This window comes from Pseudoramibacter faecis (assembly GCF_036289405.1).
GTDB classification, from domain to species: domain Bacteria; phylum Bacillota; class Clostridia; order Eubacteriales; family Eubacteriaceae; genus Pseudoramibacter; species Pseudoramibacter faecis.
Window position 1 is genome coordinate 1 of sequence record NZ_JAYFFI010000009.1, and the last position, 57671, is coordinate 57671.

Sequence of the window (57671 nt, forward strand, 5' to 3'; positions counted from 1 at the left end):
CTTCAAATTTCAGGTGCTGTCCTCTTTCGCGACAGGGTGTAACAATGGGAGAATCATAGTGATCCATGGGTTTCTCCTTTCGGTGTTTTTTGTGCAGCAGCTTAATTCTGCCAAAAGGGATCTCTATGGATCTTCTTTTTATTCAGTTGTTCAAGTTGATCTTACAATCTACCTTTTTTATTTAAGAGAAGGAAAAAAACAGATGTTTTTTAACCATTATTGCGTATAATCTATTATATAAATATCAAGGAGGAACCAAATTGTTGCCTGAAAATAAAACAAATGCTCCCAAAATACCATCCAAACGTCAAAATGCAATTTTAACGGATCTGGCTGATTATTTAATCTCCGCTAAGGGTTATTCATTAAATACAATTCGTTCTTATCAAAATGATCTCATTCAATTTTTTAGATTTTTACGGCGGCGATTCGGCCAGGTCAATCACGACAGCCCCTTTGAAGCCATTGATATCTCCCCCATCGACTTTTCCCTACTCTCAGCGGTACAACTGGCAGATATTTATGCCTTTTTAGGCTATACTTCGGCTAAGCGAGGCAACGGCAACACAACGCGAAAAAGAAAAACGGCTGCCATTCGTGCGTTATATCATTATTTAATCGTCGTTTTACAATTGGATATGAGCGATCCAACTCAAAATTTGGAGGTCCCTAAAATTAAACAGCGGGATCCTATTTACCTAACACTGGATGAAGCCATGAGTCTGCTTAATGCCATTGACGGTCGGAATAAAGAAAGGGATTTAGCTATCGTTACTCTCTTTTTAAACTGCGGGATGCGTTTATCAGAATTGACCAACCTTCGGCTGAAAGATATTCAGGATGAAACGCTGCACATTGTCGGCAAGGGCAATAAAGAACGAGATGTGATTTTAAACGATGCCTGTGTCAATGCACTGGAAGCTTACTATCCCATTCGCAAACAACAGATTGAAAGAATAGAAGCTCAAAGTGACAAGGTCGTTAAAGTAGATGATCATCTTTTTTTGAGCAGTCGCGGGAGAGGGATCTCCAATCGCACGGTGGAAAGAATGGTCCATAAATATCTTTTAAAGACTGGATTAGACGCCAACAAAATTACCGTTCACAAATTGCGGCACACGGCCGCCACGCTCATGTATAAATATGGGCAGGTAGATATTCGAACATTGCAAAAAGTATTGGGACACGAAAATGTCTCAACGACCGAAATATATACACATATTGAAGATGATGATGTGCGTGCCGCCCTGTATAAAAATCCCTTAGCTGAGTTTTCGCCAAAATAAATTTTCTTAATTTTTTGGCAAACGATAAAAAACAAACGCTTGAATCATTTTTTGATCCAAACGTTTATTTTTATAATGGTCATTATTTCTTATTCAAATCTGATGACTCTTTATTCGACAGTGACACTTTTAGCGAGATTTTTGGGCTTATCAACGTCACATCCCCGAGCGACAGCCAAATAATAAGCTAAAATCTGCAGATAAATCACAGCTGTTATCGGTGTCAGTTCCTCACATTCGTCGGGGATGAAGAAAGCCTCATCGACCTCCGAGTTGATTTCTTGATGTTTATCTTGGGCAATGGCAATAACGTGGGCGCCTCTTGCCTTTACTTCTTTGATGTTGGACAACATTTTTTCGAATACGTTATCTTGCGTACAAACGGCGATCACAACCGAACCATTTTCAATCAGTGCGATCGGTCCATGTTTCAATTCACCGGCCGAATAGGCTTCTGAATGAATGTACGAGACTTCTTTCATTTTAAGACTGCCTTCGAGACAGGTATCATAATCCAAGCCTCTGCCGATGAAATAAGCATCTTCCATTTTAAAATGTTCAAGTGCCAGATTTTTTAAAGCTGATTGGGCCTTTAAAATGGACGTCGCTAAACCCGGCACGTTTAGCAGATCTTTCGCCAGTTTTGCAAAATAAGCGTCGTCCAATTGCTGCGTTAATCTTCCGAGGTGCATAGCAAAAAGCAGTATGCACGCCACTTGCGTAACATAAGCCTTCGTTGAAGCCACCGCAATTTCCGGTCCGGCATTGGTATAGAGCACATCGTCAGCCTCTCTGGCAACGGAACTGCCGATCACGTTCGTAATGGCAACGATTCTCGCCTTTGCAGCTTTGGCCAATCGAATGGCTGCCATGGTATCGGCAGTTTCGCCTGATTGAGAAATCACAATTAAAAGCGTTTTATCGGTAATAATCGGATTTTTATAACGGTATTCTGAGCCGGTTTCCGTTTCAACCGGAATTCGGGCGAACTTTTCAATGTAATGTTTCCCAACCATAGCAGCGTGATAGGCTGTGCCACAAGCAACAATTTGGACATGATCGATTTCTTTTAGCATGGATTCCGTCAGATGGATATCGTCCAAAATAATTCGATCCGTAAAGCAACGCCCGGTCAGCGTATCTTTTAAAGCCTTGGGCTGTTCGTTGATTTCTTTGGCCATAAAATGATCGTAGCCACCCTTTTCAGCGTCGCCGGGATCCCAGGTTACTTCAAAAACCTGTTTACCGACCGATTCGCCATAACGATCCAAAACGGTAACGGAGTCGCAGGTTAAAACGGCAATTTCATCATTATCCAACAGATAAACATCGCGGGTTTGATCCAGAATGGCTGGAATATCGGAAGCGATAAAATTCTCGCCGCTTCCAAGGCCCACAATCAAAGGGCTGTCCTTGCGAACTGCAATTAATTTGTCAGGTTCATCTGCACATAAAACACCCAAAGAATAGGAACCCTTCAATTTTCTTTTGGCTTGAATCACCGCGTTAATGATATCGCCATCATAGAGCTCTCGCATCAAATGCACAACCACTTCCGTATCCGTATCCGATAAGAAGCGATGTCCTGCCTGGATTAATTTTTCTTTTAATTCGATATAATTTTCGATGATACCGTTATGGACAACGGCAATCTTCTGGTCCTGGCTCAAATGAGGGTGGGCATTAATATCCGACGGTTCCCCATGTGTCGCCCAACGCGTATGTCCGATACCGACAGTGCCTGCCAATGGTGTTTCATCAAGGATCCCCTGCAAATTGGCTAAACGCCCCTTTTTCTTTTTAAATGCAATTTGAGAATCGTTGATCACCGCGATGCCCGCCGAGTCATAACCCCGGTACTCCAATTTTGCCAACCCGCTCATTAAAATGTTTTGCGCCGGCTGATGGCCGATATAGCCAACAATTCCACACATAATAACACCTCGCTATATGATTATTTCGATTTCTTTGTGAAAGGGATCACTCCCCCCCCTTTTTCAAATCGATATTCCAGGCCATCCGCCGAAATTTCGATACTCCCTGACCTCGTCAACTCATTCAATGCGGATCCGGCATGAGTTCTGGCGCTCAAATTGAGAAGATAAATACGATAGTGGATCCAAATATTTATCGCATCATCTCAATAATGGCTGTATTATAACACAAACAGAAAAAACCACAAATAAAGCGGATAAAACAGCATTGGGATTTTTTTCATCTTCAATTTATGATAAAATATTTTTTAAAAGTAAATTAATTGACAGGAGTCATGAATGGAAAATAACAACGAAAAGAAAAGCAACTTTATCATTAACTATATCGATGAAGATCTTAAAAATGGTGTTTACGCTGATCACCGCGTTCATACTCGCTTTCCGCCTGAACCCAATGGTTATCTGCACATCGGTCATGCCAAATCTTCACTGTTAAATTATAAAATCGCTCAGCAATACGGCGGTACCTTCAACCTGCGTTTTGATGATACCAATCCGGAAAAAGAAGACATGGAATATGTCGAATCCATCAAAGAAGATTTAACCTGGCTCGGAATTGAATGGGGGAATAATCTTTTTTTTGCATCTTCTTATTTTAAAAAAATGCTTGAATTGGCTAAGGAATTAATCCGCAAAGGTTTGGCTTATGTTGACGATCAGGATTCGAAAACAATCCGTCAAACCCGAGGCACATTAACAGAAGCCGGTCAGTCCAGCCCTTTTCGAGATAGAGCGCCGGGAACCAATATGGCTTTATTTGATGCGATGATCCGCGGAGACGTTGAAGAGGGCGCCCAGGTGCTTCGGGCCAAAATTGATATGGCCAGTTCCAACATGAACATGCGAGATCCGATTATTTACCGAGTGCGTCACATGGTGCATCCTAATTCCGGCGAAGAATGGCATGTCTATCCCATGTATGATTTTGCTCATCCGGTAGAGGATGCCATTGAAGGGATTACCCATTCCCTTTGTACTCTTGAGTTTGAAGACCATCGCCCAATTTACAACTGGTTTATTGAACATCTGGACGAATTTCAAAAGGAACCGCCGCGTCAGATCGAATTCGCGAAACTCAACCTAAGTAAAACCATTATGGGTAAACGTTACATAAAAAAATTGGTTGATGAAGGTATTATTGACGGGTGGGATGATCCGCGAATAGCAACCATCTCCGGTTTGCGGCGCCGTGGCTACACGCCGGAAGCCATTCAGGATTTTTGTGATGAAATCGGTGTTGCCAAGGCGAATTCCACCGTGGACATGGCCATGCTGGAGCATTTTATCCGCAGCGATTTAAAATTAAAAGCGCCGCGCTACAACTGTGTGCTCCATCCTCTGAAAGTAATCATTACCAATTGGCCCGAAGACAAAGTTGAATGGCTGAACATTGAAACCAATCAGGATGTTGAAGCTATGGGAATGCATCAAATGCCTTTTACCCGTGAATTGTATGTTGAACAATCCGATTTTATGAAGGAACCCGTCAAAAAGTATTTCAGGCTTTTCCCCGGGAATGAAGTTCGGCTGCGCGGTGCTTACTTTGTTAAATGTAACGATTTTATCGAAGATGAGAACGGCAATGTGATTGAATTAAAATGTACCTATGATCCGGAAACAAAATGTGGAACCGGTTTTACCGGGCGAAAAGTCAAGGGAACCATTCATTGGGTTTCAGCGACGCGGTGTCAGCCGGTGGAAGTGCATATGCTCAAATCATTGCTCAAGGATGATAGCAAATACACCTTGGATAACCTGATGGAAAAAATTGATCCGCAATCCCTTGAAGTTATTACAGCAATGGCGGAACCTGAGGTGATCACAGCTGAACCCTACGATAAAATGCAATTTGTGCGCAGCGGTTATTTTTCGGCTGATCCAAAATATTCAAAGCCCGGCAAACCCGTGTTTAATCAGATTGTTCCCTTAAAAAGCAGTTGGCGCCCCCCGAAAAAGTAATCGACCTTTATTTTTGGATTAAGAAGAGGAAAAGAGAGGCACTCATCATGATATGGTCAACAATAGAAACATTGGACCGAACCGAGATTCGGCTTATTCAATTGGAAAAACTCAAGAAAACTATTCGTTACGCATATAACCGCGTTCCGTTTTACCAACAAAAGTTTCATGAGACAAATATTACACCGGATGATATTCAAACATTAGACGATTTGAAAAAAATTCCTTTTACGACTAAAGATGATTTCAGAAATCACTATCCTTTCGGTCTATTCGCCGTCCCCAAAGAAAAAATCATTCGTTATCATGCTTCTTCCGGAACAACGGGCAATCCCACCGTTGTCGGTTACACCCAAAACGATATGGATGTCTGGAAAGAGTGCATTGCCCGCATTGCGACCATGGCCGGTGTGACTTATCATGATACGGCTCAGATTGCATTTGGCTATGGTCTCTTTACAGGTGCTCTCGGATTGCATCAGGGACTTGAGACCATCGGTGCCAGCGTGATTCCCATGTCCAGCGGCAACTCTAAAAAACAAATCAAAATCATGAAGGACTGGGGCACGACGGCGCTAATTGCCACCCCATCCTACGCCCTGCACCTTTCTGAAGTTGCACAGTCCATGGGGATTGATCCGCGGAGAGATTTAAAAGTACGCTATGGAGTACTTGGCAGTGAACCATCAACCGAAGCCATGCGCGCCAAATTAAATCAAAATTGGAATATGCAGGCCACGGAAAATTACGGGATGTCCGAATTGGGCGGCCCCGGCGTGGCAGGTGAATGCCTGCATTATCACGGGATGCACATCAACGAAGACTATTTTATTTGTGAAATCATCGATCCCGCAACCGGCGAAGTTTTGCCTGAAGGCGAACAAGGCGAGCTTGTGGTGACGTCGTTGTTCCGCGAAGCCACACCGGTTTTGCGGTACCGAACAAAAGATATCACAAGTTTAGATGCCTCCCTTTGCACTTGCGGCAGAACTACTATGCGGATGTCGAAAATCGCCGGCCGAACCGATGATATGCTTATTATCAGCGGCGTCAATGTCTTCCCGTCTCAAATCGAAGAAGTTTTGTTATCCATTGATGGTATTGGCAGCAATTATTTAATTACTGTCAGTAAAAAAGGCTATCTTGATCGCATGGACATTAATGTTGAAGTCACAGATGCGTCCTTGTTGGATTCGGCTTCCCGGCTGGATCAATTACTGGGCACCGTCGAGAGACAACTTCACACGGTTTTAGGCATTCACCCGGTGATTCATCTGGTGGAACCTTTGAGCATGGAAGCTTCCAAAGGCAAAGCGGTTCGTGTGATCGACAAGCGAAACGAAAAATAAAAAGGTGGTATGAGATGTTAGCAAAAGAAAAACAGCTTTCGGTGTTTATCGAAAATAAAGTTGGCCATTTAGCGGCCGCAACGGACATTTTGGCTCAAAATGATATCAGTATTCGCGCTCTTTTTGTTTATGATTCTACGGAATATGCGATTTTACGCTTAATCGTCGATGATCCCTATAAAGCTATGGCACTCTTCCAGGAAGCCGGCAAAGTGGTTCGCATGATTGACATTATGGTCGTTGAACCCATTGATGAACCGGGCATAATGAACCGCATTTTCCACTTGCTTTCGAACAATAACATCAATGTGGACTATGCTTATCCCTACGCCGTTAAAGATGCGCCCTATATGCTGATTATGGCCACATCGGATCAGGAAAAGGCGTTTGATTTGATCCGAGAAAGCGGCTTTGCCGTCGTATAAACCATTCTATCCATTGAATGAAAATTGAAAAAATGAACCATACGCCGGCATCAAAGCGACATGTGATCTCAAGAGATGAACGAATCCCGCATATCAAATAAAAAAGATACAGTTTCAACTGTATCTTTTTTGTTGCGTTATTCAATGGATCAATAATTGGGAGAGGCATATCCGAAGATATAGCTACTCTTATAATTAATGGTACGCTGTTTAACCTGATCGCTATAGTTGCCTTCAACGGTAGTAATAGTGCCCTTATTGCAGGAAGCAACCAAGCCAACGTGATCAGTCACCGAATCGCCGTTCCAATCATAGTAGACAATATCACCGGATTTTGGTGTATAGCCCTTCCAATGCCATTGTTTCTTGTTCTGATACCAACTGACGCCCGACGGGCAATAGGCATGATAATAGAAAGTGGCACTTGAAAGACCTGCCTGATTACCGCACCAAGAGACAAACATAGCGCACCAGGCCGCATTGCTGAAAGCATATTTTGACTTCATATAGTTGCCGTACCAAGCGCCGTATTTAGTCCATCCGTTGCTGCTTTCCTTGGTGCCGATCTGGCTCTTCGCAATAGCAATCACCTTCTGACGGCCTGTCCGTCTGGTCGAATAACTGCCGGCACTCGCTTTGTTAATGATAAATTGCTGCGCCCTCGAATTATTCTTCGCGTAAAGCTGGATATTCGTATTATCAGCCGATCCATTCCCATTAACATCCATCACCCGAGTCGACGATGATGCCGGCATTAAACAATAAGTATATCCGGTCGCCGCATTGTATTGCGTGCGAATATAAAACCGCTGTGTCTTCGAATTATTTTTCGCATAAACGCGGATATTGGCGCCGTTAGCGTCCGTGCCGTTGGCTAAATCAAGTGCCTTCCCGTCCGCCAAGGAGGTAATAAGATAGGAACCGTCGCTGTTGCGAGTGAACCGCCATCCCTGATCTTTGTAGGATTTGTTGGTTTGAATTACCGCGTTGCCGGAGCTTTCAGTGATCACTTTGCCGCTAGACAGATGCTTGACCGTTGCCACAAATGAATTGCCCAAATTCACATTCGCCGCTGAAGCGTTGTTGGCTTTTACAATGGTCAGCTTTTGTGCCTCGCTGTCGTTGCTGCCGTAAAGACGGATATTGGTGCCGCCTGATGTTCTATTATTTGCAATATCCAAAACCCGCGTTGCGGAGGATTTCGGCATCAGATAATAAGTGCCGTCTGCGCGCCGATAAATACACCATTTTTGCGCGTTGGAACTATTCTTTGTATAAGTTTGAATATTGGTGCCGTTAGCATCTTTACCGTTGGCCAGATCCAAACATTTGCTGTTGGCCGCATTGGTAATGCGATAAGAACCATCACTGTTGCGCACAAAATGCCATAATTGATCAAGGGCATTGTTGCCGCCGTAAAGCGCCGCGTTGCCGGACGATTCCGCTGCAACGTAATAGCTGCCACTGTTCTTTTTAATCTGACCCCAGAAATCTGTTCCCAGGTTGACCAAAGTCGGTGTAGTTGCTGCTTTCGTTGCAGACGCGTCAGCCGGTGTTGAAGCATTCGCACTGCCGTTGGCGTTAGCCGCATTGGCTGAAGTCGATGTGTTGGACGTATTATTGGTCGCTGCCGGTTTTGCTGTCGATGTATTTTCTGAGGGTGCCGCCTTCTCGGCTTCGGCTGGTGCTGTGTCTTTAACCGTCGACGCCGTCTTCAGTCTGCTTAGTTCTGAAGCGGACAAGATCTTAATTTTAAACGACTGACCAGTTGCGTTTTGGTCGGCTTTGATTTGAACAGTGCCATCACTCGCGGCGCTCAGCACATTGCAGGTGGAACTTGCCGGCATCAGTGAGAAGGTATTGTTCTTTTCCAGGTAGATTTTCCAGCGTTGACCGCTGGTATTATTGGCTGTGGCCGCCTGAACAGACGCATTGTTTTGATCTGAAGCCACAGTTAACAGCTGACCGGTCGCTTTTGAGGTCAGCGCGTAGGTTCCTTTGACTTCATTGTAAACAAACTGCCACACTTGGTCAGCTGTATTGGCATCGGCCTTAAGCGAAACATTATTTTGCCCGACCGAGACGACCCTCATGCCGTCCATGGTTGTGATTTTAGCCGAAAATGCCACGTCATTATTCAGTTCTGCGGCGAAAATGACCGTTGGAACCATCATCAGTATCAAACTGAGCGTAAAGATGGCGGTGATCACTGCAATGGCGATTCGGTTGGTGATTGCTCGTTTTTGCATGGGATTTGTTTCCCTTCCTTTCTTTTCGTTTATCGACCTATGACCATGAATTACCGATAAGAATTACCGCCGCAATTCCAAACACCGTAGGAGCTGCCGGCACGAAAACTTTGATAATTGTGGTTACGGATACCCTTGGTCATACAATCAGTGACGGCTTGCTTAACGTGCGGCGGATAATGGCCATTTAAATAACGTTTGTAAGGACCATCCAGGTAACCGGCGAATTGTCCTGGTGCCGTTAAAACCGAAACGGCGTCCTTGCCGCCCCATTTGCCGGAATCCACGCGATTCATAACGCAGGAAATGACGGCCAATGCACCTTCATAGCTGACATTGCATTCTGATGCAACAACTGCGCAGATAAAATCCATCTGATCGGTAACTTCTGTTTTATTTCCCGTCGACGCATATTGCTGAAGTTTCTTTTGAACTTCCTTAAGCTTTTTGTTGAGATCATCCTGGGTCGCCTTGGCTTCCCTTCGCTCTGCTTTAAGTGAGGCTTCCAGGGTTTCAATCTTTCGGACCTTCTCTTGATCGGCGCGAACCACATTGGTGATTTGATCGGCATTGGTAAAAAAATTCGAAACGTTTTTGGAAGAGAAAAGATACTGTAAATATCCATCCATTCCATACATATACATCGAGCGAACACGATTGCCCATAGAACTTTGGGCAATCGCCAATTCTTTGGAATTATTTGCCAGTTCGTGATTGATCTTGCTGAGTTTTTCTGCTTGTGCATCTGCTTGCTTTTGAATTTGTGTAATCTGGTTTGAAAGGGTTGACGCATCGTCTGCGGCGAAAACCGGCGGCATCGAGCTTATGGCCATGGTGGCTGCGATGCTCAGACAGACTAAACGTCTTTGGATTGAATGATGCATGGCTTAAAGCCCACCTCCTTTAATTTAGAAATAATAGTTAGCTCCGATTTTTTTAGAGCCCTTGACCGAACCGGCTCTAAACGATGTGTAGTTGTGATTGCGCAGGCCGTAGGTCATACAGTCCGATACGGCCGATTTAACATAAGACGGCGCTTTGCCGCCATCATATTTTTTGTAATTGCCATAAATATAGGCAGAAAATTGTCCCTTTGCCGTAATCACAGCAACTGGTGTGGTGCCTCCCCATCTGCCAGAATCAGCGCGATTCATGATGCAGGATGCGACGGCCAGGGCACCAGTATAAGAAGTATTATCTTCTGCAGCAACCACCGCACAAATTAAATTATAATCGGCGGTATTCAGACCGGCGGTTTTATGCCCCGACGTAGCGCCGCTTTTAAGTGCCGCTGTACCATTGGCACTAAACTTGCTGCCGTTTGCCGATATTGTTTTTACAGCGGCCTTTTGAACCGGTGCCTTTGCAGCAATGGCGTTTGCAGTTGTTGTTGCGCTCTTCGGCGATGTTGTTGCTGAAGAAGTCGAAGGGGTCGTTTTGGTGGATGCACCGGTTGAATTAGCATTGGCAGCAGCATTATTGGTTGATGTGCTATTGGATACTGAAGCCGCCGAACTATTGGGTCCGTTATTGGACGTCTGAGATGAATTGTTAACGGTGTTCGCCTTATTCTTTTCGGTGGTTGTCGCTGCATTGTTGGTGGAAGCCTGCGTTGTGTTTTCTGTTTTAACCGTATCGTTTGAAGCTGACGTTTGCGTTCCCACGGCGATGATTTGAGGTTTTGCATCCGTAACGGAGACCACCGTACTTTCCGTGGCGATAACCTGACCACCTTTGATTGTCGTTTTGGTTTGGATGGTCTTAGTGCCATTGACACCCGCTTGCTGTTCTTTTTGTTGCCCGACTTGCATATTGGCAACATAAACCTTAATGGTCTCGAAAGGAATCGTCTGCTTTGTTACGGTTGTTTCAATTTTAGCAGTATCTTCTTTTCCCGAAGTTGCCGTTGTTTTATCGCCGGTTGACGCAGGCACAGTGCTTGTCTTTCCTTTAGAATTATTATTCGTGGATGAAGGTAATGTGGCCGTTCCGGTGGTTTTCACCGCTTCCGATGCAGCTTTATAATCCCGAGGATTAACCCGAACCTTCATGTCCGTTGCCGCTTTAGCAATATCTTTGGATTTCTCTTTTTCTGAAACTAAAACACCATTGTGGCGGGTTACAACCGTTTTTACGTTCTGAATGCCGGTATTCCCCGATTGCAACACTTTAACCGTTCCTTGAGGAACCGCATCACTGCTGACAATCTTCGTTTGATATGGCAACGTTACCTCGGATTTCATCGTCGATTTGGTTACGCGAACCACCTGAACCTTCTTGACAGTGGTGTTCATCGCCGAAGATTTTGATGGCGTTACAATATCGTTTTGTCCTACCGTGATATTTTTTTCTGCAAGCATACCGCCGACGGTTTTTTTTGCCGTGCTGTAATGCTGTGTTTGGTCACCGACGATCAACGTCCCCTTTGCTTTTTTGGTAATGGTAACCTTCGCGATATCGGAAACCCGCTTATTTAAATTGACGGAATAGGCATAGATATCCTTATCGATGGTATAACCATTGTCCTTTAATAAGGTTTGAATTGTCTCCGTGCCTTTTGCGGTAACAGCTTCTGTGGCTGTGTCATCAGATTGACCAACATTTTCGTCATATACAACGGTAATTTTTTTGTTGTGATTGCGCCGTGAATTAATCACAAACCCTGTAACAGCCAAGGCAGCACCTACGATCAAAACAAGAAAAATTGCTCTTTTAATACGTGTTGACATGTTAAACCCTTTCATAAAAACTGATTTTTTGTGATTGAGAATGAAAATTATCGGAAATTGTAAAAAATCATCACAAATATTGTTATCTTTATGCTATCAAGCCATTCCTTTATGGTCAATGATACACAAACATTCAATGAGCTATATGATTTTGAGCAATTATTTATTTTAAACATCTAGCCAAAATTACTTCTTTTTGCACTGAATTATGCGTTATTTTTATTTTAATATTGCGAAAATCATTTTTAAATCAAAAGGAACATGCGTTACAAAAAATGATGATTTTATTCCTTAAAAACATCCTGCATCAAAAATGTATCAAATCCGTCACAAGATTCATAAAGGTGTGTTGTTTTCACGATTGAGTTTCTTCTACGATGATATGGCAGTGCTCATTTTGATGAAACACATGCGTGTGGCTTCTTGTCAGCAGGGTGTGTGTCACTATAAAAGATTGAAATTGACTATTCATTGCCTGCCTCATAGTCATAGTTCGTTTCCTCAATGTAGTGTTGGCAATCAAAAAAAGCCTCGAGACAATCTCTTGCCTCAAGGCTTTTTGGTATTATTTTTCAGTTATAGTGAAGCGGATGATTGATTATTTTGCTTGCTTGATTGCTGCCTGAGCCGCCGCCAATCTTGCAATCGGCACTCTAAAAGGCGAGCAGGAAACATAATCCAAGCCGATGCTGTTGCAGAACTCAACGGATATCGGATCGCCGCCGTGTTCACCGCAGATTCCGCAGTGAAGCTCCGGACGAGCCTTTCGCCCGTCGATGACAGCCATTTCCATCAGACGGCCAACTCCGGTTTGATCCAATCGGGAAAAGGGATCATTTTCGTAAATTTTGGCATCGTAATAGGAATCAAGGAACTTACCGGCGTCGTCTCGAGAGAAACCAAAGGTCATCTGCGTTAAGTCATTAGTTCCAAAGCAAAAGAATTCGGCTTCATCGGCCACAGCATCTGCGGTTAAGCAGGCGCGTGGAATTTCCATCATTGTCCCAACTTTGTATGCCATTTTGGAACCAGCCGTTTCTAATTCGGCATCAGCCGTTTTAACGACGATATCTTTGACAAATTTCATTTCCTTGACGTCGCCGATCAACGGAATCATGATTTCCGGAACGATGGTCCATCCTGGATGCGCAGTCTGAACCTTTAACGCAGCCCGAATAATCGCCTTCGTCTGCATCACACCGATTTCCGGATATGTCACGGTCAAGCGGCAGCCCCTGTGCCCCATCATCGGATTAAATTCGTGTAAGCTCGCAATGATCGCTTTAATTTGAGCAACAGATTTGCCCTTAGCATCCGCCAATTTTTTAATATCTTCTTCGTCTGTCGGAACAAACTCATGCAGCGGCGGATCAAGGAAGCGAATCGTTACCGGGCGGCCTTCCAGCGTTTCAAAGAGCTGCTCAAAGTCGTTCTGTTGGAGCGGCAAAATTTTTTCGAGCGCTTCTTCCCGTTCTTCAACGGTATCCGAGCAAATCATTTCACGGAACGCATCAATGCGGTCGCCCGAGAAAAACATATGTTCTGTCCGGCAAAGACCAATCCCTTCAGCCCCTAATTCAACGGCCTGCTTGGCATCTTCTGGTGTGTCTGCATTGGTTCTGACTTCCATTGTCCGGAATTCATCAGCCCAGCTCATGATCGTGGCAAAGTCTTCGTCCTCAATGGAACCAGCTTGAACTTCAAGCGCACCGTCATAAATATTCCCGGTGGAACCGTCGAAGGAAATGACATCGCCTTCGTGATAGGTGTGACCGCCGAGAGTAAAGGCTCTGTTCTCTTCATCCATGATCAAATCCGTACAGCCGGCAACGCAGCAGGAACCCATCCCGCGGGCAACGACAGCGGCGTGGGAGGTCATACCGCCGCGGGCGGTCAAAATCCCCTGTGCGGCTTTCATGCCTTCGATATCTTCCGGCGAGGTTTCCAGACGGACCAAGACGACTTTTTCGCCGTTTTCGCCTGCTTCCTTCGCATCTTCTGCCGTGAAGACCACTTTGCCGGAAGCAGCACCCGGTGCAGCCGGAAGCCCTTTGCCAATTTGTTCAGCTTTTTTGAGATCGTTTTTGTCAAAGGAACCGTGGAGCAAGGTGTCCAAATTTCTTGGATCGACTGCCAAAATCGCCTGTTTCTTGTCAATTTGACCTTCCTGGACCAGATCGTTGGCAATCTTTAATGCGGCTTTTGCGGTCCGTTTCCCGTTGCGGGTTTGCAGCATATAGAGCTTACCTTCCTCAATGGTAAATTCCATGTCCTGCATATCGTGATAGTGGTTTTCCAGCTTGCGTGCAATAGCAATCAGTTCTTCATAAATTTCAGGCAGATTTTCTTTGATGGATTCGATCTTCAGTGGGGTGCGAACACCAGCGACGACGTCCTCGCCTTGAGCGTTCATCAAAACTTCCGCATAGAAGCTGTTTTCACCGGTCGCCGGATCCCGGGTAAAGGCAACTCCCGAGCCGGAAGTATCACCCATATTCCCGAAGGCCATCATTTGAACGTTAACGGCGGTCCCCCATGAATACGGAATATCGTTGTCACGACGGTAAACATTCGCACGCGGGTTGTCCCAAGAGCGGAAAACGGCCTGAACCGCTTCGATCAGCTGTTCCTTTGGATCGTCCGGGAAATCTTTTCCGATCTGATTTTTATATTGGGCTTTGAATTGCGATGCCAATTCTTTCAAATCTTCCGCATTCAAATCGACATCTTCAGTCACACCCTTGGCTACTTTCATTTTGCCGATCAGCTGTTCAAAATATTTTTTGCCGACTTCCATGACGACGTCTGAGAACATCTGAATAAAACGGCGATAGCAGTCCCATGCCCATCTCGGATTACCCGATTTAGCAGCCATGGTATTTACAACGTCTTCGTTCAGGCCTAAGTTTAAAATCGTATCCATCATACCAGGCATCGAAGCTCTTGCACCGGAACGAACAGAAACCAACAACGGATTTTCTTTATCACCGAATTTTTTCCCGGTGATGTCTTCCATCTTGCTGATATATTCGGCAATTTGGCCTTTGATTTCGTCGTTGATTTTGCGACCGTCTTCGTAGTATTGCGTACATGCTTCGGTCGTAATGGTGAACCCCTGAGGCACCGGCAGACCTAAATTGGTCATTTCGGCCAGATTAGCCCCTTTTCCCCCGAGAAGCTCACGCATATTTGCGTTACCTTCTGTAAACAGGTAAACCCACTTGTTCATAAAAAACCTCCTCAACACTTTTTTGCACATAAAGTTTTATCTGAACATCCCTTCAAGGATAATTCATTCAATGTCTAATCATCGTTTCCGAGATTAACGACATAACGCGTGATATTGGTCCGAGAAATTTTTCCGATTAGTTCTAACCGTTCGACAGCATTTTGATCCTGTGCCTTGCGAATAATCGGCAATGATTCAACCTCGTATTTAATAGTCTTCTTCGCCGCATCGTAAACTGATTCAGTTTCTTCCAAATAAATAATATTGGGCATGCGTGTCATGATAATGGATATTGGCAGCGTTTCAATATTTTCTTTGCCAATCATTGACTTCATAAAATCTTTTCGACTGACAATTCCCATCAGATAATCCTGATCTGTTACATAAATCGTACCGGCATTTTGCGTAAACATGGTGATAATCCCGTCGTAAATGGTGGTATCCATTGGAACTGTTGTGGGTTCTGTCTGAATATCCATAACCGAAATGGTCTTAATATACGAACCGATCATGTGCAAAATGGATTTTCCAGTGTAGGAATAGCCAACCTTACGTTTAGCTTCTAAGACGCCGATCATCGTTAACAACGTTAAATCCGGGCGGATTGTTGCACGGTTAATATCAATTTTTTCAGCAATATCTTCACTTTTAATCGGCTCGTACTTTTTGACAATCTCGATAATTTTTTTTTGTCTTTCCGTCAACTCCATCTTGTCACCACCCATAACATTTATCATATTAAGTATAACACTTTTATGAATTAAGCAAAGCATTATCAAGTGCAAAATCTCGTTTTGGAACTAACAAAAAAATATCTGAATGTAATTACGTCAGAATATGCATTGAAATTTTCAAATGCTTTTTTCAATATTTTCAATGGGTTGAACGGTCCATCTCCCCTCCTTTAAAATCATCATTTCTTTTATTTGCAATTGCGATAAAATATCTGGTAAGAATGTTTTAAACCCGTAATCAACCATCGGCAAGTCATGGCTATCGCCGCTGATTGTGATTGGAATCTTTAAGCGGTGTGCTTCTTTTAAAATATCGACAGAGGGATATAAACACGACGGTCCATAGCGATAAATGCCGCCCGTGTTGATCTCCAAAATAGAGCCTGACTGGGCAATAGCTCCCAAGGCACTGTGCCAGCAGTCGCGATACCAGGCTGCCTGTTCTTCAAAGAAAATCTGAAGGGAATTATTTTTCTTGATCAAATCAAAATGAGCGATGATATCCGGTTTTAAGTCGGTAGCCATCTGGGCAATTCCCTGATAATAATCACCAACCATCTGAGCCACATTGTCATTATATAATGCCGTTAGGCCCGCCTGCATACTTTCAGGAGTATCATCAAAATAAGCTATTTCCCCGTCTGGCAGAGCCCCCATACAATGGATGCTGCCAATCCAGTAGTCCAGTGCCGGTAATGTTTTTTGAACTCGTTCCGAAATTCCTTGTGTATCCATATAATAGTCAATTTCCAGTCCGGTATAAATTTTGATTTGATTTTTAAACCGTACTTTGAGCGATTCAATGGTTTGAAGATAGTTGGGCAAATCATCGTCTGCCATGGTCCAATCGTTTGAATACTTTAAAGGTGCATGACTTGAGAATCCGATGCTGGTCAATCCGGCCTGAATAGCAGCCTTAGTCATCGCCGCGGCAGATTGTTTGCCGTCACAAAAGTCCGTATGGATATGGTAGTTACTCTGGATCATCGATTTCCTTTCTAAAAAAGAGCACCTCTCCGTTGAAAGATGCTCTTAAATTGGTTCATTACAATATTTTATTCAGAAAGCTCTTGGTGCGTTCTTCCTTGGGATGAGCGATCACTTCTTCCGGCGTTCCTTCTTCGCAAATGACGCCATCATCCATGAAAATCACGCGATCAGCCACTTCGCGAGCAAAGCCGATTTCATGCGTGACAATGATCATGGTCATCCCCGCTTGAGCCAATGCTTTCATGGTTTCCAGCACATCGCCGACCAACTCCGGATCCAAAGCTGATGTCGGTTCATCAAAAAGCATGATCTTCGGATCCATGGCCAAAGCCCGGGCAATCGCAACGCGCTGTTGTTGCCCGCCGGACAAACGAATCGGAAATTCATTCGCACGGTCTTTCAGGCCAACCATGTCCAAAAGTTCTAATCCTCGTGCCTGAATTTGTTGCTTGTTCACCTTTTTAACGGTAATCGGAGCAACGGTCACATTATCAATCACCGATAAATGTGGAAACAAATTAAAGTTCTGGAACACCATCCCCAAATCGCAACGAAGTTTTTGCAGTTGACTGCCGTCGATATGGGTGATGGTCTTATCTTTTTTCCGCTTGTCCATCAGCTCTTCTTCAATATAGATTTCTCCATCGGTAATGCGTTCCAATTGGTTGAGGCAACGGAGCATCGTGCTCTTTCCGGAACCGGATGGCCCGATAATGCAGACAACTTCTCCCCGCTTCACAAAAAAATCGACACCCTTTAAAACTTCCAAATCGCCAAAATACTTCGTCAGTCCTTTAACGCGCACCATGATTTCTTCGTTGTTCGTTTGTGTTATTTGATTGGTCGCCATATGCTTACCTTCTTTCGTACGCGCCAAAGCGAGTTTCTAACTTATCAAAAATAACTTGGAGAATAGTCGTTAAAAATAAATAAATCGCGGCAGCGTAAAGATAATAAATCCAGTTTCCCGTCGAACTGGCCATGGTCTTGACCGTTCGCAGGACATCAAAAAGAGCAATGGTTGAAACCAATGAAGTGTCTTTCAGCAGCATGATCAATTCGTTGCCTAACGGCGCCACTAAACGTTTGAACGTCTGCGGGATAATAATCTTTCGCATGGCCTGATGATAGCTCATCCCCAACGCTTTGGCGGCTTCCATTTGACCTTCCGGAATGGACTCAATTGCGGCCCGAATGATTTCGGCCATATATGCGGTTGAATTCAGTGAGAAGGTTACAAAAGCGCAGAACATCGGATCAATCACAAAGGTCGATCCTGTCGCATTGAGATAAATGATCGGAACGGCAAAATAAACAATGAATAATTGCAAAAGCAATGGGGTTCCGCGAAAAAACCATACATAAAACCAAGTTACCGCATTAGCAACTTTATTGTGGGATATTCGCCCGAGTGCCACAACAATGCCCAAGATCGCACCAAAGACAACAGCAACAATTGCTACCTCAATGGTTAAGACGGTCCCGCTAAAAATAGCCCACATTTGGGTAGAGGTTAACAAATAAAACGCCTCGCTTCCTTGATAAAGTATTTTTAAACAAATTTACAAATAATTATACATGATACAGAAGACGGCTGCAATCAAAAATATTTATTCATATCGCAAACCCATGCCTTCTTACGTTAAAATAATGTGCGCAAAAATACCTGAATGATGTGAAAACTTCCGACAATATTTCCCAAAGCGCAGCCTAAATTGGTCAGAATAACAACCAGCAGCACCCGCGTGATCTGATTATGCCAAATACCCTTCAAATGATTCAAATCATGCGAAAGATTTTCAAAATCGGTCACCCTCGGTTTGCGCCAATGGGCTTCGCTGATACCGGCAAACCAGCCGGTTGCCAAAACAGGACTCAATGCCGAAATCGGCGCCATTGCAATCGATACGAGAATGGTCAGCGGATGTGCCAAAGATATCAGGGCTCCAACGCCTGCGCCGCTCATGGTTAAAAGAAGCCAATTACGTGTTTGTGTCCATCCAGCGCGCGGACTGATTGACAGCGTTAAAATCACCATGAACACCAACAAGGCGGATACGCTCCAACCGATGACTTTTCCAGTTTTTGATTTTGGTGGTGCTGTTTCCAGCGGTTCCAAGTTATGTGTCTCTTTCCAATTTTTTAGAATCCCAGGAATATGAGCGGCCCCCACAACAGCAACGATATGCTGCCCCGGCGCGCGTTTGATTTTTTCGCAAAGATAAGTGTCCCTTTCGTCGACGAGATATCGCTTAATTCCATGATAATGCTCTGACAATGCCATCAGCGAAGCATTGAGCATATCTTCTTGTTTTAATTCCTCAATATCTTCCTCGGATAAAGTTTCATTATCAAAAAGACTCAAAGCAATCGAGACCATTAATTTACATTTTTCCCAGAGAGAAGATCCCCGCCAAATGCGATTAAAGGTGATTTGAATATCTCGATCTGCCAAAACAATATCCGCGCCGACATCTTTGGCGGAATCAATGGCCTTCAGCATCTCTCCTCCGGTCTGAACCCCAAGTTGTTCGGCGATCTTTTGCTGATAATGGGATAGGAGAATGTTTATGAACATAAAACCGGCACGTCCGTCCTTGATCACTTGGACAAAAGCCGTATCGGACCAGGCCTGTTTTTGAGTGATCGTTTGAAAGCGTCCCTGATCCAGCTCGATACAGACCGTGTCTGGCATCTGCTCATCAATCACCTGCTGAACCAATTTCGCACTTTCTGACGAAACGTGGGCGGTCCCAATCAAAATATATTCTTTGTTTTCGTCCGTTATTTGGATGATTCCATTCTCCAGGTATTCAATATTTTTTTTCATAATTAGTGAAACTCCGACAAAAAAAGCATGTTTGAATTTAAACATGCTTTTCAAATATCAAGGCATATTTTTATTTTATGCTTTGCGAACATCTTTCAGAGATTCGCGAATTTTCAAATCGTAAGGAACGTACAGCGTTTTGGTTTCTGTTTCTTCTTTTTCGCACATTTTAATGAGCATGCGCGTAGCCACAGCCCCAATGTCATACATCGGCTGGGAAATCGTCGTGATTTTAGGGCTGACCCACTCGGCGACCCAGAAGTTATTAAACCCACAAACAGAAATATCATCCGGTACTTTTTTCCCGCTTTGCTCCACTTCGCGAATCGCGCCCAGGGCCATCTGATCGTTATAACAGAATACATTGGTAAAGGGCACGTCTCCTTCCAGGGCATTGTGCATCATATGTGCACCGCTAAGAACACTGCTGTTGCCGTAAAGCACCAATGCCGAATCAAAATCCAGCCCCTTTTCGGCATATGCGCGCTTAAAGCCCTCCATGCGTTTGAGGGTGATATAACCGTTTTCGCTGTTATCGTTAAAAATAGCGTTGTGTGTATGTCCCGCTTCAATTGCTTTGATTGCTAAATCATAAGCCGCTGCTTCATTGTCGACCAGAACCCCCGATAATTTCGCGGAATCGTCCGGCACGCAGCCCAGAACGACTTCGCAAGATGCATCAATAAGTTCCTGACGCATTTCTTCTGTCAAGTCCTTGCCGACATAAATGACACCGTCGCATTGCTTTTCCACCAATACATCCAAAGACTTCTTTTCCTTTTCGGGATCGAAGTCGGTATTGCTCAAAATAATATTGTAGTTGTAAATGCCGCAAACATCTTCGGCTCCGCGGACCATTTCGGTGTAAAAAGGATCCGTGATATTGGGGATCATAATTCCAAGTGTGTTGGTCTTTTGAATTTTAAGGCTCCGTGCAATGGCATTCGGTTTATAGCCGGTCTTTTTAATCGCGGCCAGAACACGTTCCCGCGTTTCTTCATTGACCAACGGAATATTATTGACAACACGCGATACCGTTGCAACAGAAACATTGGCTTCTCTGGCAACATCAACAATTTTAACTTTCATTTTATAGCCTCCTTAAGGGATTAGCCGTCGATTTCCACTAAAGCTTTTTTAATCAGGGCCGGTGCTTTGCGACATTTTTCTTCATTGACTGCACAAGGGGCAAAGCGCAACCCCTTTGCCAAAGCTACCAGGAAGAAATCCTCTTTCATCAAATAGTCACGCACTGCTTCTGGATTCTTGCTGGGAACCGACAAGAAGAACCCATCACGATAGGTACAGGTTTTCAGGCCGACTTCTTTTGCGGCATCCGTGAAGGCCTTGGCACGCATTTGAAGAATGTCACGCCATTTTGCCTGTTCCGTTTCAAATCGGTTCAGTAAGATCGGATCCGAAACAATATTAGCCAAGGTCGTCTGTGCGACGTGGGTGCCGTTGGACCAAGTCCCGCGGTTGGAATAGGCTCCCGCTGCGGCAAACTCGTTGGCAATTTCTTCCGTCGGTGCCACACAAAGCAGCGCTCCATTGCGCAGGCCGTACATGGTGTACGCTTTCGAAGCTGAATAAGCATACAATGGCAACACATTTTCCGGCATGCCGGTCAACAATTCCATAAATGCCCGGGCATCTTCACCTTGGCCGGCAAAATCAATATAAGCAATATCGCAAAGCACAATAATGCGCCATTCGGGATGAGCCTTGGCCTGTTCGGTATAAAAAGCGATTAGTTCTTTCCATTCATCAACGGAGATACTGTAACCCGTTGGATTGTGGGCCGGTGTGTTCAGGATGGATAAAACGCGATGCTGGCTTTTGAAAAGCTTCAAGAATACTTCTTTATAGGATTCCATATTGAAATTGCCTTCATCGTTAAACAGCTGAAATGTTGTGATCTTGCGATGGTTTTCATCGGCAATGGTGCCATAAGGCGCCCAGTGCCAATCCTGAACCAAAATGGTGTCGCCAACCTCTGAATAATTGGCGACTGCATTGCGAATCGCACCCGTTCCGCCCGGTGTGGCCACCGCTTTGATATAGCCTTCCGGCTTATGATGTTTGAAACAAGCATAAACCACATTTTCCAAAAATTCCGGCGTCCCCGCAATCCCAGCATAGGCTGCAATCCCAGCGTCTGGAATATCTCTGAAAACAGAATAGACAGAATCAAAAGTCACAAGCTTGCCATCGTCATCCATAAATGCGCCCAGGGTTGAATTAATGACTTTATCTCGGCCAATTTCCGCAATGCGTTTATTGGCTTCAGAAGCCACCTGGAAAATCGGATCCGTTCCCTGAGCCCTTACAGATGTTTCAATCACCATTCTATTCACAATCTTGTCCTCCATTTATGTAGTTTCTATATTTTTTTATACCCTTCTGGTATATATTGTTTCCTTTTGCATCAATTGCCACGATAACTGGAAAATCTTTTACCTTTAATTTCCGGATGGCCTCTGTTCCCAGATCGTCGTAAGCGATAATTTCAACCGCTTGAATATGGTCGGCACATAAACTGCCTGTCCCGCCTACACAAGAAAAGTAAACAGCCTTTTTTTGTTTTATCGCGTCAATAACCGCCTCTGTCCGATTGCCCTTGCCAATCATCCCTTTTAATCCACGAGCCAAAAGCTGAGGGGTATAAGCATCCATTCGGTGACTGGTTGTGGGACCGGCCGGCCCGATGATTTCGCCTGGTGCCGCTGGACATGGTCCCATATAAAAAATAATCTGATCGCGTATATCAATGGGTAGTGACTTCCCACAATTCAAGTTTTCAATCATGCGCTTGTGCGCTGCGTCTCTTGCTGTATAAATAATACCGTCAATAAATACCTGTTCGCCGGCTGTTAATGAGGCAATATCTTCCGATGACAAGGGTGTTTGTAAGTGTTTCATCAAAGCACAACCTTTCCATGTCGATCGACATAGCAACAAAGATTAACAGCAACCGGCAGGCCGGCAATATGTGTCGGATAATCTAAAATGTGGACCCCCAACACTGTGTTAAGGCCGCCCATTCCCATGGGGCCGATTCCCGATGTATTGCCCTGCGTTAAAATTTCATTTTCTAATATGGCAAGATGCTTTTGGGGATGCTTTTGATTTAAAGGAATCGTCAATGCTTCTTTTGACAAAAGCGCTGCCTTTTCAAAAGTTCCGCCTAATCCCACACCGACAATAATCGGCGCACACGCATTGGGAGCCCCTTTATTAATGGTTTCCAACACGAATTTTTTCACACCTTCAATACCGTCTGATGGTTTCAGCATTTTGAGTGCACTGGTATTTTCACTGCCAAATCCCTTGGCCATCACTGTTATTTCCAGTGTTTCACCCTCAACAATCTGATAATGGATAATCGCCGGCGTATTATCATTGGTATTCACCCGCAATAATGGATCCGCCACCACCGATTTGCGAAGAAATCCCTCCGCATAGCCCTTGCGAACCCCCGCCTGAATGGCGTTTTCTAAACAGCCGCCTTCAATGTGAACATCCTGTCCGAGTTTGACAAAAACGATCGTCATCCCCGTATCCTGGCAGATGGGACGATGGCGTTCTTGCGCCAAATCGATATTTTGATGTATGAGTGCTAAAATGCCTTGTCCCGTTTCAGAAATTTCTGATGCTTCCGCTGCTTGGAGCGCTTCAAGAACATCCGGATTAAGTTTGGCATTGATATCAATGCATAATTTTGCAATCTCTTTCTCGATGACATCTGTTTGAATTATTTTCATGGTGCCTCTTAACAACGCATTTTTAAAAATCACTTTCAAAATAACAGCATTATTATAACATAATTTAAAAGGCTTTCATCGATTTATTTGAAGCTTTTTCACTTTTTTCAAGTTTTTCAAGTTTTTCATTTCGATCTTTAAATTAATCCGGTTATATCAAATTGAAAAACTGATTTTGTCTTAATGCCTCATATAAAACAATATTCACCGAATTGGCCAAATTTAATGAACGTGCGTGAGGATGATTTTTCATAGGGATACGAAAACGTTTATTCGGATATCGCGCATGAATCGCCTCCGGCAGCCCCGCTGTTTCTCTCCCAAACATGATGTAGTCATTATTTTTAAAAGCAATATCTGCATAATTTTGATTGCCATGCGTTGTTAACAAATACGGCTCTGGGTTATTATTTGCTTCCAAAAATGTTTCAAAATCGAGATAAACTGTTACATCAACCATATCCCAGTAATCCAGCCCCGCTCGCTTAACCGCCTTGTCGCCAATTGAAAATCCCAGCGGCTCGATCAAATGAAGCTTTGTCTCGGTCAATGCGCAAGTTCGGGCAATATTGCCGGTATTTTGCGGAATTTCCGGTTCGAATAATACAATATTGAACATGTGTTTAAATCCTTTCTCTTTTCACTTGTTTATATTATAAAAGAATTATGTGCAATAAAAAAGATGGATTTGTAAAATTTACAATTCCATCTTATCATTAATTTTAAATTATAGGGTGAGCCTTGGCAATACGATTGAAAAGGTACTGCCTTCATTCAATTTAGAATCAATTTTGATATGGCCGCCATGTTGATTAACAACCATATCAGCAATATTTAATCCCAAACCGAAGCCTCCAGATTCGCGATTACGCGCATCATCCACGCGGAAAAATCGGCTGAAAATTTTCTTTTTATTTTCTTCCGAAAGCCCTACCCCCGTATCGCTAATGGCGATCATGACATTTCGAACACCTTCACGCAGTTTGATGGTTACCTTTCCTTCTCCAGGCGTATATTTAATGGCATTGTCCACCAAAATGCGAATGGCACGTTTCAGTTGTTCTTCGTCACCTTTAAATTCAACATTTTGCTGAATATCGCCTTGCAGATCAATTTGATTTTCTGCGGCAAAATCATACATCAAATCTACGACTTCTGCGCACAAAGCACTTAAATCAAATGGTTTTTTTTCCATAACGATTCGTTTGTTATCTGCCTGTGCGATCGTCAAAAGGCTGGATACCAGTTTCGACATGGTTTCACTTTCGCTGGCGATATTATCAAGCCAGTGCAGATTTTCGGACAATACCTCGTCTTCCTTTAGGCGTAAAACCTCAACATTGGTTTGAATGACCGTTAATGGCGTTCGCAGCTCATGAGAAGCATCCGCAATAAATTTTTTTTGGTTTTCAAAACTCTCCTTGACCGGCTGGAGCGATTTTCCCGCTAAGAAATAACTGATCGGAATCAAGACCAAAATGCCGCCGCATCCGATAAAAAGCAACAAAATTAAAATGGTTCGTGTGGCACTCAACTCCGAAGTAATCTGCTGATAGACCTGTAAGGTTTTAACTTTTCCTCTTTCCCTAAAGCGAATCGAATATACCCGGTAAGAAACATCATCGGTATAAAAGGTTTTAAAAGCATCGTTGAATTTTGTATTCTTCACATAAGAATAACCCTGCATGATCAAGGAGCTATTCATAATTTTCATGCGATCAATGCTGTCATGATTGTCCCACACGATATATTCATAACCGATTTGATTATGAAAATCCTGAGTTTTGCCATCGTTAGGATAGACTTCCCCACTGCGAATATTATTAGCAACTTCCCGCAAATAATGTTCGCTGTTATTGGTAATGTTCCATCGCAGCATAAAAACCAAAAGCAAAATAAATATCAACAAAAAAACAATAAGGATCAGAACGTTAAAAAGCGTGATTTGCTTTTTAATCTCCTTGAACATTATCTTTTACCCATTGTGTATCCAACACCACGGATAGTATCAATTTTAACATTGGTATCAGCCAATTTTTTTCTCAGATTATGGACATAAATTTCGATATTATTTTCATTAACCTCTTTATCGAATCCCCACACACGATCTAATATCTGTTCACGCGTAAAAACCTGATTGGGACGTTTGATCAACATTTCCAGAATCTTTGCTTCTTTAACAGAGAGTTTGTATTCTTCACTTTCCGTTTGAAGGGTATTCTTTTTAGTGTTAAAGCTGATGTTTTCGAAGTCAATACATTCGCCTTTGATTTCGTTGTCCGGACGGCGACTCAATGCCCGGATGCGGGCAAACAATTCTTTCGCGGAGAAAGGTTTGACCAGGTAATCATCAGCGCCGAGATCAAGCCCCTTGACCTTATCGTCGACGGTACCTTTCGCCGTTAACATTAACACCGGTGTCGTGATGTCTCTGTCGCGAATTTCCTTGAGAATTTCCAGACCGCTTTTGAGCGGCAACATGATATCCAAAACGATAACGTCGTAAATCGGATTTAATGCGAAAAGTAATCCTTCTTCACCGTCATTGGCAACATCGCAATCAATATTTTGAATTTTACACAATTCTTGCAGGGCATCTGTAATTTTTTTTTCATCTTCAATAAACAAAATTCGCATAAATTGTTTCCAGCCTCTCGTTTATTTTTGCAACAGTATATCCATTTTTTCTTAATTCTGCTTGAACAGAAAAGCCCTAACTTTCGGGCTTTTCCGATCCGAAATGATTTTTTCCTCCAGATCACACGTTTATTCTTTTACTTTTCTCCATCCTATTTTATCCGTAAAATGGGATCTTATTTTATTGACAAAAAATCTTTCAAGCTGTAAATTAAAGATAAATTCAGCTTATTTAAGCTATCATTATTTTATCTATATTAATTTCAGGGGAGGAATTTCATGTCCATTTTTAATGAATTTAAATCACGGCTTCAATCTGAGAAAAAAACCATTGTCTTCACGGAGGGGGAAGATCTCCGAATTCAAGCAGCTGCGGAACGGCTCACGCAAGACGGCACTTTGCAAGTGCTTTTGGTGGGATCTGTTGACACCATTCAATCATCAGCCCAAATCAACGGTTTTGATATCAGCCGGTGCCAAATGATCGATCCGCTTCATTATGCGGATATCGAAGCAATGGTCAAGACCATGATAGATCTACGCAAGGGAAAAATGACAGAAGAACAAGTCCGCGAATCACTGACGCACAGCAATTATTTTGGCACCATGCTTGTCAAAATGGGTAAAGCTGACTGTTTGCTTGGTGGCGCAACTTACTCCACTGCGGATACGGTCCGCCCGGCGCTGCAGCTCATTAAAACCAAACCTGGCGCACATTTGGTCAGTTCTACTTTTATCCTGATGCGCAACCAAGAAAAAGAAAAGCTTGCGTTTGCCGACTGTGCCATCAACATTGATTATCAGGATCGCCTGGATAAAGACGGCAATGTCACTTTATCTGCCGCCAAGCAACTGGCTGAAGTCGCTGTGGAATCTGCAAAAACCGCCCAGATTTTCGGTATCGATCCAAAAGTGGCTATTCTGTCTTTTTCCACCAAAGGATCCGGTAAGGGCGGCACCGTTCAGCTTTCACACGACGCCACGATTGAAGCACAAAAATTAGCTCCAGAACTGGCTGTTGACGGTGAATTGCAATTTGATGCTGCTGTCTCTCCTGCTGTTGCCCAAACAAAATGCCCGAATTCAGAAGTTGCCGGACAAGCCAATACGTTTATTTTCCCAACTATCGAAGCCGGTAATCTCGGTTATAAAATTGCATCTCGTCTCGGCGGCTTCGAGGCTCTTGGTCCTATTCTTCAGGGACTCAATGCTCCTATCAACGATCTTTCCCGCGGTTGCAATGCCGACGAAGTTTATAAAATGTCGCTTATTACTGCGGCACTCAGCTAATCGCGCAAAAATAAAAGAGCTCCATTTCAAATTTGTTTTGAATGGAGCTCTTTTTTACTGGATTTGTTTATTTACATCGAAATAATCCCAAACACATTGAGTAGTGAACTCACCAAAATAATCGCCAAAAAAAGAATACAAAAATATTTGATAAATAAATTGTAAATACGCTGACGTTTAAAGATTGATGTAATCTTAACTTCTGCCGCAATTTGATCAAGTGTCACAGAATTCAGAATTAAGATACAAGTTGCAATGGCTGCGATCGGCATCATCACTGAATTGGACAGAAAATCAAAGAAATCCAAAAAGTCCATACCAATGATGGTTATATGGCTGAGAACATTGAAACCAAGCGACGACAAAGATCCTAAAGCCACCATGATAAACGTCACTAAGATCGTAGCACGAAATCTTCCCCAGCCAAGTTCATCTTCAAAAGTTGACACCGCAGATTCAGCCAATGCAATTGAACTGGTAAGTGCTGCCAAAAGCACCAGCAGGAAGAAGGCAATGCCAGCTGGCGTTCCCAAACCCATGCTACCAAAAACCTTCGGCAATGTGATAAACATTAAAGACGGTCCCGCTTTTAAAACTTTAGGATCTCCGCCTGAGAAAGCAAAAACTGCCGGAATAATCATCAACCCAGCCAAAATAGCAATCGCCGTATCGAAAAATTCAACTTGGGTCGTTGATTTTTCAATATCCATATCATGACTCATATAGGAGCCAAACGTGTATAAGATCCCCATCGCAATTGAAAGCGAATAGAACATCTGCCCCATGGCAGATACGACCGTCATCCATGAGAAGTTTTTAAAATTGGGAATTAAAAAATATTTAACCCCAGCCATCGCACCGGGACGCGTTATTGAATAGATTGCTACCAAAATACCTAAAACGACCAATATGGGCATACCAATTTTAGAAATACGTTCAATTCCTTTTTGAACTCCGGCTACGATAACCAGCACTGTTAATAACGTAAAGATTAAAAAATAAATTTCAACCGGCAAACCGTGACCAATAAATTGCGCAAAATAATTATCGGATGCCATGGCCTGGGTATGCCCTTGAAAATAACCGACTAAATATTTGACAACCCATCCTCCAATAACCGAATAATACGGTACAATCAGCATCGGAACGATCGCATTGATCCAACCGCCAAAGCGATGGGCTCCGGAGCGGCCAAAATGTTTAAAAGCGCCGACCGGGCTTTTCCCGGTCATTCGGCCTAAAGTCGTTTCAGACATAATCATGGTGTAACCAAAGGTATATACCAAAATTAGATAGGCTAACAAAAAGATCCCACCGCCGTATTTTGCTGCAAGATATGGGAATCTCCAGATATTTCCCAATCCAACGGCCGAACCGGCTGCAGCCATCACAAAACCGATTCGGCTAGAAAAGCTGCCGCGCTTATTTGCTTGATTACTTGTTTTTTCCAAACGATAATGCCTCCATTTAATTGTAAATTTTGTCGCGAAATCATTGCGCTGTCTCACAACGGCACAAGTTCTGATTATTATACACTTAAAATTTACTGAAAGCAATAATGATGTAAAAAGCAATACGTACCTTTATTGATGCGTCACATGCCACAGCGTTCGTACGGCCTCTTCATAACGAGGATATCGCCGCATGAAAACGCGAATGCGATCCAATGTTTCTGTCACTAATTGATCCATCCGGTGAAATGTGTGACCAAACGCAAAATCTATCTTTGCAGCGTTCAAAGAGTCGAAGGCTTTTTTCTCCGGCGCATCTCCTTTATCGGAAGCGCTGTCATTGAGTGCTCGCGCATAAGCTTTTGAATCAAAGGTTGATACCATTTTCACCTGTTCATTCAATGCCAATTGAAAAATTGTTATGATTGTTTCGGCAATAGCGTTTTCATCATCATCGTTATCGACGCCTGTCTCAACAATTTGCCATTGCCGGTCAATCAGTTTTTGAAACGCCGTCACATCCGCATCTGTGTAAAGTGCCTTCATCATTCTGATTTGTTTTTTAGTTGCTTTCATAGTTTTTTCTCCTGCGATTATCGCTCCAAGACATCTGCCAACTGCCAGAGATGATAGCAAAAAGCCAACGGTCTCAGCAAAATCATATCCACGCCGCCATCGATCAATACTTCCCCGATTCGCTTTTCCTTCAAGGAAATATCCCATTTCCGGTGTTCCAATTCATCCAGTGTCAAAGGATACGGTGCGTACTCCAAAGCCTTGTCCCGATTTCGTTCCTTTAAAACTCGCGGTGAGGCGACAAGGTAAAACCCCAATCTGTACAACTGATTCAGCAAAGTTTCCCTTGAAACCGTATAAATGATAGCCAATGACGCAATACTCGGATATATGCGAACAGACTGGACTGACGTCAGATTTTTAATTTGCCGCTCTCGGTCACGCGGGCACGGTATTTTCGATTCTCTGATCAATGATCAGTGCGATCCGCATACATTTTCGGGTTTCGTGAATAATATTAGAATTCATAAAGCCTCCTTTAAAATGTTTTTACAATAAATTATAGCACATAAAAAAGCCCTCTTAATTCTAAAGAGGACTTTTTGTTTCTTCAATCTTGTTGAATTTGTCTTTAAACAATACCCTGAGCGGTCATCGCATCGACAACTTTCTCAAAGCCAGCGATATTGGCACCTGTTACAAAATCGCCTTTCTTGTCATAACGTTTCGCCGCATCAGCAACCTTGGCGTAAATCCCGACCATGATGTCTTTAAGCTTAGCATCCACTTCTTCGAAGGTCCAGCTCAAACGTTCGCTGTTCTGAGTCATTTCCAAAGCAGAAGTCGCCACCCCGCCGGCGTTAGAAGCCTTCCCGGGCATAAAGGCAACGCCATTGCTCTGCAGATACTGTGTCGCTTCAATGGATGTCGGCATGTTGGCTCCTTCAGCTACCAGCTTAACACCATTAGCGACCAAAGTTTTGGCATCGTCGATGAGCAATTCGTTCTGAGTTGCACAAGGCAACGCCAAATCGCACGTGATGGTCCAAATGCCTTTGCCTTCAGTATAAGTCGCGGAAGCTACCCGATCGGCATATTCTTTGATGCGGCCGCGGCGTACTTCTTTAATATCCTTGACAATATCGAGCTGGATTCCTTCCGGATCATAGACATAACCGCTGGAGTCGCTCAGCGCAACGACCTTGCCGCCCAGTTGCTGAACTTTTTCAGTCGCATAAATAGCCACGTTGCCGGAGCCAGAAATCACAACCGTTTTATTCTTCAAATCGTCATTCTGATGCTTGAGCATCTCTTCAACGATATATACCAGTCCATAACCGGTCGCTTCCGTTCTGACTAAGGAGCCACCCCAGGTCAAGCCTTTACCGGTTAAAACGCCTTCATATAAGCCTTTGATGCGTTTATACTGGCCGTATAGGAAACCAATTTCGCGCCCGCCGACACCGATGTCACCAGCCGGAACATCCTGATCCGCACCGATATATTTGCATAACTCAGTCATAAAACTCTGGCAAAATCGCATCACTTCAGCATCGGATTTACCCTTAGGATCGAAATCAGAACCGCCTTTGCCGCCGCCGATTGGCAGGCCGGTTAACGAGTTCTTAAAGACCTGTTCAAAGCCGAGGAATTTTAAAATGCCACGTGTAACGGTCGGGTGGAAACGCAGGCCGCCTTTGTAAGGTCCGATCGCTGAATTGAACTGAACGCGATAGCCTTTATTGACCTGAACCTGACCATGGTCATCAACCCACGGTACACGGAAGGAGACGATTCTTTCCGGTTCCGTTAATCTTTCCAGTAAAGCCGCTTTACGGTATTCTTCTTCATGTTGTTCGATGACAATAGATAAAGAATCCAAAACTTCTTTTACCGCCTGATGAAATTCAGGCTCTGCCGGATTTTTTTCGACGACGCGATTATAAATCTCTTCTACATATGACATTTAAAACTCCTCCTGAAAGCTTCTATACCCATTGTCCCGATGAACAATGTATACAAATTTAACGTGATCCTATTATAGCGATAAGCATTGGGACAATCAACATTTATTTCGCATTTTAATGTTCTTTATGACATACAAAATGATCAGAGTTCATCCATTGCCTGATTGACCAATGCATCGGCCCGATTGTTGCCGGCATCATCCGCATGGCCTTTTACCTTTGTAAAGATCACCTCATGCTGTGACACCAATCGGTCCAATTCCTGCCACAACTCTGCATTTTTTAGCGCCCCGGCTTTACCCCGAGTCCATCCCTTTGCTTTCCAGCCACTTATCCAATTTTGATTAAAGGCATTCACCACATAGGCCGAATCAGAGTGAATCGTGACGCGGCATGGCTCTTTGAGCATTTTCAATGCGGTAATAACTGCCAGAAGCTCCATTTTATTGTTAGTTGTATTTCTATAGCCCTTTTTAAATTCTTTTTGATAATCACCATAAATCAAAACACCGCCAATGCCGCCGATATTTTCGCGGTCCTGACCATTTCCACGACAGCCGCCGTCTGTGTAAATTTCAACATTTTTCATCAATTCTACCTATGCTATAAAAAAGGCTGCCGATACTCAGCAGCCTTCGTTTTAAAAGCCTATTATTTTGCGACGATATTATAGATCTTTCCTGGAATGAATATTTCTTTGATGATGTATTTGCCTTCCAGAAATTTTTGAATATTTTCGTTGTCCAATGCAAGCTGATGGGCCTGATCCTGATCGCCGTCGACAGAAAGCGTAATCTTGCCGCGAACCTTGCCATTAACCTGCACGGCCATTTCGATCACGGCATCAACCGTTTTGGTTTCGTCATATTCCGGCCAATCGGTTTGATGCAGTTCGCTAGCAAAATCAGCCATTTCCCAAAGCTCTTCCGTGATATGGGGGGCAACCGGATAAAGCAGTTTCAAGAAGTCTCGATATTCTGCCTTAGTGGTCTGCCCTACCTGATTAAAATGATTGAGCAAGCTCATCAAAGCAGCAATTGCCGTGTTGAACTTCATCGCTTCATAATCTTCACTGACCTTTTTAATGGTTTTGTGCATATCATTTTCCAGTTCCTTAGAAAATGTGTCTCCTTCTACCACCATGTCCTGCAATTTCCAAACCCGGTCCAAGAAGCGGCGGCAACCTTTAATCCCGTTATCCGACCAAGGTGCCGGTTTTTCATAATCGCCAATAAACATAATGTAAGTCCGAAGCGTGTCAGCGCCATATTCAGCAATGATGTCATTAGGGTTAACCACATTGCCCTTGGATTTGCTCATTTTTTCGCCATCCGATCCCAAGATAAGTCCCTGAGCGGTTCGCTTGGCATAGGGCTCTTTGGTGGGAACGACACCAATATCATATAAAAATTGATGCCAGAATCGCGAGTAGAGTAAATGACGAGTAACGTGCTCCATTCCGCCATTATACCAATCGACGGGTAGCCAATATTTGAGTTTGTCCATATCGGCCAAACATTCATCATTGTGATTATCTATATATCTCAAAAAATACCAGCTGGAACCGGCCCATTGCGGCATGGTGTCGGTTTCCCGTCTGGCGGGACGCCCGCATTTCGGACAGGTGGTATTGACCCAATCTTCAATTTCTGCCAGCGGCGATTCTCCGGTATCCGTTGGTTCGTAATGGGAGACTTTTGGCAATTCCACCGGTAAATCAGATTCCGGTACTGGGACCGTCCCGCAATGCTCACAATAAACGATCGGGATCGGTTCACCCCAATAACGCTGGCGGTTGAATGCCCAGTCCTTCATTTTATAGTTGACAGTCTTCTTGCCAAGGCCTTTTTCTTCTAAATAGGCGATTATGTCCGGAATCGCCTCTTTAACCTGCTTGCCGCTTAAAAATCCCGAATTGACCATTTCACCAGAACTAACATCGGTGAATGCTTCTCGTTCAACGTTTCCGCCTTTGATGACTTCCACGATAGGCAGATTAAATTTCTTGGCAAAATCCCAGTCGCGGGCATCGTGTGCCGGCACCGCCATGATTGCACCGGTTCCATATCCCATCATGACATAATCCGCAATAAAAATCGGGATGGCATCGCCAGTAACCGGATTGATGGCCTGAATACCTTCAATTTTAACACCGGTTTTATCTTTAGCCAGCTGAACCCGTTCGAATTCTGTCTTGCGCTGCGCGCTTTCTTTATAAGCATTCACTGCATCCATATTCTGGATTTCATCGGCAAGCTCTTCAATAAGCGGATGTTCCGGCGCAATGACCATAAAGGTTACACCGTACAGTGTATCGGCTCTGGTGGTAAAAACCTTCAATATCTGGTCGTGACCAGCAATGGCAAAGTTAATTTCTGCACCGACGGATTTGCCAATCCAATTTTCCTGTTCCGTTTGAATCCGGGGAAGATAATCCACTTCATCCAGACCCTGAAGCAGTTTTTCAGCATATTCGCGGATCTTTAAGAACCAGACATCTTTTTCCATCTGGACCACCGGCGAACCGCAGCGATCGCATTTGCCGTCCCGGAAGTCCTCATTTGACAATACCACTTTGCAGCCGGTGCAGAAATTAACATAGGTGTGGTCTTTGTAGGCCAACCCGTGTTTATACATCTGTAAAAAGATCCACTGCGTCCACTTGAAATAAGCCGGATCCGTTGTGTCAACCGTATGATCCCAGTCAAACGAATAACCGATGGCTTTCAGCTGTTGGGTAAAGGCCTCAATGTTGTGATCTGTCACTTCTCGGGGGTGTTTCCCGGTTTTAATCGCGTAATTTTCTGTCGGGAGGCCAAAAGCATCAAAACCAATGGGAAATAAAACGTTGTAACCCTGCATGCGACGTTTTCTGGCAATCACTTCCAAAGATGTGTATGCTCGAACATGGCCGACGTGAAGGCCGACACCGCTCGGATATGGAAATTCAACCAATCCATAAAACTTCGGCCCTATCATATTATTATCCGTCGCAAAAGCGTTCGTTTTCTCCCAGTGCTCCTGCCATTTTTTTTCAATCTTTTCGTGATGATATTTTATCATTGGTGCCTCCCCATTAAAATCTTATGAACCACTTCATTATAGCGATGGGTTTATGGCGTGTCAAATGCTTTATCCGACTTTGCTACGCCTGCAGGCGCTCCGTCATGTCTCAATCAGAACCCCCTCGTGTCAGAATCTCCCTGAGGTATTGCCCGGTATGAGATTCCGGAATGCGTGTCACTTCTTCGGGCGTGCCCTGCGCCACAATCGTGCCGCCACCATCACCGCCTTCCGGACCGAGATCAATGATATGATCTGCCACCTTAATCACATCAAGATGGTGTTCAATCACGACGACGGTATTCCCTAAATCAACCAGCTGATGCATAATCGTTACGAGTTTAGCCACATCGTCAATATGCAGTCCTGTCGTCGGTTCATCCAGAATATAAAGGGTTTTACCCGTATTCTGCCGGGATAATTCGGTTGCCAATTTAATGCGTTGTGCCTCCCCGCCGGATAATTGCGTCGAAGGCTGTCCCAATTTGATATAGCCCAAGCCCACATCGTGAAGCGTCTGCAATTTGCGCTTCAGCCGAGGCAGATTGGTAAAAAACTCCAAGGCTTCGTCCACGGTCATGTTCAAGACTTCCGCAATGTTTTTATCTCGATATTTCACTTCAAGGGTTTCCCGGTTATAGCGCGCGCCGCCGCAGACCTCGCAGGGTACGTAAACGTCCGGCAGGAAATGCATTTCGATTTTTAAAATGCCGTCGCCGTGACAGGTTTCGCATCGGCCGCCTTTAACATTAAAACTAAAACGCCCCTTTTTATAGCCGCGCGCCTTCGCTTCGTTGGTGCTCGCAAAAAGATCGCGGATCAAATCAAAAAGACCGGTATACGTTGCCGGATTGGAACGCGGTGTTCGGCCGATCGGCGATTGGTCAATGGCGATAACCTTGTCGATATTTTCCGTTCCGGTGATTGTTTTGTGCTGGCCCGGCCGCTTATAGCTGCGATACAGTTTGCGTGAAACGCCGTTATACAAAATATCGTTGACCAAGGTCGACTTACCGGACCCAGAAACCCCGGTGACCAAGACAAGTTTTCCCAACGGGAATGCCACGTCAATCTTCTTTAGGTTATGTTCGGCCGCCCCTTTGATCGTGATAAATTGCCCGGTCCCTTCCCGCCGCTTCTTCGGAACCGGAATGAATTTTTCACCGGAAAGATAGCGCCCTGTCAGAGACCTGGGATTCTTTCGGATGGCTTCAGCCGTTCCTTCTGCCACGACTTCCCCGCCGTGAATCCCGGCCTTCGGCCCGATATCGACGATCCAATCTGCTTCAAGCATCGTCTCTTCGTCGTGTTCGACCACAATGAGCGTGTTCCCCAAATCCGTTAAATGCCGAAGGGATCGCAGCAATTTGCGGTTATCCCGTTGATGAAGACCAATGCTGGGTTCATCCAAAACATAAAGCACGCCGGTAAGACCAGTGCCGATCTGCGTTGCCAGACGGATGCGCTGGCTTTCCCCCCCGGATAAAGTGCCGGCAGATCGCGCCAACGTTAAATATTCCAAGCCGACATCCTGTAAAAACTTCAGACGATTTTTGATTTCGACAATAATTTGGCCGGCAATCATCATTTCATGTTCAGACAAATCCGGTACTTCAAAAAAATCCAGCTCGTCTCGAATCGGCATCTTCGTCAGTTCAATGATATTTTTATCGCATACCGTTACCGCGAGACTATTGGGATTTAAACGATCGCCATGACAAACCGGGCATGGAATATCGGCCATGTAACGCTCGATGAAGCCCCGCATGGTGTCAGATCTGGTTTCCCGAAAGCGCCGTTCCATATTGTTGACCAAACCCTCGAAAGTCGTAGTGTAGGTCCCTGTGAATTTTCCGTCGTATTCCACCGTCACTTCGCCATCACTGCCATACAATAGTTCATTCATAAAAGCATCGGACATCACTTCAATCGGTGTGTGTATATCAAAGCCATGTTTGCGCAATAAACTTTTGATCATGACCAGCAGATGCTTGTTCTCGTTTTTTAAGCCGAAAAATTTAATGGCGCCTTCATCGATAGATAAACTTTTGTCCGGGATTAAAAGGTCCGGATCAATCTCCTTGTGAAAGCCCAAGCCGTTGCAGGCCGGACACATCCCATAGGGATTATTGAAGGAGAACGATCTCGGCTCGGGCACTTCCATGGAAATACCGCAATCCGGACAGGATAATTTTTCACTATACAGTCGGCTTTCGCCATCGATCACTTGACAACGCACCAGGCCGTCGGCCATCTTCAAAGCGGTTTCGACCGAATCGGTCAAACGCTTCTCAAGTGATGAACGCCGCTTCAAACGGTCCACCACCACATCAATGCTATGCTTGACGTTCTTTTTAAGCTTGATTTCATCTGAAAGATCGCGGATCTCGCCGTCTACCATCACGCGCACATAGCCTTCCTTTTTCAGATGATTGAGAATCTTTTTATGCTGCCCTTTTTCACTGCGGACAACCGGGGCCAGAATCATAAATTTGGTCCCTTCCGACAGCTGCATCATACTGTCCACAATCTGGTCGATGCTCTGGGAAGAAATAGGCTTGCCGCAACGCGGGCAGTGCGGGATACCCACCCGCGCATAAAGCAAGCGAAAATAATCGTAAATCTCCGTTACCGTTCCCACCGTCGAACGCGGATTGCGGTTGGTTGTCTTCTGATCGATTGAAACTGCCGGAGATAAGCCCTCGATTTTATCGACGTTCGGCTTTTGGGAATTGCCCAAAAACATCCGCGCATACGACGACAGAGATTCCACATAGCGACGCTGCCCTTCGGCATAGATCGTGTCAAAGGCCAGCGTCGATTTGCCCGAACCGGAAACGCCGGTAAACACGACCAGCTTTTCCCGAGGGATATCCACATTGATATTTTTTAAATTGTGCTCTTTCGCACCTCTCACAGATAAATATTTCATGATGATTCCTAATTTTTGTTATTTGATTGCCGCTTCCAAGCGTTGAATCTCGTCTCGGAGCGCGGCTGCTTTTTCGAATTCCAGATGCGCAGCGGCCTCCTGCATTTGTTTTTTCAGTTCATTAACATCCGTTTCGCTAGGCTCTGACGGAACCTTTACATCATAGGTTTCCGCCTTTTCGGCTACTTTTGTCACTTCAATCACGTCGTGAATATCCTTGACCACGGTTTTTGGTGTGATGTGATGTTCTTCATTATAGGCCTTCTGAATTCCGCGTCGGCGATTGGTTTCGGTAATGGCGCAGTCCATCGACTTTGTGATGTGATCCGCGTACATGATCACCCGGCCATCTGCGTTTCGCGCCGCGCGGCCAATGGTTTGGACGAGCGAGGTTTCACTTCTCAAATACCCTTCTTTATCGGCATCCAAAATGGCCACCAGTCCCACTTCCGGCAAATCGAGTCCTTCGCGCAGCAAATTGATCCCAACCAAAACATCAAATTTTCCCAAACGCAGATCCCGAAGAATTTCCATGCGTTCGATGGTGTCGATATCCGAATGCAGATAGCGCACCCGCACCCCATTGTCTTTCAGATAATCCGTCAGATCCTCCGCCATCTTTTTGGTCAACGTTGTGATGAGCACACGTTCCCGATGACTGGTGGTCTCACGAATTTCGCCCAGAAGATCGTCGATTTGCCCTTTAATGGGCCTCACGAAGATTTCCGGATCCAAGAGCCCCGTCGGGCGAATCAACTGTTCCACAATCCGTTCGCTATTCTCTTTCTCATAAGGACCGGGCGTTGCCGTTGTAAACACCATTTGATGGATTTTGCCTTCAAACTCTTGGAACGTCAACGGCCGGTTATCGTAGGCAGAAGGCAACCGAAACCCGTAATCCACCAAATTTTTTTTGCGTGCGCGGTCGCCGGCACTCATTCCGCCGATCTGTGGAATGGAGACATGGGATTCATCGGCAATCATCAGAAAGTCATCAGGAAAATAATCGATCAAGGTGTACGGCGGACTGCCCGCCGGAATTCCGTTAATGTGCCGCGTATAGTTCTCAATCCCGGTGCAGTATCCCATTTCCTGAAGCATCTCCAGGTCATAATTGGTTCGTTGCAGGATGCGTTGGGCTTCTACCAATCGATTGTGCTCATTAAACCAGGCATAGCGTTCACCCAATTCTTCCCGGATGCCTTTAATGGCTGATTCGAGCCGCTCTGGCGTCGTCGTATAATGTGAAGCCGGAAAAATGGAAATATGACTCAATTCTCCGGTGATTTCTCCCGTGACCATATTGATCTCTGTGATTCGGTCAATTTCATCATCAAAGAATTCAATACGAACGGCTTTATCCGTCGATGCTGCCGGGAAAATTTCCAATACATCACCGCGAACACGAAAATTATTGCGCTCAAAACCAATGTCATTTCTTGTATACTGAATTTCAACAAGTTTGCGGATAATGTCGTCCCGATCTTTTTCCATTCCCGGGCGCAGCGATAAAACAAGGTGCTCGTAATCTATCGGGCTTCCCAGACCATAAATACAGGAAACCGACGCAATGATGATCACATCTCGACGCTCAAAAAGCGCTGCTGTTGCCGAATGCCGCAATTTATCGATCTCATCATTGATTGAAGAATCCTTTTCGATATAAATATCGCGCCCGGGCACATAAGCCTCGGGCTGATAATAATCGTAGTAGGACACGAAATATTCAACAGCGTTATTCGGGAAAAAGCTTCGAAATTCATTGGCAAGCTGTGCCGCCAATGTTTTATTATGTGCAATAATAAGTGTCGGTTTCTGAACGGCCTCAATGACCTTTGCCATTGTATAGGTCTTGCCGGATCCTGTAACCCCTAAAAGAGTCTGATATTTCAGACCTTTTTTAATGCCTTCAGCAATTTTCTCGATCGCCTGCCCTTGATCTCCTTTTGGCTCATAATCTGAGACGACTTCAAAGGGCTGATTTTCTCTTTCCATTTCTATTTTCACCTTTTAGTGTGTAACTACTTCCAACGCTTTCTGAAGTTGCAAGTCTTGTCTCTCTGGTACAATGACGACATTCTGGTAAGTTTTTGATTGCTTTACCACATAGTCAGGTGTCAATCCTTTTTTGTGGATATTACGACCCTTGGGCGTGAAATACTGAGAAATTGTCAATTTATAACCACTGCCATCCATCAGCGGTACCACTTCCTGCACAATGCCCTTGCCAAACGTTTTGCTTCCAATCAAAGAAGCTTTTTTGGTATCTTGCAATGCGCCGGCTAAAATCTCCGAAGCGCTGGCGGAATAACCATTCACCAAAAGCGCCACCGGCTGATCAAAATGTTCCTGACTCGTTGCTCGGTAATCCTCACGATGCCCATTTTTATCCACTGTATAAACCACTTCGCCTTTGCCCACAATATTGTCGGCCACCTTTACCGCCGAATTAACAATGCCGCCGCCGTTCCAGCGCAAATCAATCACCAGACCGTCGATTTGCTGAGCCCGAAGTGCCTTTAGCTGTGTATTAAACTCACGGCTGGTTTTATCGGTAAATTCGGTAATTGCAATATAGCCGATTTTTCGATTGTTTCGGGATATCACCCTTGAACTAACCGTCGGAGCGGTAATGGCACGACGGACCAGCGTCAAGTCTTTCTTTTCTCCGTTACGTTCGATGCCAACCATTACCTTAGTTCCCGATTTTCCCTTGATTCCCGAAACGACCGCTACAGTTCCCTTGCCCGCCATTGAACGGCCATTCACTGAAAGAATTTTATCACCGATTTTTAAGTCTGCATTAGCTGCCGGCGAATTTTTAAAAACCGTTACAATAATGGCATTTCGAGCACTATCTTCCGTTACCGCAATGCCGATCCCAACATAAGTCCCGGAGATGGATTGATTCATCTCTTTCATCTGAGGTTCAGAATAGTACTCCGAATACCGATCGCCGACCGCTTTGAACATGGCTCTGTAAGCCGATGTGCTGATTTTATTTAATGTGATGTTCTGATAATACCGATCTTGAATAGCGCTTTCCAACGTAGCAAATTTTTGTGCATCGTGCGCTGTCCTTCGGCTTGATGCCGAAATTACATAGCGTTTTGGCAAATGCCATACGCCCAATGCCGTTAATACAAAAGTCATCGCGTTGGTTACCAATATCAAACTTATCACCCAAAGCCATTTTCGGGGATGCCTTTTTTCCTGCATATTCGACTCCTTCAAAACTAATTGTCATATTGTATCATACTCAAGAATGAGTTCAATCGAATTTATTTGACAAACAATTCTGACCCAAAATAAAAAATCCAGATCTTTAAGATCTGGACTAAAATATTATGGATGGACATAATTAAGCGGATTAACAAAGATTCCGTTTTTCATCACACCGAAATGCAGGTGCGGGCCAGTCGAATGTCCGGTTGAACCGACATAACCAATCACGTCGCCCTGATTTACCCGCTGCCCTTTGGACACGACAATTCTGCTTTGATGGCCATATAACGTTGTTACCCCATTGCCGTGATTAATCATCACACAATTGCCATAACCGCCATTTGTGCCGGCAAAGATCACCGTACCGGAGGCCGAGGCGTAGATAGGAGCCCCCTGGCCGGCGCCAATGTCAATTCCCTGATGATTAATGCTGCCGACACCGCCCGGAGATGAACGTTTACCAAATCCGGAAGTGATATGCTTAACCGAAACGGGCCATCTAAATCCTGACGAAGCACTTGATGCTTTTTCAGTTGACGTCTGCCCTGCTGCGCTTTCAGCCTTTGCAATGGCAGCCATTTCATTATCGGCCGATTGAATAACCTGATTTTGCTTCCGAACCTCTGCTTGATACTGCGCGACCAACGTTTTGTTTTTTTCAAGTAATGTTTTTTGTTCCGTTCGCGCTCTTTCCAAATCCTGTTTTGCTTGGACCTGCTTCCGCGATGTTGCTTCTAAATTGGTTTGAATGGATTGCAGATTTTTCTTCTTCGTTTCTACATCAACCTGTATGGATTTTAGGGAATCAAGTTTCTGCTGATCTGCTGCCGCGATTGATTTGATCAATTTTATGCGCCCCACCAACTCCGCAAAATTTTTGGACGAAAACATCATCGTCGTGTAACTTTCTTTGCCATACATATACATTACACGCAAACGCTCGTTCAAATTTGATTGTTGCTTTTGCTGCTGAACTTTCAGTTGATCAATCTCAAATTGTTTCGATGCGATTTGCCGTTGATAATTGGCTTTTAATGCATTGGTTTTTTCAATCTCTTGATTAGCTGTTTTTATTTTATTGTCAAGCGACGTTAAAGCTTGTGTCAATCCCTGAATTGTTGTTTGTGTGGTATTGATATGTTCTTCTGCCTGTGCTTTTTGCTTTAACGCCTGGTTCTTTTTTGCTGTCAGATCTGCTTGGTTACCAGCCAGAACCGGGGTGGTCACAAAAGCAGTACAAATCAATGTTAAGACTACCGCCAAACTTTTTTGTTTGATTTTTCTCTTCATCCTATTCAAACCCCAATCCATGCCACTAAACATCGAGGAATTTACTGATGGCAACGCGACTTCCAAATGTCCCGATTACAATACCATAAATCAAAAAGAACACAACGATCTGACTAACGACTAACGCTGGAGAGGCCAAATTCGCGGAGATCGGCATCAGTGCGTTCCCACTCAGATAGCCAAGCACATAAAAATAACCAGTCCGAATGGCCAATGTCGCCGCTAACGCGGCGATAATGCCGAGAATCGCTCCTTCCAATAAGAAAGGTGCCCGTATATATCCGTCTGTCGCTCCGACATATTTCATAATACCGATTTCCTTTCGGCGAGCAAAGACCGTCAACTTAATCGTGTTGTAAATCAGGAAATAAGAAATAACGGAAAGCACAATGACAACCACCAAGCAAAGCATATTGACAAAATGACTGAAGTTTGTTAGCGCCTTGATATAATCTCGGCCGTATTTGATATATTCAATCCCGACGGATCCATTATTATACTTCGAAATATCATTTTTAATTTTTTGAAGATTATCTGCATTTTTAGCACGAATGATGATAGAATCCGGCATCGGGTTGTTTTTGCGGTTAAAACCGCTCATTAAATCAGACGAGTTTTGAAGTGATGCCGAAAATTTCTTTAAAGCCTGGCTTTTCGACTCATAAGTTACTTTTTGCACCAAATCATTTCGTTTCATCCGGTTCATCAAAGCATCTTTTTGCTGCTCAGTATGATTCTGTGTCAAAAAAACCTGAATTTGTAATTCATCCTCAACATTGGAAGTGACCTGATGAATATTCATGGTTAACACCAAAAAGATGCCGAGGATAATCAAAGCGGCCGTTATTGCCAATATGGACGCAAGACTCATCAACGAATTGCGCCGCAGACTCTGCGCTGCATCTCTGATCGTTGAACGTCTCAAATTAAACATTCTGGATACCACCTTTAACGCTATCGCCCGTTAGGAATCCGCCCTCAAGGGTTAAAACCCGTTTATTAAGCGTTTTGACAATGTTCATATCGTGGGTAACCACAACGACCGTTGTCCCATGCCGATTAATTTCCAGCAAAATGCGCATAATATCTTTCGATGTTTCCGGATCGAGATTCCCTGTCGGTTCATCACAAATCAAAATACTTGGATTATTGATGATCGCTCTGGCGATAACCACCCGCTGCTGCTCACCGCCCGATAACTCGTGAGGATAATGATACATGCGATCTGACAGCCCCACCATACTCAGCGCCAATGGAACCTTTTTACGTATTTTCTTTTCCGGCCGGCCAATGATTTCCATAGCATAGGCCACATTTTCATACACATTCTTGTTTTCTAAAAGCCGAAAATCCTGAAAAACAACCCCTAATTTTCTTCGCAAATACGGAATTTCCTTTTTTGTTAACTGCGAAATATCATGGCCTTTGATTTTAACAACACCACTGGTCGCATCAATTTCTCTTAACAGCAATTTGATGAAAGTCGATTTTCCAGCACCACTTCGTCCTACTAAAAAGACAAATTCGCCATTATCAATAAATAAATTAACATCCTTTAAAGCGTCTTTTTCATTCTTTTCATATGTTTTGGTCACATCAACAAATTCTATCATTACTATCTATACCACGCTTTCTTAATCTATTTTTCGTACATCTTGAACATACCGTTAACGCAAACGCAAAATTCCATCTGAATTAAACGCATTTATTATACCGCATGAGCTGTAAATATACAAATCCAATCAAGATTTATTCAAGATTTTAGATCAAAAAAATTACGTGCCGAAGAGTTTTGCCTTGCGACACGCAATTTTAAATATTAAAAATACCTGCTTCATTTCTTAAAGCAATCCACTAAATCAAGCCTTTCCCAAGGCAGATCTAAATCGTTTCTGCCGAAGTGACCATAAGCGGCTGTCTGTTTATAAATGGGTCTTCTCAAATCCAGGTTTTTGATGATTGCATCTGGCCTAAGATCGACATTTTCTTCAATCAAAGCAACAATTTGATCATCCGAAATGGTGCCTGTCCCAAAGGTATCAACATAAATTGAAACAGGCTTCGCCACGCCGATCGCATATGCCAGCTGGACTTCTGCACGCTTTGCCAAACCGGCGGCAACAATATTCTTAGCAACCCATCGCGCTGCATATGCTGCCGAACGGTCGACTTTTGTCGGATCCTTCCCGGAAAATGCACCGCCGCCGTGCCGACCGACGCCACCGTAAGTATCAACAATGATTTTTCTCCCGGTCAAACCGGCATCCCCCTGCGGCCCCCCGACCACAAAACGACCGGTCGGATTAACAAAGATCTTAGTATTCTCATCCATCATATCGGCATCGACGACCGCTTTAATCACGTGCTCAATGATGTCTCGGCGAATGGTTTCGGCATCGGCTTTGGCGCTGTGCTGAGTGGAAATAACCACGGTATCCACACGAGCTGGTTTATCATCCTGATATTCAACGGTCACTTGGGATTTCCCATCAGGACGCAAATATGCCAGTGTACCGTTTTTCCGGACTTCTGTTAATTTTTTCGTCAGTTTGTGTGCCAAAGAAATCGGCATCGGCATATATTCTTCTGTTTCGTCACAAGCATAGCCGAACATCATTCCCTGATCCCCGGCGCCGGTATTAAGATCACCGCCTTCTTTGGATTCCAAAGATCGATCAACCCCCATAGCGATATCCGGTGATTGTTCATCAATTGACGTTAACACCGCACAGGTATCACAGTCAAATCCGTATTTAGCGCGATCATAGCCAATTTCCCGAATCGTTTCGCGGACCACCTTAGGAATATCCACATAACAACCCGTCGTAATTTCACCTGTGACCAAAACCAATCCTGTTGCAACAGACGTTTCACAGGCCACACGCCCCATCGGATCCTCTGACAAAATGGCATCCAGCACTGCATCCGAAACTTGGTCACAGATTTTATCCGGATGACCTTCGGTGACCGATTCTGAAGTAAATAATCTCTTCATGCTTTCTCCTTTCAACGATTAAAATCATAATTAAATGTCGCCTATAAAAAAATCCCACGGCAAAGCTTGGGATTTTATGAATCCCATCACTCAGATTTCTGAAGGTATTGGCACCATGCAAAAGCTGGTTGCCGGGTTTCATCGGGCCTTTCCCTCCACCACTCTGGATAGGTCAATATTCAATTATGGTGAACATAGTAACGTTCTGAAAACTGTTTGTCAAGTAGCATCACAATTTTTCATGCGCTTCAAGCCATGGCGGCCTCAATCGCGTCCGCCTCTTTGATGATTTGTTGTGACAAAACAACTGGCCCGTCGTCCGCGATCAGAATGTCATCTTCAATTCGAATCCCCACGGCTCGATCAGCCATATAAAGACCGGGCTCACAGGTTATCACCATGCCCGGTTCTAATTTCAATGCGCGGCTTTCACATAAATCGTGTGTGTCCAACCCCAACGAATGACCGATGCCATGATAATAATAATCATCAATCGTCGCATTCTTAGCAAATAATCCCGTTTCGCTACCATATTGCCAAAGCAATTCCCGAGACACCTGCTGCACGTCCTTCATTTCTGCCCCGGCCTGATAATAGGTGATGATTTCTTTTTGTGCTTGGAGAACCGCATTATATAATTTTTTTTGATCTTTCATATAGCGGCCGCCCACCGGAAACGTACGACTGATATCGGCGCAGTAGCCGCGATAGCGAGCGCCAAGATCAAATAAAACCATGGTGTGATCTTTTAGAATATTTCGATTGGTCATATAATGCAAGATCGGACCATTTTCTCCCGATGCGGCGATGGTTTCAAACGAAACCTCCTCAGATCCGTGATCATAAACCATATATTCGAAAAGACCTTCCATCTGATATTCATATTGACCAGGCTGCATCTGTTTCAAAATCGCATGAATCCCTTTGTCGGTAATATCAATCGCGCGACGCAGCATCGCCACTTCATAATCGTCTTTAATCAGACGGAGTTCTGACAACATCGGCATCAAACCCTTGAAGGAGTAACCTTCAATATCCAAGACTTGATGCGCCGGCAGGGTGTCGTCCATATAAAGTGTCTTTTCTTTGACTTCAGCCAGAAACCATTTATCAAAGTTTTCAAGATAATCAACTGCGTCAATATCTGAAATTTGTTTAGCCTCTGCCGCAGTAAGATAACGGCCAAACCATTTTTCTTTGTCTGGATCCGGCTTTCTGATAAAAAGATGACTGTGAATCGTTCCACCGTCTTTTGCCATTACGAAAATTCCCTCTGGCTCGGTTAATCCCGTAAAATAAAAATAATTATTGTTTACGCAAAAAGGATAATTTTCATCTAATGATTTGGTCACTTCCCTGCCGGCATAGATAATGGCTGCGGCTTCCCCCGGCAGCATTCCTGCCAATTTTTTCCGACGTTGTCTATAATAATCTTCCGCTCTCAAGCATGTCTTTTCTTCCTCGATCGTCATAATATTTTCACACTTTCTTATATCGAGTCAATTAGTAACTTTAATTTTAATTGCTATAACACATATTTTTCAATCAGTTTTGCAGCACCATCCTCGTCGTTACTCCATGGACCAACCGCGTCCGCCTCAGATTTTAAAATGGACGCGGCATTGCCTACCGCCATCCCAAGCCCCACGCCGCGAATCATGGGCAAATCATTTTCACTGTCACCGATCGCGGCCACTTCATCCATCGACAAGCCATAATGCCGGCATAAAAAATTCAGGGCTTGAAATTTATTCATTTCATTCGATGCGATTTCCATAATGGTGCGGCCACCGTGATAAACACTCATCCCTGAAACATGAATTTGCCGGACCTTCGCCATCTCCATCCTATTTTTACAATAAAAAATAAAACGCAACGGATTTTCAATCTCGGATAAATCGTCAACCGGATAAACATAGCGGCGTCGGACTGTTGTTTGTGCAGCATAAAGATGCTTCATTTCCGGATATTGGCGTTCATAATAAACATTCAATCCGTCCGCAATATAAGCTTTAAGCCGATACCTGCGAATTTGCGCCAACACCGCTTTTACCTGAGCCTTCGTCATCTTGCCCAAACGCCACAATAATTTTTCTTCGGTAAAAATGGTTCCGCCGCCATCACCGATCTGCGGCGAATGTTCTATCCCGAGATGCAGATTTTTTACAAAAATCAATTGCGATTCTAAAAAACGACCGCTGGCGGTCACCACGCGAATGTCGCGATTCATACACTCTTGAAGCACTTCCCGAGTTCTTTCCGTAAAACGTTTATCCGTTGTCAAGAGTGTATCGTCCAGATCCAACGCCATTAACCGAATCTTTTTCTGGGCCTTCATAATCTTCTATGGCGCACTAACAGCCATCAGACCAAAAGCACACAGCAATGTCACAATCACGCCGGCGATTGCCGATCCTAAAACAACAGAAAGCACCCCTCGCTTAAAATCCATTTCAATAAGTGAGGCCGCAAGGCAGCCCGTCCAAACACCGGTTCCCGGCAATGGAATGGCCACAAATATCATAAGTCCCCAAAATTTGTATTTGGTAATCTGCTGAGATTTATTAATTCCCCGCGTATGAATCCATTCTGCCATACGTCTTAACACACCCTTCTTTGTGCGCATCCAGGTGAGAATGGCCGGAATAAATTTTAAAATAAAAGGGGCCGGCAAAATGGAACCAAGCCATGCCAAAAGAAAAACATTAAGATAAGGCATGTGCAGCATTAGCGTGCCCCAGGGAATCGCCCCCCGCAATTCTACGATAGGCACAAAGGCAATAACAAAAACCTCCAGCCAATTAGGCAAAAAAGAAAAAAATTGGATGATTGTGTGTGCCACTAAAAATCTCCTTTCGTAATGAATTGTCATTTTTTTTGTGATAAAATAAATTTGTTTATTCATTGTACCGCAATTCATAAAAATTTCAATAAATACTGCTTAGAAAGGCTTGCGCATGAAATCAATGATGCAGAAAATTCTCAGTCCAATGCGAAGGGCCATCCAACAATTCGATATGATCTCGCCAGGCGATCGCATAGCCATTGGCATCTCCGGCGGCAAGGACAGTATGGCGCTGTTGGCTGCAATGGCTCGTTATCAAAAATTTTCACCTATTCCCTTTGAACTAGAAGCCATCACGCTGGATGCAGGACTGGAAGGGATGGATTTCTCTCCGATAGCTGATTATTGTCGACACATCAACGTGCCCTACACCATTAAAAAATCTGCCATCACCAAGGTTGTCTTTGATATCCGGCAAGAGAAAAATCCTTGTGCACTCTGTGCGCGCATGCGGCGCGGTGCCCTGCATAATCTTTCCAAGGAACTGGGCTGCAATAAAATTGCTCTCGGGCACCACTCGGATGACGTGGTCGAAACTTTTTTTCTCAGTCTGCTTTATGAGAGCCGCATCAACACCTTTATGCCGGTGGCTTATCTTGACCGCAAGCAGATTACGCTGATCCGTCCGCTGGTTTTCGTCAAGGAAAAGGATATTATCTTTGATAAAACCTGCCAGCGCCTGCCGCTGATAAAAAGCACCTGTCCTGCCGACGGTCACACCAAACGCCAAACTGTTAAGAATATGCTCGAACAGCTCAAAAAAGAAATTCCAGATCTAAATCCGAGGATTATAAGTGCGATTCAAAATAAAAATCAAATGCGACTATGGTTTTAAAACTCTAATTTCGGAGGGAATCGATGAATGAAAAAATTTTAGTGGTGGATGACGAAAAGGCCATCGTCGACCTTATCAAAATGGAACTGACCTTTGAAGGTTATCAGGTCATCACAGCTTTTGACGGCGAAGAGGCCCTCGCCAAATCCTTTGAATCCTATCCTGATCTGATTGTGCTTGATATTATGCTACCGAAAAAAAACGGCTATGATGTTTGTAAAGAGATCCAACAGAAATTGGATATTCCCATCATCTTGCTCACAGCAAAAACCGATATTGTTGACAAAGTATTAGGCCTAGAACTCGGTGCCGATGATTACTTAACCAAACCTTTTGACAATCGTGAATTATTGGCGCGAATCAAAGCGCATTTACGCCGAGCAAAAAAAATCACGACCGCCGATATGCAATCCGCCAAAATTATTAACGGTCCGCTTTACATCATCCCGGATGAGCGAATTGTTAAACTTGACGACCATGAAATTCACCTGACACCAAAGGAATTTGATCTGCTTCTGCTTTTGGCATCTCATTTGGAACAGGTTTTTCCCCGAGATGAATTGCTCAAAGAAATTTGGGGATACGATTATTATGGTGACACACGAACAGTTGACATGCATATTCAGCGCATCCGCCGCAAGATTGATATCCATCCAAACAAATTAATTCAAACGGTTTTTGGTATCGGCTATAAAATGAGGAAAGTATAATGCGTCAGTCTTACCGCAACCGCATGGTCCTCTACAACTTTTTTGCTTATCTTTCCATCTTCTCCATTATCCTGATTATGTTGATTCAAGGAACCCTTTTTATTGGACTTTCCCGTCGCATTGCCCGCGCTGAACAGATGCATCGAGATACCATTCTTTTTATTCGCCAGGAAAAGGGCTACGGCCACCTCGATGCTCAAGACCTTCACGCTGCGTATCAAAAAAATGCATCCGCCTGGGCCAGGTCGTTATTCCAGCTGGAAAATACCAATACCAACATCTTTCTTTGGAACCGAAACCAAGAACTGTTGGGCACTTCTTCCCAGCACAATCAAGATTTTAATAACAGCATTCAACCAATATCCGCTAAGTTAAAAACCATTCATCAAAGTTCCTTTTATTATCACAGCCACGGTGATAAGCCTTATCTTTTATACATCTCGCCGTTAAAGGTGAACGGCCATGTCCTCGGTTATCTGGGAATTTATTTCTCACTTAATGCGCTCAATGCGATGCTCATGCACATTATTCGATTATATTTATTGGCTGCAAGTTTGAGTCTTTCTATCCTGCTGGCTATCATTTTTCGCCTTTCGAAATATCTTATGGTCCCTATCACCGATCTTACCCAAATCGCTCACAAAATGACCAAAGGTGAATATAACGTCCAAATCAGTTATGGCCGAAAAGATGAAATTGGCCAATTAGCACAGGTTTTCAATCAGATGGCAGCCAACACAGCCCACGTAATCCGACAATTGGATATGGAACGCCAACGTTTAGCGTCCGTATTGGCCGCCTTTGATGACGGCGTTTTAGCCCTCGATCGCGATGGCACCATCATCACGTCCAACGCTTATATCAAAAAATACTTTAATGTCACCAATCCTAAAACCATTTATGACTTCCAATTTCAATCGTTTTTGCGCGATATTTTTGATCAACTGCGCAATGGTAAAAATCATATCTCAGAAGAAATTGACTGCGACGACCGATCACTTTTGATCATCGGCAGCCCTATCGGCGGCGTCGGTGTCGAGGAAAACTATTTGCTGATCATCCGAAACGCGACCGCAACCAAGCAATTTCACGAAGATCAGCGAAAATTCATCAGTTCTGTTTCTCACGAACTGCGCACGCCGTTAACCACCATCATCGGCTACACCGATATGTTAACGCGGCGGCATATTGTCGACGGCCAAATTCTCGAAAATTCTTTGAATACCATCAATCATGAAGGCAATCGATTGTTGCGTCTTGTGGATGATTTGCTCAATGCCAACCGGCTCGATCTTAGAGAATTTGACGTGCGTCGGACCAATCTTGACCTCCACAATTTACTCTCGGACGTCATTGATCAGATGCACATTAAAGCCGGGCCCCGCGGGATTGCCATCACCTATAAATCAGATGATCACTTGCCGGAGATCCTTGGCGATTATGACCGTTTGGCCCAATTATTTATCAATATCCTGCACAATGCCATTAAGTATTCCAATGACGGCGATATTATTGACGTGGTTTCTACCGTTGATTCCAATTATTTGGTAACTTCCATTCGCGACTACGGTATCGGCATGTCCGATAATGAACTTCAAAAAATTTTTGATGCTTTTTACCGCGTCGACGAAGATCGTTCCCGCAGCAGCGGCGAGGGTGGCGCCGGTCTCGGCCTTTATTTGGTAAAGCAGATCGCCGAAAAACATCATGGGCGTATTCAAATTGAGAGCAAATTGGGAGAAGGCACCAACGTGATGGTCTTGCTGCCTTACATCGGCGCTTATGAACAGGAGGAGAATCCTCATGCACCACAATAATACAACACTTCAATTCAGACACATCAAGTTCATCTTGTGGGCGGGGCTTATCTTTGCTGTCTTTTTTCTCTGTTCAGGATGCCGCGCAATTTTTATCCCGGTTGATCAAATTCGCGCCCTCTCAAGCCGTAAAGCCTATCAGTCTGTGCCAGCAAATATTCGCGTCGCCAATTTTTCACAAATCGGTTACGGCCATATCCAAGCCATCAATCCCAAGCAATCTGTTTTGCTGGTTACCAATGCCTCTACCGTTCCGCCTGTTGCCTACACGGTAAATCTGCTCAATCCGCAAAATGGTTCCAATCAAAATTTTATCACCTCAGATAAACAAGCGACGGCAACGGTTTTTCAAGGCGATGGTAAAGGCGTGTATTACCTCAACGCACAAAACACCGCTTCAAACGGCTCCCACCGTTATCAATTAGTGTGGTCTTCGCTCAACCGTGCCTTGACCAAAGCGCTCTCTCTTCCCGGCGAATCCGTGCAGCCGGCATTGTGTGCGACCGACGAAACGCATTTACTTTATGCTGACCAGTCCGGGCATCTGATCGTCATTGATTCGCATCAAAATCGTCGGGTATTCAACCTGCCCCTGCCATTAATTATTTCAAAAATATATTGCATTCCCCAAACGCATCAGCTGTTTTTTTTAGGACAGAAAAAGAATGACGATATTCCAACCTTTTATACTACCGTCTTAAAAAATTATCCGCGTGCAAAACGGCAGCCGCTAAAATTGCAGATCATTGACCACAAGGTTACCGATTTTGATTGGATGAACCAAGACCATCGCCTTGTTTATCTGCGAACAATGGATTGTCAAAGGCAGATCAAAACGTATTCGCTCAAAACGTTACAAATCAAGAAAATAACGACCGGATATTTCTATCGGATAACGGCATTGAAGCGCGACGCAGTCATTGTGTCCCAAGGACATGGCTCCACGTTTTCTAATGCTGCAACTCTCCAATACATTGATCTTAATACAAAACAGCAAAAACAGCTCACCTCACCCCTTCGATTATCATCATCTGTTTTTAGTCACCAAAAAAAGAAAAGCAGTACACTTTTCTTTTCCGTTGAAATCCCGGATAAAAGCAATCGCGGAAATGAAGCCATCTATCGCATTGATCTAAAGTAAGCCAAAAAGCCTCAGTCACTAAATAACTGAGACTTTTTGCATTTTATCGGGCTTTAAAAATATCTGAAAATGAAATAAACAAGTCTTTATAGATCCCAACTTTAATTCGCTGCGGCGTGTCGTAAATTTTAGGAACGAATCCATGCTTTCCAAAATCGTAATCCAAGATCACTTTTTTCTCTGGATCGACAATCCAATATTCACGAACGCCAACTTCGGCATAAATTCCTGTTTTCATTAGATAAGTCATTTCTTCCTCATCCGGCGAAACCACCTCAATAATCCAGTCAGGAAAAGAACTCCCGTTAATCGTCACGGAAAGAGACGGCCGCAGTTGTGTTTTTTCCATGGCTTCGATTTTTAAAACACCGTTCATATCACCAATGGTATCCAAGGGGCGATGACTCAAACGGTATTGTCCCAAAATGGATTGGAAGAACTTGACAATGGCCTTCGCATTTGTATCAACTGTGTTTTTAGCATATTCTACACCATTGATTAATTCTCCCTGCACGGCTGGCATTTTTTCATCCGATTCCGCTTCGTCAGCTATTAACGGCTCATCCATCTGGCGACTCAAAATCTCTGTTGTTTCCGGCGATTGTTTTTTTTCTATTTTCATTCGCATAGATCTCCTTTTATCTTTTTCCGTTTTAAAGGGCATCTCCTTTGATCCTGCCAACTTCTGACTCCAATTCCTTTTTTAAAAGGATGAGCTGAATGAGATCCTCCTTTGCAGAAATAACTTGAAATTCTTGTTCATAGGCGTCAGCTAAAGTCCCTTGCTTTAGCTTGCGCAAATTGAGGATATTATCCAGTATATCATTAACCGTCCCGGATTTCATTTTAAAAAGTTTTTGCGCTGATAAAATTTCATCTCGGATTACTGCCATTTCATTATCCAAGCGGTTAACCGTTCCTGCCGTGTTGGTCAGGCGTTCCCGAATCACACGGGGCACGCGGCCTTTGTATTTATAATTCAGTGAATGCTCAATGACTGACCAAAAGTTCATTGCCAATGTCCGAATTTGAATTTCCACAAACACTTCCCGATACCCTAATGAACTGATCACCGGGTAACTGATGATCATGTGATAACTTTGATAACCGCTTTCTTTGGGATGACCTTGCCCACTTTGGAAAAGAGAATGATCTTCCCCTCGTAAATAATTTTTTATTTGAACGACTTTCAGATCTTTTCCGTCTCGATCAAAAAACATATTGGACACTTCATAAATATCCTCAATAAATTGGCAGATAATGCGAATACCCGCAATGTCTCGAATTTTATCTTCCACTTCGTCGACATCGTAGTCGTATTTATTGATCTTTTCAAGAATGCTCGAAATCGACTTTACCCGGCCGGTCACCGTCTCAATGGGTGAATTTTCTCCGAGTTGCATACTCTGTTGCCGTAAATGATTGATTTTCAGCAAGAGCTCATCAACCGCTTGTTGATAGGGAATCAGAAGCGTTTGCCAATTTTGTGTTTTCATTTTTGATCTCCCCGTCAATTCATACAATCTGACAATTTTTCCCGGTCTGCCTTCAGGAAGTCCCCTTGCTTTAAGCCAACCTCAACCATCTCATCCACCAACTGATCCCGAATCTTCCACCAACTCGTATTCCAATTTGTCAAGATCGAGTCCCGTTTTGGTGCCCGTCCAATAATTCGCTGCAGTGCAATTTTAGGATCTAAATAACCCAAAAATAATTTAGCTCGATGCAGATACGTTTCAAGGGATAACAGATGCACCTCTTTCAAGGCAATCATTTTTGCCAACTCGGTTCCCTTTTCGATATAAAGCGAATGGCACTTAACAAAATCATTTTTTACTACAGATAGGAGTTTTGCACCTTCAATGATGTCCAGATCGTCATCCCAGGGCAAATCCAAAATCATATGTGTACACAGCTGCAGCCCAGCTGATTTTATACGAAGCGCGGTATCAATATAGTCAACCAACCCATGCCCCCGATTCAATTCTTGAAGGGAATGCGCATTGACACTCTGAAGTCCTAGCTCAATAACAATATCGATATGATGTTGCTGTTTAAAATCCTTCAACCAATCAATTTGTTGATTCGTGACACAGTCCGGCCGCGTCGAAATAGCAATTCCCACCACATCATCTTCGAGACAGGCCGTGATATTTTTCTTGAATTGATCAAAGGGCAAATAGGTGTTCGAAAAATCTTGGAGAAAAGGAATAAATTTTCGAGCATGATACCGCTTGCCAATATAAGCTTTATTGATCTCAAGCTGTTCTGAAATATTGATTGATCCTCGCAGTGTTTCATTCCCGCCACCAAACGCACCACAAAAAATACAGCCTCCATACCCGATTTTACCATCACGATTGGGACACGTTCCCGCTGCATTAATTGGAATTTTATAAACTTTTTCTCCATAGTGTGTTTTAAGCCACTGGGAATAGGGGTAATAGGGAAACTCTGTCAATTGATCTGAAAAGCGGGTTGTCGCTATACTTTGATCTTTTAGATCCTTCTGTTTCATTTTAACAACGCTGATTTTTTAGAAAAACTGATAAACGCCGATTGTATACCATCATACAATCGGCGCCTTACCGACATATTATCTATTTGTAAGATTATAAAAACTTTTTAACACATTCCGGAATGTCTGTTTCTTCACAACTTAGGCTGAGTACGAATTTGATTTCCTGCTTTTTTTGAATCGTGTCTAAACGCTTTAACAAACCTTCTATATCCTGCGGACCATCGGCATCGAGAATTCTCAACACATTATCGATATAAATGGTGTCAATGTCATAATTGCCACCGATCACGCCACAAATGAAGCCATAAAGTTCAGCTTCCCCTTTAATTGCAAATTCATCGGAATTAACGAAACGAATCTGCGTATCAACTGTCACTCTGTATTTATCGCGATCGTTAATAAAAAGAACTTGACCTTTCGCGTTTTCGATTTCGCCATTGGCCATATCAATCATTCTCTTTGTCTTACCGCTTCCTTTTGCTCCGTAAACAAATTCAATCATTAGTAGACACCTGCTTTCTAAGTTGTTAATTCAATTATAACGGTGAAAACGATAATATACAATCCTTTTTTATCAATTTTAGTTATTTTTATATTCTCTGTATCTCACACTGTCATCATTCATTTAATAAATAAGTTAGTGTAAAAAGGCTATCCGTGATATTCACATTTTCAACCATCACGCCTTTAGGCACATCCAAATCTAATGGTACAAAGTTCATAATGGCCTTAATGCCGGCCCTGCAAATTCGATTAGCCGTCCCCTGACCGATTGTCCGCGGTACACAGAGAATCGCAATGCTGATATTATTTCCGGCAAGGAATTCTTCCAATTGGTCCATGTGGAGAATCGGGATCCCGTCACGGGATTTGCCGACTTTTTGGGGATCAATATCAAACATGGCTTTAATGCGAATCCCTTGATTCTTAAACCCTTCATAGTGTGAAATGGCCCGACCTAAATTCCCCGCGCCGATAATTACACAATTATACGGTCGGTCAATCCCTAAAATTTTTATAATGGCGTTCTTTAAATCTTCTACCTTATAGCCATAGCCTTGTTGGCCGTAAGCGCCAAACGAATTCAAATCCTGACGAATCTGAGATGCCGTTAGCCCCATCAAATCAGCAAGCTCTTTCGATGAAATCTTTTCAAAACCTCGCTCACTTAAATCATTTAAGTAACGATAATATTTAGGAAGCCTCTTTACCACGCTCATCGAGACTTTCTTTGCATAACTCTGCATTCTTATTCTCCTCTATATGTCATCTATGCATACTCGTTTTGAGGTGATTATATCAATTTGTGAAAAAAGAATCAATTCATTATTATGTCATAAAGATGCATCTTTTAGCAATCAAAGATGACAAATTGACGCGTTTTCTGTTATCATGAGAAACATCAAATATCAGAGGATTCAACATGTTACTATCAATTCAACATTTAAATTTTGGCTATGGCAGCCACACTATTTTTGAAGATTTATCTATCACTGTACAAGAAAAAGAAAAAATCGGTTTGATCGGCGGCAACGGCAGCGGCAAGACCACTTTCTTTAATTTACTCACCTGCTCTTTACTGCCAGACAACGGCACCATTCATCTCAAGCAAGGCATTACTATCGGTTATCTTCGACAGGATCCGCAATTTAAGGCCGGCCAGACGCTGCATACCTTTTTTCTATCACACTTTTCAACACTCTTGGAGATGGAACATCAAATGCAGGTCCTGCAGGACCGCATTGATCGCGCATCTATCAATGAACAGGCTACCTTAGCGCAAAAGCTCAGTAAAATTCAAGAAGCCTATGCTAAAAAGGGTGGCTATGAATATCCTAGTCGCATTCGCGGCGTGACAATCGGGCTTGGCTTTAAACTAACGGATTTAAAAAAATCCATTGATACTTTCAGCGGCGGTCAAAAAACACGCATCGCCCTCGGCGCTCTGCTTCTGTCCACACCCGATTTGCTGATGCTCGACGAACCGACCAATTATCTCGATTTGCAAACCGTCGCATGGCTCGAAAACTATCTTAAATCGTATCCGAATGCGTTTATCATCATCTCCCATGACCGTTATTTTTTAAATCATGTCTGCTCGCGCATCATCGAAATCACTAATCATCAATTTTTGTCTTTTGAAGGCAATTATTCAGACTTTCTCGTCAAAAAACGCAAATATGATCGGGCAAGGCAGACTGCTATTGCCCGCAACAACAAAGAAATGGCGCGTCAGCAAGGTATTATCGATCAATTGCGATCGCGTCATTCCGTTAAAAATATCAAGCGTGCCAAAAGCCGGGAAACAAAACTTGCTAAAATGACTTATTTTCAGGAAGTGCACGATCACGAAATCAAATTACGCTTTGAGCCGCCGGTACGTTCCGCTGATGATGTTCTCAAAGTTTCCCATTTGGTCAAAATTTTTGATCGGCAAACGGTCATTCAGGATCTGTCTTTCGAAGTCTTTCGCGGCGATAAAATCGGTATCATCGGACCTAACGGTGTCGGCAAATCCACCCTTCTTAAGCTCTTAATGCGCCAGTTCCCTGCCGACAGCGGACGGCTGCTCTTCGGGCAAAAGGTTCAGACCGGTTATTACAGTCAAGAAGCCGCAGACTCCGATGCTTACGGTGCCGCGACCCTCATCGATGCGCTTCGTTCCGTTGACACGCATCTATCTGATGGAGCAATTCGTCGGATTCTCGCGCGTTTTCTGTTTACCGGCGACAGTGTTTTTAAAGCAACTGCCGATTTATCCGGCGGCGAGATGGCACGCCTGCGCCTGGCGATGCTGATGATTTCCGATGCCAATTTTCTTTTATTGGACGAACCGACCAACCACATCGACATGGCCACCAAAGAAATCCTTGAAGATGCCCTTGCTGATTACGAAGG

47 protein-coding genes and 1 riboswitch (1 of these 48 running past the window's edge) are annotated in these 57671 nt (G+C 43.9%); of the genes, 10 read left to right on the forward strand and 37 right to left on the reverse strand.

All coding sequences use genetic code 11. The annotated features are described in order from the left end of the window. Positions 1 to 263: 263 nt before the first annotated feature. Complete coding sequence (locus V3C63_RS07220; protein ID WP_329887126.1) at positions 264 to 1286, forward strand: tyrosine-type recombinase/integrase; 1023 nt, start codon at positions 264 to 266, stop codon at positions 1284 to 1286. A gap of 110 nt (positions 1287 to 1396) precedes the next feature. Here the strand turns inward: V3C63_RS07220 and glmS are convergent, their stop codons facing one another. Continuing rightward, positions 1397 to 3220, reverse strand: coding sequence for a glutamine--fructose-6-phosphate transaminase (isomerizing) (glmS, locus tag V3C63_RS07225; protein WP_329887127.1), 1824 nt, complete (start codon positions 3218 to 3220; stop codon positions 1397 to 1399). Between the two features lie 339 nt (positions 3221 to 3559). Between glmS and V3C63_RS07230 the strand changes: the two genes are divergently transcribed. Genes V3C63_RS07230 through V3C63_RS07240 form a run of 3 tightly spaced genes read left to right on the forward strand, consistent with a single transcriptional unit; the run spans position 3560 to position 7013 of the window. Next, positions 3560 to 5239, forward strand: coding sequence for a glutamine--tRNA ligase/YqeY domain fusion protein (locus V3C63_RS07230; RefSeq protein ID WP_329887128.1), 1680 nt, complete (start codon positions 3560 to 3562; stop codon positions 5237 to 5239). Between the two features lie 47 nt (positions 5240 to 5286). After that, positions 5287 to 6588, forward strand: coding sequence for a phenylacetate--CoA ligase family protein (locus V3C63_RS07235; protein ID WP_329887129.1), 1302 nt, complete (start codon positions 5287 to 5289; stop codon positions 6586 to 6588). Positions 6589 to 6602: 14 nt separating this feature from the next. Beyond that, entirely contained in the window at positions 6603 to 7013 is a 411-nt protein-coding gene (locus tag V3C63_RS07240) for an amino acid-binding protein (protein WP_329887130.1), read from the forward strand. Positions 7014 to 7162: 149 nt separating this feature from the next. Here V3C63_RS07240 and V3C63_RS07245 read toward each other — a convergent pair whose 3' ends face one another. The 16 genes from V3C63_RS07245 to V3C63_RS07320 all read right to left on the reverse strand — a co-directional run bounded on the left by V3C63_RS07245 (position 7163) and on the right by V3C63_RS07320 (position 26175). Further along, entirely contained in the window at positions 7163 to 9262 is a 2100-nt protein-coding gene (locus V3C63_RS07245) for an RICIN domain-containing protein (protein WP_329887131.1), read from the reverse strand. A 50-nt stretch (positions 9263 to 9312) separates the two neighbouring features. Further along, complete coding sequence (locus V3C63_RS07250) at positions 9313 to 10146, reverse strand: cell wall hydrolase (RefSeq protein WP_329887132.1); 834 nt, start codon at positions 10144 to 10146, stop codon at positions 9313 to 9315. Between the two features lie 24 nt (positions 10147 to 10170). Further along, positions 10171 to 11991: a G5 domain-containing protein gene (locus V3C63_RS07255; protein WP_329887133.1), complete on the reverse strand. Its 1821-nt coding sequence runs from the start codon at positions 11989 to 11991 to the stop codon at positions 10171 to 10173. Positions 11992 to 12589: 598 nt separating this feature from the next. Then, the gene (gene ppdK / locus V3C63_RS07260) at positions 12590 to 15220 is read right to left on the reverse strand and encodes a pyruvate, phosphate dikinase (protein ID WP_329887134.1); all 2631 of its coding nucleotides are present in this window, start codon (positions 15218 to 15220) and stop codon (positions 12590 to 12592) included. A gap of 74 nt (positions 15221 to 15294) precedes the next feature. Continuing rightward, the gene (locus tag V3C63_RS07265) at positions 15295 to 15930 is read right to left on the reverse strand and encodes a helix-turn-helix transcriptional regulator (protein WP_329887135.1); all 636 of its coding nucleotides are present in this window, start codon (positions 15928 to 15930) and stop codon (positions 15295 to 15297) included. Between the two features lie 141 nt (positions 15931 to 16071). Then, a complete protein-coding gene (locus V3C63_RS07270) occupies positions 16072 to 16941 on the reverse strand; it encodes a histidinol-phosphatase (RefSeq protein ID WP_329887136.1) in 870 nt (289 codons plus the stop codon). A gap of 58 nt (positions 16942 to 16999) precedes the next feature. Then, complete coding sequence (locus V3C63_RS07275; protein ID WP_425355365.1) at positions 17000 to 17752, reverse strand: amino acid ABC transporter ATP-binding protein; 753 nt, start codon at positions 17750 to 17752, stop codon at positions 17000 to 17002. A gap of 46 nt (positions 17753 to 17798) precedes the next feature. Further along, a complete protein-coding gene (locus V3C63_RS07280) occupies positions 17799 to 18464 on the reverse strand; it encodes an amino acid ABC transporter permease (RefSeq protein ID WP_156788680.1) in 666 nt (221 codons plus the stop codon). Between the two features lie 122 nt (positions 18465 to 18586). After that, the gene (locus V3C63_RS07285; protein WP_329887138.1) at positions 18587 to 19819 is read right to left on the reverse strand and encodes a TraB/GumN family protein; all 1233 of its coding nucleotides are present in this window, start codon (positions 19817 to 19819) and stop codon (positions 18587 to 18589) included. Positions 19820 to 19849: 30 nt separating this feature from the next. Further along, positions 19850 to 20863 carry a LacI family DNA-binding transcriptional regulator gene (locus tag V3C63_RS07290; protein WP_329887139.1) on the reverse strand — a complete coding sequence of 338 codons (1014 nt, stop codon included), beginning with the start codon at positions 20861 to 20863 and terminating at the stop codon, positions 19850 to 19852. 20 nt (positions 20864 to 20883) lie between these two features. Then, a complete protein-coding gene (locus V3C63_RS07295) occupies positions 20884 to 22122 on the reverse strand; it encodes a pyridoxal phosphate-dependent aminotransferase (RefSeq protein WP_329887186.1) in 1239 nt (412 codons plus the stop codon). Between the two features lies 1 nt (position 22123). Beyond that, positions 22124 to 22696, reverse strand: a complete 573-nt coding sequence (locus V3C63_RS07300; RefSeq protein ID WP_329887140.1) for a Fe-S-containing hydro-lyase — start codon at positions 22694 to 22696, stop codon at positions 22124 to 22126. After that, entirely contained in the window at positions 22696 to 23538 is an 843-nt protein-coding gene (locus tag V3C63_RS07305) for a fumarate hydratase (RefSeq protein ID WP_329887187.1), read from the reverse strand. The genes V3C63_RS07300 and V3C63_RS07305 overlap by 1 nt, the downstream gene beginning before the upstream one ends. Before the next feature lie 151 nt (positions 23539 to 23689). Beyond that, the gene (trmL, locus tag V3C63_RS07310; protein WP_329887141.1) at positions 23690 to 24157 is read right to left on the reverse strand and encodes a tRNA (uridine(34)/cytosine(34)/5-carboxymethylaminomethyluridine(34)-2'-O)-methyltransferase TrmL; all 468 of its coding nucleotides are present in this window, start codon (positions 24155 to 24157) and stop codon (positions 23690 to 23692) included. A 108-nt stretch (positions 24158 to 24265) separates the two neighbouring features. Next, a complete protein-coding gene (locus tag V3C63_RS07315; RefSeq protein ID WP_329887142.1) occupies positions 24266 to 25507 on the reverse strand; it encodes a sensor histidine kinase in 1242 nt (413 codons plus the stop codon). Next, entirely contained in the window at positions 25507 to 26175 is a 669-nt protein-coding gene (locus tag V3C63_RS07320) for a response regulator transcription factor (protein WP_273267547.1), read from the reverse strand. Before V3C63_RS07320 ends, V3C63_RS07315 begins: the two co-directional genes overlap by 1 nt. A gap of 279 nt (positions 26176 to 26454) precedes the next feature. Between V3C63_RS07320 and pta the strand changes: the two genes are divergently transcribed. Beyond that, on the forward strand, positions 26455 to 27465 hold the full coding sequence (gene pta / locus V3C63_RS07325) for a phosphate acetyltransferase (protein WP_329887143.1): 1011 nt from the start codon (positions 26455 to 26457) through the stop codon (positions 27463 to 27465). Positions 27466 to 27536: 71 nt separating this feature from the next. Here the strand turns inward: pta and V3C63_RS07330 are convergent, their stop codons facing one another. The 15 genes from V3C63_RS07330 to V3C63_RS07400 form a co-directional block, all read right to left on the reverse strand. Then, positions 27537 to 28916 (reverse strand): sodium-dependent transporter, encoded by a 1380-nt coding sequence (locus tag V3C63_RS07330; RefSeq protein ID WP_329887144.1) that lies wholly within the window; start codon positions 28914 to 28916, stop codon positions 27537 to 27539. A 132-nt stretch (positions 28917 to 29048) separates the two neighbouring features. Then, the gene (locus V3C63_RS07335) at positions 29049 to 29492 is read right to left on the reverse strand and encodes a hypothetical protein (protein WP_329887145.1); all 444 of its coding nucleotides are present in this window, start codon (positions 29490 to 29492) and stop codon (positions 29049 to 29051) included. Positions 29493 to 30063: 571 nt separating this feature from the next. Then, positions 30064 to 31398, reverse strand: coding sequence for an NADP-specific glutamate dehydrogenase (gene gdhA / locus V3C63_RS07340; protein WP_329887146.1), 1335 nt, complete (start codon positions 31396 to 31398; stop codon positions 30064 to 30066). 143 nt (positions 31399 to 31541) lie between these two features. Continuing rightward, positions 31542 to 31988 (reverse strand): ribonuclease HI, encoded by a 447-nt coding sequence (rnhA, locus tag V3C63_RS07345; RefSeq protein ID WP_329887147.1) that lies wholly within the window; start codon positions 31986 to 31988, stop codon positions 31542 to 31544. A gap of 62 nt (positions 31989 to 32050) precedes the next feature. After that, positions 32051 to 34462, reverse strand: coding sequence for a leucine--tRNA ligase (gene leuS / locus V3C63_RS07350; RefSeq protein ID WP_329887148.1), 2412 nt, complete (start codon positions 34460 to 34462; stop codon positions 32051 to 32053). A 109-nt stretch (positions 34463 to 34571) separates the two neighbouring features. Beyond that, on the reverse strand, positions 34572 to 37394 hold the full coding sequence (gene uvrA / locus V3C63_RS07355; protein WP_329887149.1) for an excinuclease ABC subunit UvrA: 2823 nt from the start codon (positions 37392 to 37394) through the stop codon (positions 34572 to 34574). A gap of 18 nt (positions 37395 to 37412) precedes the next feature. Then, complete coding sequence (gene uvrB / locus V3C63_RS07360) at positions 37413 to 39389, reverse strand: excinuclease ABC subunit UvrB (RefSeq protein WP_329887150.1); 1977 nt, start codon at positions 39387 to 39389, stop codon at positions 37413 to 37415. 15 nt (positions 39390 to 39404) lie between these two features. Then, positions 39405 to 40613: a S41 family peptidase gene (locus V3C63_RS07365; RefSeq protein WP_329887151.1), complete on the reverse strand. Its 1209-nt coding sequence runs from the start codon at positions 40611 to 40613 to the stop codon at positions 39405 to 39407. Positions 40614 to 40739: 126 nt separating this feature from the next. Beyond that, a complete protein-coding gene (locus tag V3C63_RS07370; RefSeq protein ID WP_329887152.1) occupies positions 40740 to 41909 on the reverse strand; it encodes a murein hydrolase activator EnvC family protein in 1170 nt (389 codons plus the stop codon). Positions 41910 to 41934: 25 nt separating this feature from the next. Continuing rightward, positions 41935 to 42843: a permease-like cell division protein FtsX gene (gene ftsX / locus V3C63_RS07375; protein ID WP_329887153.1), complete on the reverse strand. Its 909-nt coding sequence runs from the start codon at positions 42841 to 42843 to the stop codon at positions 41935 to 41937. After that, positions 42836 to 43522 carry a cell division ATP-binding protein FtsE gene (ftsE, locus tag V3C63_RS07380; protein ID WP_329887154.1) on the reverse strand — a complete coding sequence of 229 codons (687 nt, stop codon included), beginning with the start codon at positions 43520 to 43522 and terminating at the stop codon, positions 42836 to 42838. The genes ftsX and ftsE overlap by 8 nt, the downstream gene beginning before the upstream one ends. Before the next feature lie 221 nt (positions 43523 to 43743). After that, positions 43744 to 44904 carry a methionine adenosyltransferase gene (gene metK, locus V3C63_RS07385; RefSeq protein WP_329887155.1) on the reverse strand — a complete coding sequence of 387 codons (1161 nt, stop codon included), beginning with the start codon at positions 44902 to 44904 and terminating at the stop codon, positions 43744 to 43746. An 80-nt stretch (positions 44905 to 44984) separates the two neighbouring features. Next, a riboswitch (SAM riboswitch) is annotated at positions 44985 to 45078 on the reverse strand. A gap of 74 nt (positions 45079 to 45152) precedes the next feature. Beyond that, positions 45153 to 46376, reverse strand: a complete 1224-nt coding sequence (locus tag V3C63_RS07390; protein WP_329887156.1) for an aminopeptidase P N-terminal domain-containing protein — start codon at positions 46374 to 46376, stop codon at positions 45153 to 45155. Between the two features lie 53 nt (positions 46377 to 46429). Beyond that, positions 46430 to 47242 carry an HAD-IIB family hydrolase gene (locus tag V3C63_RS07395; protein WP_329887157.1) on the reverse strand — a complete coding sequence of 271 codons (813 nt, stop codon included), beginning with the start codon at positions 47240 to 47242 and terminating at the stop codon, positions 46430 to 46432. Between the two features lie 6 nt (positions 47243 to 47248). Continuing rightward, positions 47249 to 47809, reverse strand: a complete 561-nt coding sequence (locus V3C63_RS07400) for a COG2426 family protein (protein ID WP_329887158.1) — start codon at positions 47807 to 47809, stop codon at positions 47249 to 47251. A gap of 64 nt (positions 47810 to 47873) precedes the next feature. Here V3C63_RS07400 and V3C63_RS07405 point away from each other — a divergent pair, with 64 nt between their 5' ends. Genes V3C63_RS07405 through V3C63_RS07420 form a run of 4 tightly spaced genes read left to right on the forward strand, consistent with a single transcriptional unit; the run spans position 47874 to position 52252 of the window. Further along, the gene (locus V3C63_RS07405; protein ID WP_329887188.1) at positions 47874 to 48584 is read left to right on the forward strand and encodes a tRNA 2-thiocytidine biosynthesis TtcA family protein; all 711 of its coding nucleotides are present in this window, start codon (positions 47874 to 47876) and stop codon (positions 48582 to 48584) included. 23 nt (positions 48585 to 48607) lie between these two features. Next, positions 48608 to 49294 carry a response regulator transcription factor gene (locus V3C63_RS07410; protein ID WP_329887159.1) on the forward strand — a complete coding sequence of 229 codons (687 nt, stop codon included), beginning with the start codon at positions 48608 to 48610 and terminating at the stop codon, positions 49292 to 49294. Beyond that, positions 49294 to 51111, forward strand: coding sequence for a HAMP domain-containing sensor histidine kinase (locus V3C63_RS07415; protein WP_329887160.1), 1818 nt, complete (start codon positions 49294 to 49296; stop codon positions 51109 to 51111). Before V3C63_RS07410 ends, V3C63_RS07415 begins: the two co-directional genes overlap by 1 nt. Beyond that, a complete protein-coding gene (locus tag V3C63_RS07420; protein ID WP_329887161.1) occupies positions 51098 to 52252 on the forward strand; it encodes a hypothetical protein in 1155 nt (384 codons plus the stop codon). Before V3C63_RS07415 ends, V3C63_RS07420 begins: the two co-directional genes overlap by 14 nt. Positions 52253 to 52295: 43 nt before the next feature. On the opposite strand, the gene V3C63_RS07425 is transcribed toward V3C63_RS07420, so the two are convergent. The 5 genes from V3C63_RS07425 to V3C63_RS07445 all read right to left on the reverse strand — a co-directional run bounded on the left by V3C63_RS07425 (position 52296) and on the right by V3C63_RS07445 (position 56020). Continuing rightward, positions 52296 to 52874, reverse strand: a complete 579-nt coding sequence (locus tag V3C63_RS07425; protein ID WP_329887162.1) for a Uma2 family endonuclease — start codon at positions 52872 to 52874, stop codon at positions 52296 to 52298. Positions 52875 to 52905: 31 nt separating this feature from the next. Beyond that, the gene (locus V3C63_RS07430) at positions 52906 to 53748 is read right to left on the reverse strand and encodes a GTP pyrophosphokinase (RefSeq protein ID WP_329887163.1); all 843 of its coding nucleotides are present in this window, start codon (positions 53746 to 53748) and stop codon (positions 52906 to 52908) included. Positions 53749 to 53762: 14 nt separating this feature from the next. Continuing rightward, entirely contained in the window at positions 53763 to 54770 is a 1008-nt protein-coding gene (gene mnmL / locus V3C63_RS07435; protein WP_329887164.1) for a tRNA modification radical SAM protein MnmL/YtqA, read from the reverse strand. Positions 54771 to 54864: 94 nt separating this feature from the next. After that, positions 54865 to 55275: a hypothetical protein gene (locus V3C63_RS07440; protein ID WP_329887165.1), complete on the reverse strand. Its 411-nt coding sequence runs from the start codon at positions 55273 to 55275 to the stop codon at positions 54865 to 54867. Between the two features lie 115 nt (positions 55276 to 55390). Beyond that, positions 55391 to 56020 carry a redox-sensing transcriptional repressor Rex gene (locus V3C63_RS07445; RefSeq protein WP_329887166.1) on the reverse strand — a complete coding sequence of 210 codons (630 nt, stop codon included), beginning with the start codon at positions 56018 to 56020 and terminating at the stop codon, positions 55391 to 55393. A gap of 176 nt (positions 56021 to 56196) precedes the next feature. Between V3C63_RS07445 and abc-f the strand changes: the two genes are divergently transcribed. After that, a protein-coding gene (abc-f, locus tag V3C63_RS07450) for a ribosomal protection-like ABC-F family protein (protein WP_329887167.1) crosses the window boundary here: on the forward strand, positions 56197 to 57671 show its 5' portion. 448 nt of this gene lie beyond the right edge of the window; the window shows 1475 of its 1923 coding nt (coding positions 1-1475); its start codon is at positions 56197 to 56199; its stop codon lies off the right edge, out of view.

Coding starts and splice junctions, on each gene's coding strand:
- V3C63_RS07420 (WP_329887161.1), top strand. CDS start 51,098: ATGCACCACAATAATACAACACTTCAATTCAGACACATCAAGTTCATC.
- V3C63_RS07230 (WP_329887128.1), top strand. CDS start 3,560: ATGGAAAATAACAACGAAAAGAAAAGCAACTTTATCATTAACTATATC.
- V3C63_RS07295 (WP_329887186.1), bottom strand. CDS start 22,122: ATGGTGATTGAAACATCTGTAAGGGCTCAGGGAACGGATCCGATTTTC.
- V3C63_RS07430 (WP_329887163.1), bottom strand. CDS start 53,748: ATGAAAACACAAAATTGGCAAACGCTTCTGATTCCCTATCAACAAGCG.
- V3C63_RS07255 (WP_329887133.1), bottom strand. CDS start 11,991: ATGTCAACACGTATTAAAAGAGCAATTTTTCTTGTTTTGATCGTAGGT.
- V3C63_RS07275 (WP_425355365.1), bottom strand. CDS start 17,752: ATGGTGCGCGTTAAAGGACTGACGAAGTATTTTGGCGATTTGGAAGTT.
- V3C63_RS07400 (WP_329887158.1), bottom strand. CDS start 47,809: ATGAATAAACAAATTTATTTTATCACAAAAAAAATGACAATTCATTAC.
- V3C63_RS07315 (WP_329887142.1), bottom strand. CDS start 25,507: ATGTTCAAGGAGATTAAAAAGCAAATCACGCTTTTTAACGTTCTGATC.
- rnhA (WP_329887147.1), bottom strand. CDS start 31,988: ATGAAAAATGTTGAAATTTACACAGACGGCGGCTGTCGTGGAAATGGT.
- V3C63_RS07235 (WP_329887129.1), top strand. CDS start 5,287: ATGATATGGTCAACAATAGAAACATTGGACCGAACCGAGATTCGGCTT.
- V3C63_RS07370 (WP_329887152.1), bottom strand. CDS start 41,909: ATGAAGAGAAAAATCAAACAAAAAAGTTTGGCGGTAGTCTTAACATTG.
- V3C63_RS07300 (WP_329887140.1), bottom strand. CDS start 22,696: ATGAAACACTTACAAACACCCTTGTCATCGGAAGATATTGCCTCATTA.
- leuS (WP_329887148.1), bottom strand. CDS start 34,462: ATGATAAAATATCATCACGAAAAGATTGAAAAAAAATGGCAGGAGCAC.
- ppdK (WP_329887134.1), bottom strand. CDS start 15,220: ATGAACAAGTGGGTTTACCTGTTTACAGAAGGTAACGCAAATATGCGT.
- V3C63_RS07390 (WP_329887156.1), bottom strand. CDS start 46,376: ATGACGATCGAGGAAGAAAAGACATGCTTGAGAGCGGAAGATTATTAT.
- V3C63_RS07410 (WP_329887159.1), top strand. CDS start 48,608: ATGAATGAAAAAATTTTAGTGGTGGATGACGAAAAGGCCATCGTCGAC.
- ftsX (WP_329887153.1), bottom strand. CDS start 42,843: ATGTTTAATTTGAGACGTTCAACGATCAGAGATGCAGCGCAGAGTCTG.
- V3C63_RS07405 (WP_329887188.1), top strand. CDS start 47,874: ATGCAGAAAATTCTCAGTCCAATGCGAAGGGCCATCCAACAATTCGAT.
- glmS (WP_329887127.1), bottom strand. CDS start 3,220: ATGTGTGGAATTGTTGGCTATATCGGCCATCAGCCGGCGCAAAACATT.
- V3C63_RS07265 (WP_329887135.1), bottom strand. CDS start 15,930: ATGGAGTTGACGGAAAGACAAAAAAAAATTATCGAGATTGTCAAAAAG.
- metK (WP_329887155.1), bottom strand. CDS start 44,904: ATGAAGAGATTATTTACTTCAGAATCGGTCACCGAAGGTCATCCGGAT.
- V3C63_RS07270 (WP_329887136.1), bottom strand. CDS start 16,941: ATGATCCAGAGTAACTACCATATCCATACGGACTTTTGTGACGGCAAA.
- V3C63_RS07240 (WP_329887130.1), top strand. CDS start 6,603: ATGTTAGCAAAAGAAAAACAGCTTTCGGTGTTTATCGAAAATAAAGTT.
- V3C63_RS07365 (WP_329887151.1), bottom strand. CDS start 40,613: ATGCAGGAAAAAAGGCATCCCCGAAAATGGCTTTGGGTGATAAGTTTG.
- gdhA (WP_329887146.1), bottom strand. CDS start 31,398: ATGTCATATGTAGAAGAGATTTATAATCGCGTCGTCGAAAAAAATCCG.
- V3C63_RS07305 (WP_329887187.1), bottom strand. CDS start 23,538: ATGAAAATAATTCAAACAGATGTCATCGAGAAAGAGATTGCAAAATTA.
- V3C63_RS07250 (WP_329887132.1), bottom strand. CDS start 10,146: ATGCATCATTCAATCCAAAGACGTTTAGTCTGTCTGAGCATCGCAGCC.
- V3C63_RS07395 (WP_329887157.1), bottom strand. CDS start 47,242: ATGAAGGCCCAGAAAAAGATTCGGTTAATGGCGTTGGATCTGGACGAT.
- V3C63_RS07320 (WP_273267547.1), bottom strand. CDS start 26,175: ATGCGAATTTTGTTTATTGAAGATGAAAAAAAAATTACAGATGCCCTG.
- V3C63_RS07335 (WP_329887145.1), bottom strand. CDS start 29,492: ATGAAAGCAACTAAAAAACAAATCAGAATGATGAAGGCACTTTACACA.
- V3C63_RS07445 (WP_329887166.1), bottom strand. CDS start 56,020: ATGCAGAGTTATGCAAAGAAAGTCTCGATGAGCGTGGTAAAGAGGCTT.
- pta (WP_329887143.1), top strand. CDS start 26,455: ATGTCCATTTTTAATGAATTTAAATCACGGCTTCAATCTGAGAAAAAA.
- V3C63_RS07290 (WP_329887139.1), bottom strand. CDS start 20,863: ATGAAAGTTAAAATTGTTGATGTTGCCAGAGAAGCCAATGTTTCTGTT.
- V3C63_RS07425 (WP_329887162.1), bottom strand. CDS start 52,874: ATGAAAATAGAAAAAAAACAATCGCCGGAAACAACAGAGATTTTGAGT.
- V3C63_RS07440 (WP_329887165.1), bottom strand. CDS start 55,275: ATGATTGAATTTGTTTACGGAGCAAAAGGAAGCGGTAAGACAAAGAGA.
- mnmL (WP_329887164.1), bottom strand. CDS start 54,770: ATGAAACAGAAGGATCTAAAAGATCAAAGTATAGCGACAACCCGCTTT.
- uvrA (WP_329887149.1), bottom strand. CDS start 37,394: ATGAAATATTTATCTGTGAGAGGTGCGAAAGAGCACAATTTAAAAAAT.
- V3C63_RS07285 (WP_329887138.1), bottom strand. CDS start 19,819: ATGTTTAAATTCAAACATGCTTTTTTTGTCGGAGTTTCACTAATTATG.
- V3C63_RS07415 (WP_329887160.1), top strand. CDS start 49,294: ATGCGTCAGTCTTACCGCAACCGCATGGTCCTCTACAACTTTTTTGCT.
- trmL (WP_329887141.1), bottom strand. CDS start 24,157: ATGTTCAATATTGTATTATTCGAACCGGAAATTCCGCAAAATACCGGC.
- ftsE (WP_329887154.1), bottom strand. CDS start 43,522: ATGATAGAATTTGTTGATGTGACCAAAACATATGAAAAGAATGAAAAA.
- V3C63_RS07245 (WP_329887131.1), bottom strand. CDS start 9,262: ATGCAAAAACGAGCAATCACCAACCGAATCGCCATTGCAGTGATCACC.
- uvrB (WP_329887150.1), bottom strand. CDS start 39,389: ATGGAAAGAGAAAATCAGCCCTTTGAAGTCGTCTCAGATTATGAGCCA.